Genomic DNA, 57,671 nt, shown 5'->3' with positions numbered 1-57,671 from the left:
TTTGATACAGCCATCTTCCTTGTCACGGAACGTTCGGGCACACGATCGATCACGACCACCTGCTTCGCCCCAAGCAAAAGCGCGCTGCGCGCGGCCATCTGTCCGACAGGGCCCGCGCCCCAGATTGCGACTGTCGGTCGGTTCGATCGCGCATTGCACCGCCGGCTGCCAGTCAGTGAAGAAGAATCCGCTGAGCCTTCTTTCCCTTGAATACGCGCTGATTCCGAGGTCACTGCCGCACGGCGGTTGAGGAATGGCGCATCGAGTACAACGCTGAGCGGCCCCATAGCTCGCTCGGCTATCTGACGCCGATGCAGTTTGCGCAGGTGCATGCAGCGGAGGAATTAACCTCGGACTCTAACTACACTTCCGGGGCAGGTCACTTGGCCCCAACCATGGCAACGCACCCTCTACGTGTTCTGCCGCAAGCACTACGTAGTTCGCTTCCGGTGTTAATGACCGATGGCTCGGTAGCCGGCAGCAAAGCGCGCTTGTATACGTTCGGTTTCCCACAGGCGCTGTGCCTCTGATTTGGTCCCCTCTGTTAGAAAAGGAGGAAAGGATGGAGCGTAGCGCTACGATACGGTTGACCTTGGTTCGCTCGAAGGACGACGAGGCAACATTCAGCCCGAATTATCAACGCGAACTCAAACAGTTCTATCAGTTGGTGCGTGCGGACGGCACTCGAATGAGCGCCGTGTCATTCACTATGGCTGGCGTGGCGGAGGATCGAGGCCTTACGGAGAGTTCGTCGTGCGGCTCGCGCAAGAAGTCGGAGCAACCGCTTCGCGTGCCGCACATGCCTGGCAGCAAGGCCGAGCTGGACGCACCGTGCGGGTGGTGCTGAACAAGCTTGAATTCGACATCAGTACGGCGGCAGAATTCGAGGCGCTCCTTCGGCGCGCGCATGCCGACAAGGCATGACGACGCATCGGGCGTTCAGCAAGGTTTAGAGTCACGCTTCTCGTGGCTCTACACCAGGTTGTTAAGGGTTGTGAATTACAACGGAAGCACGCCAAGACCAGCGAGAGGGGCGCTTGCACAGACGTATCGGCGCGACGCATCGAAACCGTGGTGCGCGCGCCGCTCGGTTGGTGAAGGGTAGCGCTACTTCCCGCCCACATCGAGTCGTTTATCACCGGCAAGGGCCGGTGAGAGACGAATTCGAGACGCCGCGCTGTGACGCGGGCCATTGGCAGGGAACTGTCCGACTATCGCAAACCGCCGCCTGACCACAGGATGGCCAACGCGAGCGCGGCATAAGTTCCAGTTCAGCTTGCCGCGACTATCGAAGCAACTTCACGTCGGCATGCTCGATACAGTACCGATAGAAATCTTATTATTCTTCCTGGTGATGCTAAGACGGCCTTATACCGCTTACCTTGCTAAACACGGTCTAATACACCTCAACATGGTGCTTTCCCGTTTTCCTGTCGCACGACGTGTCTCCCAAGCCGCGGCGCCGGCCGTGCCGCCGGTATCACGACGGGCACGTGGCGAAGCTCCGTTATACTGCTTACGCGGCGGCTCGAAAAAGTTTGCTTTGTCGCTGCGGTCGTTGGCTCGTATCAACTAAGGATCACGCAATGTCTGATGACAAAAGAACCGCGGACGGGCTGACAGACGAGGAATCAACGTCAATGAAGATTACGAACTGCGCTATTAGAGCGGCAAGTCTGGCTGTACCCATGACGAGCTGCAAGCGGCTGCGAAGAAAGTGGGCGTGACGGCGGCCTATCTTGAGGCCTATCTGAAAAAGAGCAAGTAGGACCAGGCCACGTAGGGTTATTCGGCCCTGCAATGGTCGCACCGATTCCCGTTGCGGCATCGCACTCACCGCGCCGCCCTGGCGACAGTGCGGGTTCGTGGCCGACCGATGCCGCCGCTCGAACCACAGAACGACTTAACGCTCGGCGTTTTGCCAGCCCGTTGAGTCATCGACACGATCGGTCGGACCATTCTCGATGAAATCGTCTTCGAAGCTCTGGCCGATCAAATTATCGTAGTTCGCTTGCTCGCTACTGACGATGGCTCGGAACATTTGGATCAACGCGTTGCCATCTTGAAGGTGGGCGACGACTACACGAGCGGTGCGCAGCGAAACCGATTCCCGGACGGGCGGCGCCGTACTTCCATCATGCAATTCGAATGCGAAACGATGGACCTCCTCATGCCCTTCCGGCAGTTTGGTGTGGCCCCATATTGTTGCTCTCATGCGCGTACGAATGTATTTTCGGAGCATGACGCAAGGCGTGTGCTTCTACCCAGCTTCGTCCCCGTGACGTAAGCTCGACGGCAAGGGCGCGAAAAAGCCCGCGCGAACAGCGCTCGTGACTTCAATCTGATGCCTACGCGCGCGTACGCATCTTCAACCGGTCGCCGGCAAACAGCTCTCTGGACCATTGCCCGTTCGGCGCGCGGTAGATGCGCAATGTGATCGTGTCGTCTGCCATGGCTGCCTCCCGTGGAACTCCTGCACGATACACCCGCGCAGGCACGCGTCAGTAGCGCCGCGTGGTGCGGGCGTACGCCATATGTCCGCTTGTGATGCGGACAGGGCGTCAGGGCCCTGTCGCGGCGAGCATCAGGCGCGTACGCTTCATGTGATCGAGCTTGAGGACGTCAAGATAACCCCGGTCGACAATCTTCACCAGTGAGAATCACCTCCTCCGCACTCGCCCAAAAGCCTCACCGTTGATAGACGGGAGTCCACGGGTGCTATCTTCGCGGAGGGCGCCTCTTCCTCTTCGGCCCTACCCGTCAAAGGCATGCCTTATAGGCACCGTCAGACACCGAATGGGAAACGCCGCCTGCGATCTCGCTCGTCCGCGACAGGCACATCCATTGCGCTAAATGAAAAGCGCTGCAGGCGCTCCTTTTACGTTCATTGATCCTGGGATATTTCCGTGAAACTGCTAACCACTCGAGACGGTCTGCCCCGTTTGTCATGGGGCGCAATTTTCGCCGGCGTCATTCTCTCTATGGTCGTCTACCTGATCATGAGCGTGCTCGGAACGGCCATTGGCGCCTCGCTGCTGTCGCCCATGTCGAAGCCTGATCCGTTGCGTGGGTTCGGCTTCGGGTCTGGGGTGTGGGTCATCGTCACCACCGTACTGGCGGTCTTTGTCGGCTCGTACTACGCAGGCCGCTGCGCACCGGTGCTCGGATGGCTGCACGGTCTGTTGTCTTGGGCCGTGATGACGCTGCTTGTCGTGTACGGCATGACCTCATTGATCACCGGCGCGGTAAGCACGGCGGGTAGCGTCGCAGCGACGACCGCACAGGTCGGCGCGACCGCCGCAAATCAATCCGCCGCGACCCCGTCGATAGTTGACACGGCTAAGCAGCAGGTCCAGGCAGCAGTCGCGTCGGCGGCGTCGGCCGCTTCAAGTCCGCAAGCCGAACAGACGGCGCGTGAGACGGCAGACACCGCCGCACGGGGCGTGGCCCGGGCGAGCTGGTACTCGTTTGCCGCTCTCATCGTAGGGGCCATCATCGCCATCGTCTCGGGGGGCGCCGGTTTTCGCCATCAGCCGCCATTTGAGGAAAGCGGTGGTACGGCGACTGGTGACGGCACTCCGGTACGCAGCCGCGCAGTGCCCGGAGGCGGTCGTCTTTGAGTGAACCGGCACTTTCGACTGCCGGCGCAGCCGGCCGTCGTGCGCCTTAGGAGGAACGGATGCGAGAGGACGAGAATACCGGCGCTATTACAACGCCTGATTCACTCAGCGAAGTGCGCGTCGCGGCAGTCCAGGAAAAGATTGCGGTCGGAATCGAGACGGTGGAAACGGGTGCCGTTCGAGTGCGCAAGGTCGTCCATGAAGAAGAGCATCCTGTCTCGCTGCAACTCCGTAGTCAGAAGGTCGAGATTCAGCGCATACCAATCAACCGGCCGGTCGAAGAGAAAGAGGAGCCACGGCGCGAAGGCGATACCCTCGTCATCCCAATCTACGAATATGTCCCAGTGGTCCGGATGCAGCTCACCTTGAAGGAAGAGGTGCGCGTCAGGACCGCCGAAGCGCAAGAAGACGTGACGTCTCGCGTGCTGACAAACTCAGAAGAACTCGTCGTTGAGCGTCGCGAAGGCCCGAACGGTCCATGGAAAAAAGACTGCTCATTCGACTGAATCGACCAGAGGAAAAGCGGAACATTTGTTGCAAGACTGCCAGACCCTCAGACACATTGGTCCTTTAACTTGTTCGGAGAACTTGAAATGGCACAAACGATAATCGGCGTATTCGACACGTTCGAAGCGGCGGAGCGCGCTCAAACGCGACTTGAGTCGGAAGGCATCGCTCGCGCGGAGATGGAAATTCAACGTGCGACTACCGGGGACATTTCGGCGACGGGCAGTGATCCGACGGCCCGGCCTGTCACAAGTGAGGTTGCGGACGACGGACGTCACGATGGACCCATAAGTGGCATCGAACACTTCTTCAAAAGACTGTTCGGCGGCGACGACGAACCTGAGGAGATCGGCCACTATCACGAAGCAGTTCGTCGAGGGGGCGCATTACTTTCCGTGGAGGTCAAGGACGAAGCATCTGTGGAACGCGTGCGGGACGCACTGTATGCATCGGGCGCGGTCGACATCGACTCGCGCGTCGCGCAGTGGCGCAGTGGCGGATATACGGGCTATGACCGCAACGCACCCTCCTACACCGCAGACGAAATCGCGGCAGAACGTAAAGCTTTTCCGGTCGTCCAGGAAACGCTGGAGGTCGGCAAGCGCGAAGTGCACACAGGCGGCGTTCGCGTATATTCCCGCGTGACCGAAACGCCGGTCAGTGAATCAGTCAATCTGCGTGAAGAACGCACGACCATTGAGCGCAGAGCCGTGGACCGTCCAGCGACCGCAGCTGATCTCAAGGAAGGCTCCGTCGAAATTCGTGAAACACAAGAGCAGCCCGTGGTTGGCAAAACCGCGCGTGCTGTTGAAGAGGTGGTGGTGGGCAAGGAAGCGTCAACCAGGACGGAAACAGTCAACGATACGGTACGTGGCACGGAGGTAGACGTCGAAAGAACGGCGGGTACGGACGACAGCCCCGCTGTCGACCCAGTTAATAAGCCGCCGCTTTAAAACCGGTAAGTGGGGATGAGCGCGAAAACGGCCGCGCCGTCCCCTCTGTTTCTCGTCTACATCAGCTCTTGCGTTTAGAGGAAGCCATGGCGGACACGGTCCACGAACCGGTCGACTCCCTGATCGGAGAAGGCCGACCCAACCTATGAATTTCCGACCAGCGGGAACCACGGCGCGTCCGAAGGAGACACTCAGCCGCCTGCGACCGGTGGGGACGGCAATCAACGCGAAGCTTCACAGTCTGGAAACAACCAGTCATCAGGCGACGACGCGCGCGCCAATATGAAAAACAGGCTCTCGGACGTACAAGATACTGTCGTTCAAAAGTACAGGCTTGCGACGGAGACGACTGACGATTTTGTGCATGACAATCCTTGGAAGGCGATTGTCACCGCCGCGCTCGGAGGCGTGATCATTGGCATGCTGGTTTCGCGGTAGGCAGATGCGAACTGCAGCCTAGACGATCGTCGAGCGACGTATCGCTCGACGTGGCTGCAGAGAGCGCCGCTGACGGTCTGGCGGACGGGTCCGACACGGTCGGCACACGAGTCCGCCAGCATAACTGCTAAGCGTGCTGCGGGTCCGCCGGCCGCTATAAGACGAACCGATTGCTCTTCTGTCCGCGCTGCGCGATCTGCTGCGCATGGATGCGGTCAACACTCAATGGCCCCTCCCACCGGGCCACGTCGGGGAGGGGACTGGAGCTACTGTTTTATTTTGCCGGTCGCCTTTCCATTTCCGTCCGCCCCCGAAGCGCCATCCGGCGACATGCCCTTTTCACGTTGCTGCATCAGTGTGGGGCCGCCTGGGGTGCTTGCCCCCCTAGAAGCGCTGTCGGCCGCTTGATTCGTCGTGGCGCCGTTCTGAGTCGTTGGTGACGGCGCCTTCTGCGTGGTTTGCGCGAACGCGCTCGCGCTGGTCGCTACAAGAAGGACGCTTAATAAAGCTGAGATGCGATTCATGGCTGTCTATATGAACGCGTCCCGCTTGCAACAGTTTTCGAATGTTTTGACGGACAGGATGGGTTGCATCTCTATATCCAGCCTTGATGCAGACGTTACAGCCGCTGCGGGCCCTGATGAAATCCGCCGACTCGCACCTCATTCTCCTGACGAGCTCGAAGCTCTCTCAGCCATACAGGTTTAGCGAATCCCGGTCCTACCTGGTTTGTCATCACGCTCGATTACTGCGCAACCTTTCGACGTTCGCCCTGTGTTAAAGCATTGATCGTTCACGCAAGCGTTGACCGTTCAAGCAGATTTCACGCTCACGTAATCCTTCTGATACTGCCGTTCATGGCCGATACGGCCCAGATCGTCCTGGCTATCTTGTTGGCCAGAGCAACTACCACCACGTTGACCGGTCGCCGCAGCTTCATCTGCTCGACCCAATGTCCAGGCTCCTTCGCATGCGTCAATACGCTGCACGCACCGTGAATCAGCAACGTGCGTAGATACGTGTCTGCACGCTTGCTGATGCCCTGCAGACTCGCCTTGTCGCCAGAACCTGTCTGCTTCGGCACCAGCCCGGCCCAAGCGGCGAACTCCCGCCCGCTATGGAATGCCTTGGCATCGCCCATCGTCGCCACTGCCGCCGTTGCCGTGAGTAGCCCAACACCCGGGATCTCGCTGATCGCTTTCACCGCACAATCCTCTTTCTGCCAGTCGCGCATGCGCCGCTCGATCTCGGCGATTTGTGCGTCGATTCTCTTCAACCCATTCCACTGTTCGCGCAGCGTGTCGATCAACGCTGCAGGCAAGCGCTCGGCAAGGCGCCCCAGTGCCGCCGGAATCTCCGCGTCCAGTTTCGCCCGGCCCCGGCTCAACACCTCGTCGTATTCCGTCAGTAGCCCACGCAGGCCGTTGATTTGCATCGTGCGGAACTTCACCAACTGCTCGCGCATCCGGTGCAGCGCCAGCATGGCCTGCTGCACTTCTGTCTTCACCGCCACAGGCTTGCCCGGCTGCTGCACTGCCAGCCAGATCGCGCGCGCATCCGCCGCGTCGTTCTTGTTGCGGATGTTGAACGCCTTCACGAACTCTGCAGGCATCAGCCTCACCTCGTGTCCCAGCTTGATCAACTGCCTTGCCCAGTGGTGTGCTCCGCCACAGGCCTCCATACCGACTACGCACTTCGCACGATTGGCAAAGTGCTCCAGAAACTTCGCCCGCTTGATCGGCTTATTCACGATCTCGCCCGTTTCCTGATCAACGTAATGCACCTGGAACACGTTCTTGGCGATGTCCACCCCCACTGCCATACTGTTCATCGTGGATCCTCCGGTTGCCTGGAATATGCGTGCATTTTCCACCTGGGCACATCGATGCCGTCGGCGCGTGAGGATCCACCCTTCCTATACCTCTCGCTCAACCTCAGGGCGGGACGGGTTCATTTCATTCTCCGGAGCCTTTCACGGCTTCCCTCATTCTTGGACCAGATAGATTACGGCGCGACGGAACCCGGGTCGCGGTCACGATCCGCCGCCCCACTGGCTGCGTCTTTCGCATCCTCTTCTGCGTTGCCGACTTGTTTTTTTGCCTCGCCAGCAATTTGCTGAGCGCCGCCCTTTGCCTCTTGCGCGGGATCGTCCGTCATCTTGCCGACACCCTCGTTCATCTTCCCCTTCACCTTCTCTCCGACGCCTTTCACCTGATCTTCGTTCATGGCCGTGCCTGACGCGCCTGCGGATCGCAAGCGCATATAGCGGCGCAAAAAAGATGCCTTCAAATACCGGCCGCCTATAGTGAGACAAGGAAGCGAGAAATGTCGCAATCGTTCGAGATCATGGTGGAACGCTAGTCCGGCGGCTGGGTCTGGGCAGCCTTCTAGCGAAAGCGGAAGACGGCACAGCTATCATGGTTGGTCAGTCTTCGGAAGCGTTTGCTGCCGAAGAAATGGCGCGTCTTAACGCAGAGCACTCGTTGCACGACCTCTACGACAAGCCTATCGCGGACGGGCGACACGCCTAGGGGCATGGCCGTTGCTCTAATTGGACCATGAAACGTTCGAAGACTGTCATGGTTGCGACGCCTGGATTATGGACCGATCGCCTGTTTGACCGCGTGTTGCCGCCGGTCGTCGTGCTCATTGTCGACGACGATATGGCCGGCGCGCAGGCACTGGCTGCGGTTCTTGTGATTGAAGGTTTTCGGGCGACGGTCGTTGAGAGTGGCCCCGCCGCCTTCCGAATGCCGCTGGCGACAACGCCTCACGTCGTGATTCTCGATATGGAGATGCCCGCGTGCGATGGGTTCGCAGTGGCTTCAGCCACGCGAGGCTCCAGCCGCTTCGCGAACACGCCGATTATCGCCTATACCTCGCTGGCGGAAGCGGATGTGGAGGAACGTGGGAAGCAGGCGCAAATCGATGCTTTCTGCCGCAAAGGCATTTCGATCCAGCCGCTGCTCGATCTCATCGTACACGTCGCACCCGTCTAACTTCCGAGCGTGTCAATGGCTCATCCGCTGCAGCGCGCAGGGCCGCCTCGGTTGACCGAAAGCTTCGACGGTCGTCACTCATCGCTTGCTGCGGTTCGGCGGCTTCCCTCGATCCCGAACCGGTCGCTGAAAGCACGTCGGCCGGAGGATCCTGATTATCTTCGTAGGGACCGGTCGAGCCAAGCGACACCGGGCGACAACCACGTTGCGTCGGACACAAGTCTCGCGTGAAAAAGAAAAACCCGCTCGATTGAGCGGGTTAAAGCCATATCGGTGGACATGGAGGAGACAAACCCAGCATAACCCCCTAAGGGGTAAATGCAAGTCCTCATTTCACCTGTCTCACATAGGCAACGGCTTGCCTTTCCTGATTCCCCCTCCGGGCGCATTGCTTGCTGGTTTCGAACGGGAGGTGCCCCATGAAAGCGACAGCGTTCTTGGAACAAGCCGAACGGAAAGCGCAGGTCGTCGATGCGCTTCTCGTCGCGCGCTATGCGCTCGTCATCCATGACGGCATGACGCTGTTGGGCGATGACGAACCACCCACGCGGTGGCGAGCCAGTTTCAAGGCCGAGCTTCGGCGCATCGACGCGGCGCTCCAGATGGCGGGCATCGACACGCAGCAACCGCTCCGTCCGCCGATGATCGGGAACGACGCAGAACACAATGGCGACGGCTTGCCACCGGACGCGGACGACGAATGACATGGGGCGATGGAATGGTTCGCGCGCCACGCGCGCACGCCCTCCCGAGACTGCGCCAGGCGAAATGCCAGCGCTCGTCGAGCCACAACTCGCCACATTGGCGGAGCGACACCCTGCGAAGGGAGACTGGTCCTACGAGATCAAGTTCGACGGCTACCGAATGCTCGCGCGCATCGAGTTGGGCGACGTCAAGCTGATCACTCGCAACGGACACGATTGGACCGAGCGCATGCCGCGACTGCGAGACGCATTGGCGAGCCTGTCGCCCGATAGTGCCTGGATTGACGGCGAGGCGGTCGTGCTGGACGCCAGCGGTAAGCCCAACTTCAATGCGCTGCAGAACGCGTTCGACCGGCGCAGTACGGCAGACATTGTTCTTTATGTCTTTGATCTTTTGTGGCTGAACGGCACTGACATCCGCGAGCAGCCGCTCCGGTCGCGCCGGGCCCTCCTTCACGAGTTGATGCAGGGCGTCGCGAGCCCTCTCCTTCGCTACTCCGACGCTTTCGCCGAGGACCCGGCGTCCCTCGTGGCATCCGCCTGCAAGATGAAACTCGAAGGCATCATCGGCAAGCGCGCCGATGCACCGTACCGCTCGGGACGTTCACACTACTGGGTCAAGCTTAAATGCAATCTCAGACAAGAGTTCGTGATTGGGGCCTTTTCGCGCGTGAAGGGCGCCAAGACGGGCGTGCGTTCGTTGTTGCTGGGCGTCTATGAGCAAGACGGCACGCTCAGGTATGCGGGCCATGTGGCGCCTCATCTGACGCCCTCGCGCAGCGCCGCGTTCAGCAAGCGCGCTCAAGCGTTGCTTCAGGCCACGCCCGCCTTCTACAACCCGCCTCAACCCGAGCGTGATCGCGAATTCCACTGGCTCGTGCCCGACATCGTGGCGGAGGTGTCCTTCCTGGAGTGGACGCCCAACGGCGAAATCCGGCATCCCGTGTTTCATGCCTTGCGCGAAGACAAGCCCGCACGGGCGGTCACGGAAGAAAAGGTCGTTGATGATCCACAAGTAGGGGATGTGGGCTCCACGCGGGAACGATCCGATCCCCGCGGCACAGTCATCGTGGGCGACATCAAGATCAGCAACCCACAGCGCGTGATGGATCAGGCCTCAGGCCGCATCAAGCTCGACATCGTGCGCTACTACGACGCGATCGCGGAGTGGGCACTGCCCTATCTGCACGGCCGGCCGCTTGCGCTCGTACGTGCGCCTGACGGCATTGCGGGTGAACTGTTCTTCCAGAAGCACTTCGAGCGTGCCCGCATTCCGGGCGTGGAAGAGTTGCCCGAAAGCGTTTATCCGGGACATAAACCGCTGCCGGTTGCCGACACGGCTGACGCGCTGGTCGGGCTCGCTCAGATGAGCGTCGTCGAAATTCATTCATGGAACGGCGTGGCGCCGGCGCTAGAACACCCCGACCGTGTCATCTTTGATCTCGATTCCGATCCCGCGCTGCCCTGGTCCGCGATGCTGGAAGCCGCATCACTCGTCAAGGTCGTGCTCGACGAACTGGGTCTACGCTCATTGCGAAGACCAGCGGCGGCAAGGGTTTTCACATCGTCGTGCCGTTGACCCGCCGGCAGGGGTGGGAGGACGTCAAGCTTTTCTCGCAAGCGGTCGCACAGCACATGACGCGCGTCGTACCACAGCGTTTTTCAGCCGTGCTGGGCCCGAAAAATCGAGTTGGGAAAATCTTCATCAACTATCTGCGCAAGGGACGAAGCGCCAGCACGGTGGCCGCGTTTTCGGTGCGCGCCCGCCCGGGCATGGCGGTATCAATGCCGATATCGTGGGATGAGCTAACGGATGTAAAAAGCGGCGACCAATGGCCGATGGCGCAGGCTATCCACCGGCAACGCACGCTTGCAGCGGACCCATGGGAAGGCTACTGGCGCACGCGGCAAGGCATCACTGCCGCGATGCGCCGCGCGGTCGGCATGAAGCGTTAGACACGTAGCACTTCATGCCGGTCGATCACATCACGGTTTGTCACCCACGCGCCTCGGTGCCTGTCAGTTCACCGTGCTTGTGTGAGTGTGTTGCCGCATATTTCAGTTCGAAGTGGGCGCCCTTGCCGCTTCTCGTCGGCGGAAAATGCTCGCCCTCGACACACGTGACTTCAAACGTATCCTTGCCATCGTCATGAACGACGGAATAGATGCCGGACACCTTGACGATCTCACCGGGCTTATACGAGTTGTCGCCTGCCATCGTTGCACCTCCTTAGTAAAGAACACAAACAGCTGAGCAAGACACGTTCCGAGTGGCGTCCGGTAAGCGGCTGCCGCTGTCCACGATTTATGCGGCGAGTCGATGCTCGTAGTAAGGCCGGTCCCGATCCTCGAGAATTGCATCGAGTGCGGCCAGGTCGGACGCCTGCGGGTTCAACCAGGCGTCGACGTTCTCACGCTTGATCGGGACGATGCAGCGATCGTGGCCTGCGGCCTCTACTTCGGCGGGCGGCTCGTCTGTGATGACGGCAAAGGAGAGGAGATCGGTTGACCGGGCGCCGTCCACTTCGACCAGAGACATGCGACCATCAGCAGCTGAGCGTTACCAAGCCGAAACTCGAGGACGACGTTTTCGCCGGGCGCCTGCGGCCCGTCATGCGTTTCGAACAGCGTGTTCTCGCACTTCGCTCGCATGACGTTCTCGTAGAAGACGTCAACGAGCATCAGCCCATGTGTGTAGCCAAAGCACGGCTTCCAGGATTTTTCCAGGCTATCTCGCCGCGCGTTGTATGTTCCGGGGTATTTGAAATCGTAGTTCGCGGGCTTCCCGGCGATACGACACTGGTAGCGCATCGGCTTGACAACATACTGCCCGTCTTCGACTACAAGCACGGGCGCGTAGTAGCCGGGAAAAATGCGTGAATCGCGCGGGCTTCTGCTCAGTCCGCCCAAAGTCCGCAAGTCGGCGTAGCGCCGCATCGATCTTGTCCGTCGCGATGCGCTTGCTTTCAGTAGCTGCTTTGGTCGTCTTGATCTGCAGCGTGCGCTCTGCACCGGCCAGCCGCGTGCGCTGTTTGAAAAGTTCCTGCTCGACTTGGGTCGCCTGTTGCGCGTTGTACCGGTCGATGAAGGTCTTGATCTGGCGCTCGTCATCCGTCTGAGGCTCTCGGAAGGCGTCTTCCATCGCCTTTGGGATTTTTGCCTTGCTGCCTTCGGCGCGCTACCAGAACCATCGCGCGAACTCGACGCGCTTTGGATACTTCGGCTCGACGGCATCGGTCTGCCGCAGCCAGCTGCATATCGTGTTTCGGGACAGGCCCGTAAGCCTCGCAATCTCGCGCAGCGGGACCTTCTCGCGGAAATACATCCGCCTGATCTTGGCCAATATGCCCACCGTGATCACCTTTGTATCCCCTGCTCAAGGATTGAGCAGGGCATTCAATCACGTGGGTCAATATTCGATGAAAATTACAGGCTCAGGTGGGTCAGTTCTGCGTGCACATCAACACGTGACACAGAGCAGGTAAGTAGCGACCGTCTTTGCAGCGTACCGGCGTTGGCTCAGGTACTGCTTGAACGCATCAACGTATGGCATGATCCGCCCGTCGGCGATAACGTTTATGTCGGTACGGTGGAGGCAGTGAACGATGTCCATAATGATCTCCAGAAGTGAGACCATCACTGCATCACAGGTCGAAACTATGTTCAGATCCTTGCTCGCCTACCTTGCCAGAGCCTCGCTATGCTTGAGTCGGCGCCCTCAGCGACCGATCACCTGCGCATAGTCGCGACCTGAGCATAGGGATCGCTATGCAGAGGTTTACATAGCGACCCATTGCTGACGGTCGCGCTTGCAGGCGTTGAAGGGCGGTTATCGGGGTGATACGGACAATTGGTACATGTGGCCTAACTGCGCGTCGCCCTCGTCGACCGTTCCGCCGGCCTTTGTTTGCCTTTGTTGAAGTCTGGATTTGATAAGAACCTTCTTCCTATCGTCTTTGGCTTTTGGTCAGTTAAACCAATTGTTTACTCACCTTAGCATCGTAAGACGCTTGTGCAGCCGCTATCGTTCTGAGGTTTTCAAAAGCCCAATCTCCCAAAGCGCGGACTGGGTCTGCTAACGAATGTCCGATCTTCGTAAGTTCATAGTCGACCCGGGGTGGAATGGAAGGTGTGACTGTGCGCGTAACCAACCCGTCTCGCTCCATATTCCGCAGCGTCAGAGTAAGCATCCGCTGCGAGATACCGTCGATGCCGCGTTTCAGTTCATTGAACCGATGCCCGCGCTCACGAAGCAGGATGATGACCATCACTGTCCATTTGTCGCCGATGTGGCCAATCACCTGGCTCACCTTTAGGCAGGCAGCGGGTTCACGGCTAGCTGGTATGTTTTGAGAGTTGGGGTTAGTCACATTCATGTGCCCTAGGTATCAAACGTGTGCGTTCTTGTGGGCGGATTTGGGTAGGCACATACTACCACTTGGTAACCAAACGGAACCTAATTCCACCATGAAGCTCTTGCACGTAGATAGCAGTATTACTGGCCCGCGCTCGGTCTCCCGCGAGCTTTCATCGCTGATCGTTAAGAAACTTGGCGGTTCGGAACAGCACGACATTACCTACCGCGACATCGTGGCGGATGACCTACCGCATTTCACTGCCGTGACTGCCCCTTCCGCCCACCCTCTCTCCAAGGCAGCGCCGATCTTAGACCCGCTTCAGCAGTCCAAGCGCGACACGAGCGACGCAGTTCTTCGCGAGTTTGTCGACGCCGACATCGTCGTCATCGGAGTACCGATGTACAACTTCACGTTGCCGTCTGAGCTGAAGGCATGGATCGATCGGCTTATCGTGCCGGGAACGACGTTCCGTTACGGGTCGAACGGTCCCGAAGGGCTTGCGGGCAATAAGCGCGTCATTCTTGCAATTGCTCGGGGCGGTGTCTACGGCGAGCAATCGGCCTTCAGGTCCGCTGAACACGCAGAGTCGTTTCTGCGCGTAGCGCTTGGATTCATCGGCGTTAAAAACATCGAAACGATTGTGGCCGAGGGTCTCAACATGGCGGACGCAAGAGAGAAAGCCATTCTATCGGCCCGCGAAGCCGTTGAACAACTCGCGGCGTAGACCAAGGTTGGACTACAGCTCGCCTGTGAGGCAGCTTTGACCCATCCATTCCAATCAGCAGGTCATAAAATGCTTCATCGACTACCAACATATTTCCTCTCACATGGAGGCGGCCCTTGGCCGTGGATGAAAGACTACCGGCCCGGCGTTTATGATCAGCTGGAAGAATCACTGAAGAGTGTGCGGCGCGAACTGGGCGAGGCCCCCCGGGCGGTGCTGATGATCTCAGGGCATTGGGAATCGGACCGTTTCTGGCTGTCGTCCGCTGCTCATCCGCCGATGTACTACGACTACTCCGGCTTTCCCGAGCATACTTACCGCATTCGCTATGACGCGCCTGGTGATCCCGAGCTAGCCGAACTCATCCGCGATTTGCTTCAACAAGGAGGCCAGCCGACAGGTCTGGACCCGCATCGCGGATTCGACCATGGCACCTTCTCTCTCATGCACACTCTTTATCGTGAGGGTGAACTGCCGCTAGTCCAGCTTTCCATGAAGGCGGACTTCGATCCGGCCGAGCACATCAGGGTAGGAGAGCTACTTGCCCCATTAAGGGATCAGGGCGTCCTCATTATAGGTAGCGGATTCAGCTTTCATGATACCCGTAGCATCATTAACGGCGCAGGCCAGCAGTCGACCGCCAAATTCGATGGATGGCTCGGTGAGACGTTGACGAGTTCGTCACCGCAGGAACGCAGGCGGCGTCTGATTGACTGGGTCAACGCACCGTCCGCAAGGGCGGCTCGTCCTCGTGAAGACCACCTTATCCCGTTGATGGTCGCCCTAGGTGCCGCCGGAGATGACCGCGGGCATCGCGTCTATCACGAGAGCGCCTTCATGGGTTCCATTACGGCGTCCAGCTATCGTTTTGGTGATCCCGTGATTTGCACGCCGCACTCCGAGACGGCGCTTCAAACAGAAATTCAGCGCAGTTAATAGTGAAGCTTATGATCTTTCTCGCGCTACGAAAATCTTGCGGCGTTGCGTAGCTATTGACCAAACCAGACGGTCTGTCGCGCCGTGATGCTATCTATTGGGCGGAGATTGCGGGGGGCATCGCAAGCGACGCATGTCGGTTTTGCCGTACTTGATCATGAAATCGCGTTGACCGCGTCCATGTCGAGGAGAGCAAGTGGCTAAGAAGCGCAACTTGGAACGGCCCCGCTATCCATAAGCAAGTGTAGGATCAACAAACAGAGAAGAGATATGTTCGAAACTGCGGGCCAGCTGTCACGCGTAATCGCAATTGAGGAGCACGTCTGGACTGCTGGGCTCCGCTCGGCGCTGCTCGAGTTGGGCGGTGACGAGACCATTAACTGGAGCAATCAACAGACAACCAACCGTCAGCTGCTCGATGTTGGAGAGGAGCGGTTGGCACGAATGGATGCCATGGGCGTGGATTTCCAGGTGCTTTCGATCACCGCGCCCGGGACGCAGCAACTGCCCCCTGCGCTGGCAGTGCCTCTGGCACGCGATGCCAATGATTTCCTTGCCGATGCAGTCCGGCGCCGGCCTGATCGCTTCGCCGCATTCGCCACATTACCTACGCCCGCCCCGGAGGCCGCCGCAGAGGAATTGCGCCGCTGCGTCGATGAACTGGACTTCGTTGGCGCGATGCTGTTTCCTCGCACCGGCGAAAAATATCTTGATCACACCAGTCATCGGCCAATCTTCGAAGCCGCCGCGGAATTGGATGTCCCCCTCTATATCCATCCTGGCCTCCCAATCGCGGCAGTGCGCGACGCCTGCTATAGCGGCTTTAGTCCCTCAACGAACCTGATGCTGGCGACCGGAGGGTGGGGTTGGCATGCAGAAGCGGGACTGACCGCCCTCCGGCTGATTCTCGCCGGAACCTTCGACCGCCACCCGAGCCTACAGCTCGTTCTTGGCCATATGGGGGAGATTGGAATAGCCCCACGTATCTAAGGACACAAGGACTCTCTTAAAATACGGATAGTCTTGTGACCATCACGAAGCCTAGTCATTACGTGGAAAACATCGAAATTCTGAGCGGGCCGGAGCGTCGTCGGCGACGCGCGGTGCAGGAAAAAGTCGCTATCGTGCAGGAGACGTTAGCTCCCGGCGCGTCGGTATCGGCAGTAGCGCGACGGCACGGCGTCAATCCGAACCAGGTGTTCGGCTGGCGCAAGCAATACCAGGAAGGCAGTCTGGCGGCAGTCAAAGCGGGTGAGACAGTCGTGCCTGCGTCAGAACTGGCCGCTGCCATCAAGGAAATAAAGGAACTGCAACGACTGCTCGGGAAGAAGACTATGGAGAACGAGATTCTCCGCGAGGCAGTTGAATGGGGCCGCTCAAAAAACCTGATTGCGCGCTCGCCCTTGCTGCCGGGGGACGACCATTGAAAACGGTCTGTGAAGTTCTCGGCGTGGCGCGCTCTGGTGTGGCGGTGAAGCAGGTTCGTGAAGCAGGCTGGCAGGATGGCCGCCGCGCTCGGATGCCTGACGACACGGGCCTGCTCGACGAAATCCAGATGCATGTGGCTGGTCTGCCGAGCTACGGCTACCGACGAATTTGGGCACTGCTGCGGCGCAGCCGCGAGATGGTCGGTGCGCCGTGCGTCAATCACAAAAGGGTCTACCGAGTGATGCGCGAGCACCAGTTGCTGCTGCGTCGGCCTGGTGTGCGGCGAGACAAGCGACGGCATGAGGGTCGCGTGGCCGTGGACCGGAGCAATACGCGCTGGTGCTCTGATGGCTTCGAGTTCCGATGCGACGATGGCCAGCCGCTGCGCGTGACGTTCGCGCTAGACTGCTGCGACCGGGAAGCGATTAGCTGGGCAGCGACGACAGCCGGCCATAGCGGCGATGTAGTACGCGATGTGATGCTGGCTGCTGTCGAGCAGCGCTTCGGCACAATGCAGGCCACGCAGCCTATCGAGTGGCTGACGGACAACGGTTCGGCCTATATCGACCATCGCACGCGCCGCTTCGCGCGAGAGCTGGGTCTGGAGCCGCTGACCACGCCTGTGCGCTCACCGCAGAGCAACGGCATGGCCGAGCGGTTCGTGAAAACGATGAAGCACGATTACGTCGCCTTCATGGAAAAGCCCGATGCGCCCACGGCGCTCACGCATCTGGCCGCTGCCTTCGAGCAGTATAACGAGCGCCACCCGCACAAAGCCCTGAAATACCGCTCGCCTCGCGAGTTTAGACGGGCTGCGGCATCATCAACCTAACGGTGTCCGTGTGTCCTGAGTTGCAGGGGCAACTACAGAGATGTTGGTCTCCTTCGCCGATCGAGCCAATGCGCTCACCGGAACTGCCAAGCTCGAACGGTCGGTACTTGACTTCATTACAGGAAACATCTACGCCACCCCTGGGGACGTGTTCAGTCACCGCATGCTGCGGCAGAACCTCGATGTCCTGGGTCCGGATCGGATCATGTTCGCGGTGGATGATCCCTTCAAAGGGACTCTCGGACAGCAAGGGAGCGATGCTTTGGGACGTGGCTTCTGCCGCGCATTTTATTGAGTCCGCGCCCATTAGCGCCGAAGAAAAGCCGAAATTGGCGCATCGGAACGCAGAGAGACTCTTGTTCTCGCACGCCTGAGCAACGTCAGGTTCGCCCGATCCCGTTGGCGCTCACTGAAAGCACCTTTCCGCCTCCCGCTTCAATGCATCCAGCCAGCTCTGAAGATGGTCGGCAAGCTTTTCGTTGCGATACAGCATACGGATCGAAAAACCGGAAGAACATTCACTAAACGCGACGCGCGCTTTTCCATTGTTGGTCTTACCAATATCCCAGCGCGTGATCCCCTTGTAACCTGCCATCGTTCCACACAGCATGACAAGCTCTTTATCGGCTACTTTAGCAATTTCTAGGTGATGCTTGATTAAACCGCCGTATGTTAATTTTGACCCTGCGACGAAGGGGCCTGCCAGTGCCGCGTTCGCCAAATAAGGATGCCAGTTTTCCCAATGGGTAACATCGACCAGAATTTCCCAGATCTTGTCTAGCGACGCGCTGATTTCAATGAAGCCGGTGGCCGCTATAGGCGCATCGGGCATCATCTGTCCGCGCGACGCAAGCCGCACTAATTCAGCCATTGTCATGACTAATTTCCCGACTTCTCGTAAGCGAGTAGCTTTAGCAGTAGCGTGACACCGTCGTCCACTGTCATAAAGCCTTTCTCCGCCCTCATGCGCCCGCTGGCTTGGAGATTGATCAATCCATGTACCGAAGCATAGATAAGTCCGGCCAGTGCAGGTGTCTCAACGCCAGGCAGGACATCAGCCGTTTGGCACTCGGCAATGAGAGCTGCAAAGGCCGAAAAAGACGCCATAGCTGCCTGCTGCAAATCGCCACCCTGCTTCGCTATATCAGGATCGCTGAACAACAGCTGGTAACGATTTGGATAGTCGCGGCCATATCGTGAAAACACTTGCAACGCCTGTTTCAGTTTGGTCAAAGGCCGTACCCGCTCCTGGCGGGACGCCCTAAATGCTGCGGCGAGCCTTTGAAACTCCTGGGTGGCGATAGCACCCAGGAGGCTGTCCCGATTGTCGAAATGCTTATATGGCGCGTTGTGCGATAGGCCACTTGCCTGACCCACGGCCCTGAGCGTGACGGCTGACATACCACCGCTATCAAGCAGAGCAATCGCCGAGTCGATAATGCGGTCGCTGGTCTTCACTGGATGACCTTCGGCATTTCGTTAGATTGCAATTTCACTAGCGCCATCGAATCATTCCAGAGCTTGGCTGCAGTCTGTTCGTCATAAGACGCTTTCGACGACTGCGCAGGCACCAATGTACTGTCTTTTGATTGCAGGTACTGGCCGGAGGCACGCGCGAACTGCGGATCTGTGGCAATCCGCGCCGAGGCATCGCCCGAAAATGAGATGCTCCCCATGGTCACTCCCAGTTTGCGCAGCAACCATTTCATTCCGTTCGTGCGTAGGAGGCTAACAGCGAATGCAGGTGAGGTGCGAGCAAGGCCTGTTTCCGGAATAAAGCCGGGGTCAAATGCAATCGAGGTCAAGTTGCTGCGGTGTTTCGCCAAGCGACGGCTTAACTCATAAGCAAAAAGCAACAAACACAGCTTGGACGTGGCATAAAGTACGCCTCCTGCGCTGGCTTTCCCTTGCCGCCCTTCATGCGCAAGGGCCATAGCATCGGCTGCAATTGCTTTCCCCACCATTTTTCCGTCGATGGTATCTGGGTCATGGGTGCCGCTTGCCGTGAATACGATCCTGCCGTCTTGGGCAAGCGTGTCCAGAAGAAGGTTCACGAGAAGGAAATGACCAAGATAGTTGGTCGAAAATGTCAACTCAAACCCATCAGCGCTGTACTCAATAGGTCCTCGAAATTGTGCGCCTGCATTACATATCAACGCGTGCAGATCGTTGAACGTGCCAGCGGCGATGAACCGTTTGATTTCGGCCGCGGCTGAGCGTACCGAACCAAGCGAGGATACATCAAGTCTTACTGTAGTTACCTGTACGCCGAACCGTTCGCGCAGCCGTTCAGCGGCAGCTTCGACAGCTGATGAATTTCTGCCTGCAAGTATAAGGTTTTGCTTTTTCGCTGCCAGTTTTGCTGCAGTTTCAAACCCCAATCCGGTATGTCCACCCGTAATCAGCGTCGTTCCCATATGCACCTCAAAGAGCCAAGTTTCTTTTGTTGACACTGTACACTTTTAAAGTTGACGCTGTCAACTTCTCTTGTGGCATGGATTTGCTTCTGTCGTGGAGTTGCGGAAAGGCCGCATTACTTGGCTGGTTCCGCCGTGGGATGCGACATACAAGTTGATTTGACCGATCCGCTTCCTCAGGGGCCGCTTTCTGGACCGGGTCGGACGTCGGCAAAGGAACTGAAGCGCGTCGGCCAAGCCGCGATGACGCGGCGCCAGCTCCTCCGCCATCGAATGACCGCTTGCTGAGTGGCGCTGCAGTCTGAATGTCTGAACGACGCATCGGACGGATGTCGCTTCATGGCCGCCTACGGAAGTTCGAACGCCTCTCACGTGAGGCACCAAGCGCTAACGGACGCTGAACGTCAGCAATTCGCGGCGCCGACAACAGCGTTCGCGGTGAGTGGTGAGCCAGACGATGCCCTGCTTTGTGGTTAAAGGCGTAAAGGAGCATCCCATGTATATTGACCGAGCACGTTTTCGCGTAGAGTGCGCACAACACAAGACCGTCGAGCGTGCGCGATGAAGTGGAGACGCGCATATCAATCGTCGATGGTCGTTGCTGAAACCGATCGCCCGGCCCCGCGGCGGATAAGCGGTTCACGTCGATCGACGCAAACTGCTGCGGGAGCGCGAGATGCTCGTCGCAGTTCAGTTGCTGATCGTAAAATATAGCGCGCCGCAGTCGCCGAGCGACCGCTTGAGCGAACCGGCTTCATCTGCGGCGAGTGGTTTGTGCAGGTCAATGCCGGTCACGTGCGTGCCCAGCGGGTTAGACGCCAGCACGATTCAAAGACTTACACCTGCCAACTCCCCTTTACTCCCATGCGGTGCTACGCCGCGCGCGCGTATGTTGATTATCGGGGTGAATAGCGAATAGTTTGAACAGCGACTCTACTTACGTCAGGCTTGGGTGCTACCATCGAGGACAGCGTTTCTACCGCACTGCGACAACCAATATTCCTTTCCATCCGCCTCCTTATGCCAGCTGCCCGCCGCGCTATACCGCACTTCCCCGGCGCATCGGCTGCTGCCTCCCGCAGCGATCCGACCGCGTCATCGCTGTACGTGCGGTCGATCGAAAAAGCCATGTCGGTGCTGACCGCGTTCGACGGTACTAAGCGCCAGTTATCGCTCTCCGAGATCGCAGAACTCGCCGCGCTCGACTTGAGCGCCACGCAGCGCTTCACCTACACGCTCGCCACGCTTGGTTACCTAGTGAAGGACGCGGCAAGCCGCAAATACGAGCTGTCGGTACGTCTGCTCAACTTCACCGACCACTTCCTGTCGTGCAACGACCTCGTCATCCGCGCGACGCCATATCTGCAGCAACTTGGACTCGAAACCGAAGAAGCCACTAATCTGACCGTGCTCGACGGCACCGACATTGTCTTTGTGCTGCGCATCGTCAGCCGCAACGTGCTGAACCCGAACGTGCATGTCGGCACCCGCCTGCCGGCCTACTGTACCGCACTGGGCCAGGCTATCCTCGCCACCTTCGACGACGGCGAGATCGACGATCTGCTCGCAGCCAGCGATCTCGTCGCGCACACGCCGTCCACCCGCACCACGCCGCACCGGATCAAGGCGCGTCTCACCGACGTGCGCGCGAAAGGTTATGCGCATACGAAGGATGAGTTCTTTCCCGGCGACATCTCAACCGCCGCCGCGGTGCGCGGCGCAGGCGGCCGTGCGATCGGCGCAGTCAACGTCGCGATGAGCCCTCCGCGCTGGGACGGCCGCAACGAGCACCGCGTTGCAGGCCTAGTGATGTCGACCGCCGAAGCAATCTCGCCGCATCGCAAACCCTGACTCGCTCGCACCCTTGCGCAGCTCTCACACGAACACGTCGCAATGCGTCTCACCATTGACTCAAAGATGCAACTTGGAAACCAGCTATGTGGTCAGAAGCGTGTCGATCGCCTCCTTGCCGACTTCCGACCCCTAGTCCGATCCCTTCACGCCGTTGAACGGCACCTCGGTATAAGCAAGGCCGTCATCGTTGACTGACACCATGCCGCATTCGAGTTCGTCGCCCAGATGCACTGCATCGCGCTGCCAACGCTTGAACGCATACGCGGCAAGTCTGCATTCGAGTCGTATCGCTTCTTCGAGCGAAGTGGAGCCATTGATCGTAGTCAGCGGACCGAATGGCTCTTCGTTCACCAGCCGCGTTTCGACGGGCGCGTCGGCCTCATGAACGAACCTCGGACGGGTCGATATGGGATCCGCCTTAGCAGCCGGGCACGGCGCTCACGCGCATTGCTCCCGGCACCGGGGATGTCGTGACGATGACCCGCGCCTCGTCGAATGATTTCCCACCCTTGCATGCGACTCAAGAAGGACTGTGAGTTTGCAGTTCGCCCCGTAGCACGTAGAAGATTCTCACTGCATGCGTTTCCGGTCTGGCCCCCATGTCCGGGCGAAAGCGCAAAGGCCGCTTCCGGAAAGCCAGCCTCCCCGCCGCGTCACGCCGGACGGCGCGGCGTACCCGTATTGCCGACCGGCGCGCCCTGCCCGACGAATCCAAGCGTGCTTTGCCGAAGCACATGCCCGGGACGGCGCGCGAGCACCTCTTGCGTGGCATAGGCGCCGTCGACCGAATGCATGAGCGCCACCACCTGTCCAGCTTCGACGAAATCATGCAGCGCGACCGTGTGCTCGATGACACCTGTCACCGGCGCGAAGTATTGGTTGTCGTCGGTCACGTCGAGATGGATGACGGGGTCGGCCTTCATCGCATCCGCCGCCGCATCCGCATCCGCATCCACATCCGCCGCCGCCTTCAGCACGCCATACGCGCGCAGCCCGCGTCGCAGGCCCGCCAGCATCAACTCCAGTTCCGACGCCGAGAGGCTGCCCCCGCCGCCTTCGATCTCGATCGACGGTATCCTGGCGATCAATGCCGCGCCGCATGACGTCGTGTCGACGACCGGCACGTGCTGCACGTACGGATAGCCCCACGTCTCCATCAGGCCGTCCAGATCACGCTCTGTCATGCTGCATTGCCCGGAGGTCCAGCCGAAGACCATCGGCACGACGATGCAGCCGCTCCCGCCCGCATGCACGTCGACCAGCAGGTCACAGTGCGGAAACAGCGCGTCATTCAGGAAGGCGGAGAGCCGCTGCGTCACCGATCCGTTCCGATCGCCCGGAAACGTGCGGTTCATGTTCAGCCCGTCTTTGACGGACACGCGCCGGCCGTCGTGCGCCGCCGGGAAATTCAGCGAAGGGATGATGATCAGGCGGCCTGCGACATCGGTGGCATCGAGTGATGCAATCAGGCGGCGCAACACGATCTGAGGCTCGTATTCGTCGCCATGAATGCCGCCGCACACCACAACCGACGGTCCCGCGCCGTTCGTGATGCAAGTGAGGGTGTCGTCGCCGCTGTCGCGGTTACCGAGAGCGAGTTCTGCCAGGCTGTACGTGTGCTTGCCCGGACGGTTCACATCCAATGAATCATTCATGCGGTATCCTGATTTCCATGCATGTTGTGCGAGCATTCCATCTTGCTGCATGCCCGTATCAGTTGATGAAGCGCGCCGGGCTGAACGCGTCGAGCGCGGCCGGCTTCTCGCCGGTCAGCAGCCATTCCCTGAGGTAATGCGTGAAGCCGAGCGAGATCGCGAAGCCGTGTCCGCTCCACGCGAAGCCGTAGATCGTGTTGCCCAGCGCGTGCGGCCGGTCGATGATCGGCACGCCGTCGAGCGCGACGGTATCGGTGCGCGACGCATCCACCTTGACGAACGACGAATCGTCGAGAAACGGCAGTGTGGCGATCGAATCCGTCAGGTTGATGGCCGTCGAGCTCAGCGAGCCGTGCCACAGGTCCGGTTGGGTATAACGCACCGATACGCCGCCCGACAGCATGAGCGTGCCGTCCGGAATCTGCTTGATCGCGAGACGCCGATGCGCGTGCGACAGCAGATGGTTCACCTTCTTGCCGTGAGGGTTCGTCACATACATCATCTGCGGATGAATGTTCCACACCGGCATGATCTCGTTCGCCCCCAAAATGGGCTTGAGCAGTGACAGGGCGCCCGCATTCGACAGGATCACCAGCTGCTCGCCCACCTGCACGATCTCCCCGCTATCGAGCTTGACGCCGGTCGCACTGCGGCCCTCGTAGACGATTTCGGTCACGAACGCCTTGCTGCGGATCAGCGCGCCAGCCTTCGCAGCTTCCTTCGCGAACTGGCGCGTTGCATAAGTGTGATCGCCGACGCCGTCTTTCGGGCAGTAGAGCGCATGGCGCACGCCCTTGAACAACTCCGGTTCCTTGTCGAGCGTCGCTTCGCGGGACAGGATCTCAGTGGACACGCCCATCGCGTTCTGGACCGCCGCGCGCGCCTCCATCTGGCCGAATACCTCGTGTTCGCGCTGCCCGTACGGCAGGTCGTAGACTTGCAGGCCGCCCAGGCGCCGATAGCCCACGCCGCCTTCGAAGCGGTTCTGGAAGTCCTGCCACAGATCGATTGCCTTCGCGACGATCGGCAATTCGCGCAGGTCGCGATTATTGGCCCGCACACCCCGCTCGCCCGGACCGCCCGACGCGCCGCTGGCGATCTCCGCGCCTTCGAGCAGCGTCACCTTCTTGCCCGCGACGGCAAGCTCGTACGCGAGACTCGCACCATAAATCCCTCCGCCGACGATCACGATATCGGCTACGCCATTGACTGTATTTGACATTGCTTTCGACCTTTCCTCGCTGTTGAACTCAGACGTGCTCGATGGTTTCCGCGCCCGCGAAATGACACGTCACGACGGTGTGTTCCGTCGCGACCCGCCTGGGCTCGGGCGTGTGGTGTGCGCAGATGGCTGGAACGGCGGGTCCGTCGCCGTCGGCCGTCACGACGTCGCCGCCCCGTTGCGCGAGCCTGCGCGCAGCAGGGCAACGCGTATGGAAGGTGCACCCGCCCGGCAGCGCCAGCGGGCTCGGCACCGCGCCTTCGAGCGGGCCGTCGCATGGCTGGCCGCCGACGCTGCCATACACGGAGGCAAACAGGCTCCGGGTGTACGGATGCTGCGGGGCGCGGCATACCTGCGCGGCCTCGCCCTGTTCGACGAAGCGCCCGAGATACATCACGCCCACGGCGTCGGCCATATGACCGACGAGACTCAGGTCGTGCGTGATGATGAGATACGTGAGCCCGAGTTCGCGCTGCAAAGACATGAGCAGGTTGACGACCTGCGCCTGCACGGAGACGTCGAGCGCGCTCACCGGCTCGTCGAGGATCAGGACCTCGGGCTCGCAGATGATCGCGCGCGCAATCGCGACCCGCTGCCGCTGACCGCCCGAGAGTTCGTGAGGAAAGCGCCCGGCAAACGAGGCGCCCAGCCCCACGCGGTTGAGAACCCGCGCGATCCTCGCCGACCGGTCGCTGGCGCCGTCGCCGAGCGCGTGGACCACGAGCGCCTCTTTCAGGATCTGCTCGACGGTCATGCGCGGATCGAGCGACGCGTGCGGATCCTGCAGGACCATCTGCACGCGGCGCCGCATGCGCCGCAACTCGCCGCGCGTGCACTTCGAAAGCGGTGCGCCGTCCAGCCAGACTTCGCCCGACGTCGGCGCGGCCAGTCCGACCAGAAGACGCGCGAGCGAACTCTTCCCCGATCCGGATTCGCCGACGACCGCGAAACAGCTGCCGCGCGGCACCTCGAAGCTGATGCCGTCCACCGCGCGCACCATGGCTGCGTCCTTGCCGCGAAAGAGCCTGGCTTGCACCGGAAAGTGCAGCTTGACATCGACGACGCGCAGTACCGGATCATGCGGGGCGTTCATGCGGTTTCCTCGGCGAAATGACAGGCCACGATGACGCCGTCGACCGGCCGGGGCAGCGGGCGGATCGTCCTGCATTCGCTGCGCGCCTTGCTGCGCGTGCAGCGCGGCTGGAACGGACAGCCCACGCCGGGCGTGTCGAGCGACGGCGGCTCGCCTTCGATCGCGTCCAGCAGACGGCCGCGGGTGCCGTCGAGCGCGAGCGTGGAGCGCCGCAGCGCGACGGTATAGGGATGCAGCGGACCCGCGAACACGCGGCTCACCGCACCCCGTTCGACGATCTCGCCGGCATACATCACGGCGACGTCGTCGGCATGGCGCGCCACCATGCCCAGATCGTGCGTGACGATGACGGTCGTCATGCCCGACGCGCCGGTCAGCTTGCGCAGCAAGTCGAGGATCTGACGCTGGATGGTGACGTCGAGCGCGCTGGTGGGCTCGTCGGCGAGCAGGATCTGCGGGCGCTGCGCCAGCGCGATCGCAATCACGATGCGCTGCTTCATGCCGCCCGAAAACTGATGCGGATACATGCGCAGCCGGCTCTCGGGCGCCGAGATGCCGACCTCGGCAAGCAACGCGATGCAGCGCTGCCTGACGGCGTCGCGGGACAGGCTCGTGCCCAGGCCGACCGCTTCGGCCAGTTGCGCGCCGATCGTGAGCACCGGGTTGAGCGCGCTGCCTGCGTCCTGAAACACATAACCGATGGCGGTGCGCCTGAGTTCGAGCAAGGCCGGGTTGGAGAGCCGGGTCACGTCCTGTCCGGCGATCGACACGACGCCTTGCGCAATGCGCGCGCGATCCGCCGGCAGCAAGGTGCCCAGCGTGCGCAGCAGCGTGCTCTTGCCCGAGCCGGATTCACCGACGACCGCGAGCGTGCGGCCGCGTTGCGCGGTGAGATCGACCGAGCGGATGATGCGGCGGCGCGCGCGGCCCGCCATGAAATCGACGCTCAGATCGCGCACCGCGACCGGCGCGGCGGGCTCGCGCAAGTGCGCTTCTCGCGACGGATTCGCCAGCGCGTCCGCGTCCTTTGCCGCGCGCGTGCGCAGACGCTCGGCCAGCGTGCGTACCGACGACTTCCTGGGCGCATGGCGCGCAGTCGGATCGAATACGACGCGCAAGGCCTCGCCGAGCAGATTGAACGCGAGCGCGGCCAGTGCGAGGAACACGCCGGGAAAGGCCGCCATCCACGGCTGCGATTGCAGATAGGAACGGCTGTCGCCGAGCATGGCGCCCCACTCCGGCGCGGGCGCCTGCACGCCCAGTCCGATGAAGCCAAGTCCTGACGCCGTCAGCAGCGTCGAGGCGAACAGCAGGCTGGACAGCGTCAGCACCGCGCCGCTGATATTCGGCAGCACGTGGCGCAGGATCAGCCGCAAGGGTCCGCAGCCAAGTGCGCGCGCGCCTTCCATATACGGTTCGGCGAGCACGCTCAAGGTCACCGCGCGCACGGTTCGCGCATAGACCGGAATGGACACGAGACCCACCGCGACGATCACGTTCTTCGTATCCGCGCCCAGCAGCGCCACGATGGCGAGCGCGAAGATGATGTCGGGAAAGCTCAGCATCACGTCGATGCCGCGCATGATCACCGTATCGGTCTTGCCGCGTTGACAGGCGGCGATGATGCCGAGCGGCACGCCGCACGCCAGCGCGAGCGCCACGCCGCCCATGCCGATCGCAAGCGAGATCGACGCGCCCGTCAGCACGCGGCTGAAGATGTCGCGGCCGAGCTGATCGGTGCCGAACCAGTGCGCCGCGGACGGCGGCTGCAAGGTGTCGGAGAAGCTCTGCGCGAGCGGATCGAACGGCGCGAGCGAAGGTCCCAGCAGCGCCAGCAGCACGAAGCCGAGCGCCAGGGCCACGCCGATCACGCCCTTCGGCTGCGACAGGATCTGCCGCAGCAGCCTGAGGCGCATCTTCGCGCGAGGCGGGTTCGTCACCGCGCCCGACAGACCGGTCACGTTCGCCATGTTGCGCGCTCCTTGTGTTGGGGTGTCCATGTCAGCGGGTGCGAGGGTCGAGCCATTTCGTGATGCCGTCGGTGAGCAGGTTGATCACGAGGAAGAACACCGCGAACATCAGGATCGAATATTCGATCACCGGATAGTCGGCGGCCGATACGGCGTCCACCAGCAGACGTCCCACCCCTGGAATCCCGAACACGGTCTCGGTGACGACCGCGCCGCCGAGCATCGCGCCGAACTGCACGCCCGCCACGCTTACGGCCGCGACCAGCGAATTGCGTAGCGCATGGCGCACCATCACGCGCGACGCCGACAGTCCCTTAGAACGGGCGAGGTCCAGATAATCGCGCGACATCACTTCGGACAGGCTCGTGGAGACCAGCTGGCTGAACATCGCGGCCGGACGCGTCGCCACCACCAGCACGGGCAGGATGAAATGCGCGGGCGTCGACGCGCCCGCTGCCGGCAGCCAGCCGAGCGACACCGCGAAGAGCCAGATGCACAGCAGCGCGAGCCAGTAGATCGGCATGGAGATACCGGCTAGCGTGACCACGGTGATGACGACATCCAGCATCGAGCCGCGGTTGAGCGCGCTGAGCACGCCCGCGCCGATACCGAACAACAGCCCGACGACCAGGCCGCCCGCCGCGATGATCAACGTGTTCGGCAGGCGCTCGCGAATCTCCACGGCAACGGGACGCCGCGTCTGGTACGACATCGCGTAAGCAGGCTCGTAGAGCCCGGCGACGAAATGCACATAGCGCGCGAGCGGCGGCTTGTTCAGTCCCAGTTGCTCGCGAATGGCCTCGACGTCGCGCGTGGACGCCATCGAGCCGGCCAGGATGCGCGCCGGGTCGCCCGGCATCAGGTTGGCGAACGCGAACACCAGCACCGAGACCGCAACGAGCGTCATCAGCGAGGTCCCAAGACGGGCAAGCGATCTCATGATCATCTCCGGTCAGGAAACCGCCACGCTCACTTGAGTGTGGCGCGCTCGAAACTCATGGTCTCGTCGGGCCGCATGACGAAGCCCTGCACTTTCTTGCTGATGCCGTAGGCCTGCATCGGATACCAGAGGAACACATACGGCTGCTCTTCCCAGATGATTTTCTGAATCTGGCCGTAGAGGTCTTTTTGTCGAGCCGGATCGGTCGACTGCCGCCCTTCTTCCAGCAACCTGTCGACTTGCGGGTTGCTGAAGCCGCTCCGGTTGCTGTCCACGCCCGTGTGGAACAGGCGGTACAGCGTGTAGTCCATCCCCGCCGTGCCGCGGCCGACCATCGCGAAGTTGTCCTTGCGCGCATCGACCGGCGAATTCACGATGACCGTCCAGCTCGCCCGGTCGATCACGTTCGCCTTGACCTTGACGCCGATCGCCGAGAACGAGCCTGCCAGCGCCTGGCAGATCTGCGCATCCTTCACATAGCGTCCGTTCGGACAGGTCAGCGTCAGCGAAAGCTGGCCGGGCTTGATGCCGGCCTCCGCGAGCAGCGCCTGCGCCTTCTTCGGGTCGAACGGAATCGGCGTGAAGGTGGTGCGGAGCGCGTCCTGCGTGCCGGGGCCGGGCATGCCCACCGATGGCGTCGCGAGGCCGCGCAGCAGGCCCTTGATGATGCCCGCGCGATCGACCGCAAGGTTCAGCGCCTCGCGCACGCGCTTGTCCGCGAGCGGCCCGCGCAACACCATCTCCAGGTTGAGCGAGAACATGTCCGGACCCGTCACGACAGTGGCATCCGGCAGGTTCCTGATCGCGTCCATCGACTCGGCGGGGACGCGCTCGGCGATCTGCACGTCGCCCGTCTGCAACAGCGCCATGCGCGAACCGTCTTCCGGCGCGATCACGAACTCGATCGCGTCCAGTGTCGCGGGCGCGGGACCGTTGTACTTCGGGTTGCGCACGAGCCGGTACGATTCGCCGCCGATGAAGCGGTCCACGAGATACGGCCCGCTGCCGACCGGCTTGCGGCCGAACTCCGTGCCCGCTTCCGCGACCTGTTTGACGTCGACGATCCTGGCCGGCGAGCTCGCCAGCAACGTGACGATGTGACCGTTCTTTTGCGCGAGGTGAAACACCACGGTATTGCTCGAGGTCGCCTCCACCTTCCCCAGCGCGCCATAGAGGCCGCGATAGATCGAGCCGGTCGCCGGCGACAGCAAGCGTTCGAAGGAAGCCGCGACGGCAGCCGCGTCGAGCGGACGACCGTTGCTGAACACACGCCCGCGGGCAATGACGACCGTGAGCGTCAAGCCATCGTCCGAATACGTGTACTGCTCGGCCAGATCCTTCTGCACGATGTCCTGATCGTCGAAGCGGAACAGGCCGTTGAAGACGAGCCGGTCCACGGTGTCGCCGGCGGGAAGGTCGTTGAAGGCGGGATCGAAGGTGGTGGCGCCGGTGCCGAGCGCGACCCGCAACGTGTTGGCCGGCGCCGCGTGGGCATCGTGCGCGGCAAGGGACGAGATGACTACGAGCGCAAGCAAACAGGACGTCAGGTATCGCTTCACTGCGTTCTCCACGTTGGTGTGCAATGGGTCGAATCCGCACGCCAATATTGGAAAGTCATAATGCAGTCGTCAAATTCATATTGCTCGTAGGTCCATAACCTGAGGCTATGTCGCGATGAACTTCCGCCAGACCGAAGTGTTCAAGGTCATCATGGAGACCGGCTCGATCACACAGGCAGCCGCGCGGCTGTATGTGTCGCAACCGTCCATCAGCAAATCCCTGCATGCGCTCGAACGCGACCTGCGCCTGCGCCTGTTCGAGCGCACCGGCCGCGGCCTCGTGGCCACGCTCGAGGCGCATGCCCTCTACGCGGAAGTGCAGCGTGCCTACGACAGCATCGAAAGCCTCACGCGCTTCGCCAGCGGGCTCACCAGCATGAAGCACACGCGCCTGATCGTGAGCGCGATTCCGGCGCTGGCGTCGGACTGGATTCCCGCCGTGACCGCTTCTTTCATGAGGGATTTTCCGGAGGCATCGCTGACGATCCAGTCGCACGATTCGTCGCGCACGCTGCAAATGGTGGCGGAGGGACGCATCGACATCGGCATCGCGCAGTCGAAGACCGGCGAGCATTCCGTGCTGCGCCGGAAGCTGTTCGATCTCGCGACCGTGTGCGTGTTACCGAAGGGACATCGACTGTGCGCGAGGAAGCGCGTCAAGGTCGCCGACCTCGCTGGCGAAGCGCTGATCCTGCTGTCATCGTCGGGCGACGAGATTCGCGCCGGACTCGATCTCGCCCTGCGCGAGCATCAGGTCGCGGCAAAGTCGACGCTGGAAATCGGGCTGGGACTGGGCTTGTGCGCGCTGGTCGAGAACGGTCTGGGCATCGGCCTCGTCGATGCCGAAACGGCGCGGCTCGCGAAGAACCGTGCGATCGTCTTCCGGCCGTTCAGCCCCACCGTGACCATGCCGATCTATGCGATGCGCAGTGCCGGGCGCGCGCCGTCCGCCATCGCCAGCGCGTTCGAAGACACGCTGCGCCGTCTGTCTCCGCCGTTGTCCGGACAGTAGTGCCGCGCGCACGGGCCGCGCTCTGCGCATGCGCTTGCCATCAAGCCCGACACAGCATGACGCGCCTGAATCTCCACGGCCTTGAACCGTCGCTCAATCCGCATCCTCGCTGCCACGCGATGAAGCATGCGGCTTGCAAGCGCGTTTTTACCATGCTAAAAAGATTTCACAATCTCTGAAATCGAGTTTGCGCCTTTTGCAATTTTTTGCGTAAGTCCCTAATTTAGCTAAGTTTAAATCACCTCCAGCACACCACCAGAAGGGTCGCCCGCATATGCAAGAGAAAGCCGTCTATCTTCAGGAACCGACGGTCGCCCGACCTGAGCGTCCCGCTGAGCCCAGCGCCGAACTGCGCATTTACCCGCGACCCAAGAAGTCCGACTGGCTGTGCTACGCGCTTCTGATCGTGGCGCTCGTGCTGTTCTATGAACTGGTGATCGATAACCCGCGCTGGCAGTGGGACGTGGTCGCCCATTATCTGTTCAACAAGCGCGTGCTCGCCGGTCTCGGCAACACGCTCATTCTTACCGCACTCGCGAGCTTGCTCGGTCTCGCGTTCGGTGTGGTGATCGCCGGCTGCCGCATGGCGCAGAACCCGGTGCTGCGCGGCGCGGCCTACCTGTACATCTGGATCATCCGCGCCACGCCGACGCTCGCCATGTTGCTGTTCCTGTTCTTTCTCTCCGCGCTCGTGCCGCGCATCTATCTGCCGCTGCCGTTCCTGCATGTCAACCTGTTCGACGTCGACACCAACAACCTCATCTCGCGCTTCAGCGCTGCGATCATCGGGCTCGCGCTCTACCTCGGCGGCTATAGCGCCGAGATCTTTCGCGGCGGTCTGGCGGCAGTCGACCAGGGCCAGCGCGAAGCGTGCAAGGCCATGGGCATGAGCGACTTCCGCATGATGTGGCACGTCGTGATGCCGCAGGCGGTCCGCATCATCATTCCGCCGCTCGCGAATGAACTCATCACGATGTTCAAGAACACGTCGCTCGTCACCGTGATCGGCTACGTCGAGTTGCTGACCACCGTGCAGCTCATCTATTCCGCCAACTTCGAGACCATTCCGCTGCTGACGGTGGCATGCCTCTGGTATCTGTTCCTGACGAGCCTCGCCATGATCGGTCAAAACCTGCTCGAACGCCGCTTCGGCAAAGGAGTGCAACGATGAGCCATCTGCACGCGATCGGCGCCGCCGCCCCGCTGCTCGAAATGCACGCGGTCACCAAGCACTTTGGCGACTTCACCGCGCTGCACGCCGTCGATTTCTCGATGCAGCGCGGAGAAGTGGTCGCCGTGATCGGCCCTTCCGGCTCCGGCAAGAGCACGCTCCTGCGCTGCATCAACATGCTGGAGCTGATCGACTCCGGGAGCATGGCGTTCCGGGGCGAAACCTTGGGCGTCGAAATGCGCGGCGCACGCCGGGTGCGTCTGCCGAAGAAAGAGCTGGATCGTCAGCGCCGCTTCTTCGGCATGGTGTTCCAGGGCTTTCATCTCTTCCCGCACTACACCGCGCTCGACAACGTGATCGCCGGGCCGCGCATCGTGGGCGGCGCGGCGCGGCGCGATGTCATCGAGAAAGCCCGCGCGCTGCTGTCGCGCGTCGGTCTCGCCGACAAGATGAATCACTATCCGGCGCAGCTTTCCGGCGGGCAGAAGCAGCGCGTCGCCATTGCGCGCGCGCTTGCCATGGAGCCTGAAGTCATGCTCTTCGACGAGCCGACCAGCGCACTCGATCCCGAACTCGTGAAGGAAGTGCTCGACGTCATGAAGGAACTCGCACTGGGCGGCACGACGATGATCGTCGTCACCCATGAGATGGAGTTCGCGCGCAAGGTGTCGAACCGGGTCGTGTTCATGGACGGCGGGCGCATCGTCGATCAGGGCACGCCTGCGCATATTTTTGAAGGCGGCGGCACGGAACGCTGCCGCCGCTTCCTCTCCAACCTGCGCGACTGAGCTCACGCGCGGCTGAGTGCTTCACTCACCTTACGAACTACGGGACCTTTGATGAAGAAAGACGAAAAGATGAGAGTCGGTCTCTCGATGCGCTATCTCGGTTATCACATCGCCGCTTGGCGGCACCCAGATGTGCCCGCCGCTGGCGCGATCGATTTCAATCACTTCCTCGCGGTCGCCAAACAAGCGGAAGCGGCCAAGCTCGACATGATCTTCTTCGCCGACGGCATCGGCGTGCGTGCGTCCGATGAGCCGCGCGGGTCGCTCGCGCGCGATTACAAGAATGCCGAGCTCGAACCGCTCACGCTGCTCGCGGCGATCGGCGCGTGCACGTCGAACATCGGACTGGTGGCGACCGCTTCGACCACTTATAACGAGCCGTTTCACGTCGCCCGCAAGTACGCTTCCATCGATCACATCAGCGGCGGGCGCGCCGGCTGGAACGTCGTGACCTCGTGGTCGCAACAGGAAGCCTGGAACTTCAGCCGCGACGAACACATGGGCTACGAGGAACGCTACGAGCGCGCCGACGAGTTCGTCGATGTCGTGCGCAAGCTCTGGGACAGCTGGGAAGACGATGCGTTCGTGCGCGACAAGGCAAGCGGCGTCTACTACGACGAGTCCAAGCTGCACACGCCGCATCACAAGGGCAAGCACTTCAGCGTGCGCGGGCCCTTGAATTCGGCGCGCACGCCGCAGGGCCGGCCGATCATCGTGCAGGCCGGCGCCAATGAATCCGGCCGCGAGATCGCCGCGAAGAACGCGGACGTGGTCTACAGCAACGCGTTCGACCTCAAGGCGGCGAAGGAATACTACGACGACGTGAAAGGCCGCATGGAGAAGTACGGCCGCACGCCGGACCAGTTGCTGATCATGCCGGGCCTCACGCCCTATGTGGCGAAGACGCGCCAGGAAGCGCAGGACAAGTTCGAACAGTTGCAGGACCTGATCGATCCGTTGGCCGGCCTCGCCATTCTCTACAGCACGCTGGGCGACCTGTCCGGCTACGATCTCGACGGCCCGGTGCCGGACCTCGGATCGCAGCGCGTGCGCAGCATCGCCGCGAACCTGCTGAAGATGGCCGAGCGCGACAAGCTCTCGATCCGCCAGCTCTACAAGCGCATGGCGGCGGGCAACAGCGGGCGGCTTTTGATCGGCACGGCGGAGGATATCGTCGACGACATGCAGGCGTGGTTCGAGGCCGGCGCGGCCGATGGCTTCAACATCTGCCCCGCGACGTTGCCGCAGGGCGTGGACGACCTCGACCAGTTCATCCTCCCCGAGTTGCGCCGGCGCGGGCTGTTCCGCACGGAATACGAAGCGGCGACGCTGCGCGGCAATCTCGGCCTGAAGCCGTTGCGTTACGGCGATTGAAGCGCGAGCCCTGGCGCCTGTTCGCCGCCGCGCGCGATTGCGGCGGCGCTTGCAACCCCTGAGAGTTCCAGCGATGTCTATCGAAACCAACACTTCCGCCGAGACCTTCCGTCACGCGATGGCGTCCTTCGCCAGCGGCGTGACGGCCGTCACCACGTGCGAGCATGGCGTGCCGGCGGGTCTCATCGCCACGTCGGTGTGCAGCTTGTCGGTGGACCCGGCTACCGTGCTTGTCTGCGTGAACAAGACGGCTTCGGCCCATGATGTCATTCTGCGCAGCCGCATCTTCGCGGTGAATCTGCTCGCGGCCGGCCAGAAGGCGGTGGCGCAGCGCTTCTCCAGCGCGCGCGGCGCGGAGCGCTTCGAGCCGCAGCTATGGCGCGCGGGCAAGAGCGGCGCGCCGATGCTGCCCGGCGCAGCCGTCGCGTTCGACTGCACCGTGCTCGCGGTACACGATGGCTTCTCGCACAGCATCATCGTCGGACAGGTGATCGACGCCATCGTCAACGACGAGGCCGCCGTCAGTTGCCTGCTGTGGCATCAGCGCGACTTCGCTCGCAGCGCGCTCGAAACCGCCTGAACGCCAGGCCTGTCATGCGGGCCGCGTCTTCCGGCGCGGCCCGCATGCCGTCAACGGCGGCTGCCGAGCTGGGGCCGCACGTCCCAGCCGCCATCCCGCGCACGCACGACGGCGCTGTCGAACAGATACGCGGTCGTACAGGCGTGACGCGGCATCAGCATCACCTGGTCGCCGACGCGCAGTCCTTGCCCCGCGCTCTCGACGACCACATGCTCCTCGCTCATCAGACGGATCGCGCCCGGCCACGCGAAGCGTTCGCGCAAGGGCTTGTCCGGCGCGATGGCCTTCGCGCCCGCGTCGAGCGTGACAGTGCCGCCGTTCTGCGAGATCACCGTGGCAAGCACGTAGGCGCTCGGCGTCCAGCTGAGCGGCGCGAGGTCGGCGTCATGCTCGGAACTCGAATACACGAAGCTGCCCGGCGACACGAACGTGGCGAGCTCGCGCGGCCAGACGTCGAAGCTGTAGCTGCCGCCCGCGATCAGTTGCGTCGAGAGGCCGCGCGCGCCGGCTTGCGCCAGCAGCCCTTGCACGGCCTCGATGCCTTCTTGCACGCGGGTGCGCCGCACCGCCGGATCGCGGTCATGGATATGGCCGTCGTAGGCATGCCAGCCGCCGAAGCAGCCGAGCGCCTGCAGTTCGCACGCGAGCGTGAACGCCGTGCCGTCGGCAAGCGACGCACCGGTGCGTCCCATGCCGACGTCCAGGTCGACGATCAGATGCAGGTTCGGCACGGTCTTCTGCGCAAGGAGTTCGGACCAGGTGCGCAGTCCGTGCAGCGAATCGACGAGAGCGGCGATACGCGCCTCCGGATGCCGTGCGGCGAGTGCCAGCAATTCGTGCAGGTTTGCCCGGTTGACCGTGGGATAGGCCCACACGACATGCCGCGCGCCGGCCTCGAGCGTCATGGCGACCTCGGCGACGGTCGCCGCCTTGAAGGCCGTGACGCCCTGTTCGAGCAGCAAGCGGACGATCCACGGCGCGCGATGAGTCTTCACATGCGGCATCAGCCGCCCGACGCCGCCGCAGGCCTGCGCGGTGCGTCCCAGATTGGCGAGCACGCCCGCCTCGCTGACGATGAGCGCGGGTGTGGGGACGTCGTCCGGCAGATCGCTGGCCCACGCGGGCGCGTGCTTGAGGGCGGGCTGCTGCGGCGACGCCGGATGGCCGGCGTGAACGGACGAGGATGACGCATGGGCTGTCATGAGCAGAGGCTCCGAAGATGATGAGCGAACGGGGATGGCGGAAGCGCGGCACGCGTCCTGGGGCGTCGAGGCCGTCAGGGCTGGTCGCGCGAAAGCAGTTCGGAGGCGATGTCCTTGCAGGTCAGCGTGACGTCGTCCAGCAGTTCGAGCAGGTCGGAGAACGGCATCACGGGCGCCGGCGCCGATACGGACAGACCCGCGAGCAGGCGCCCGGCCGGATCCAGGATCGGCAAGGCGATGGCGTTCATGTAGGGTTCCTGCTCGCCGACCTCGGTGGCATAACCGTTCTCGCGCGTGCGATTGATGTCGGCGCGCATGGCTTCGCGCGTGTGAATGGTGGCGGGCGTGAAGCGTTCGTAGTTGATGGACTCGACGAGCGCGTCCCGCTCGCGCTTCTTCAGATACGCGAGGATGACCTTGGCGATGGCGGAGGCATGCATCGGCGCGGACAGGCCGATGCGCGAATGGGTGCGAAAGCCGTGTTTTGCTTCGAGCTTGTCGATATACATGGCCTCGCCGGCGTCGAACACGGCGAGATGCACGGCCTGCATGGTGCGGTAGTTCAGACGCACCATGAATGGCCGCGCGACCTCGATGAGTATGTTGTTGCCCATGAAGGTGGACGACAGTCCGAGAAACGCCGGCCCCAGACAGAACTGCCGGTTCTCCATCTTCTTCACGAAGCGGTGCTCTTCCAGCACCTTCAACAGGCGGAAGGCCGTGGTCGCATGGACGTCGAGATCCGCGGCGATTTCATCGACGGTCTTCGGCGCGCTCAGCAGCGACTTCAAAATTTCCAATCCGCGATCGAGGCTTTGACTCATGCGTTATGCACAGGAAGTTGAACGAGGCATACGGAAGACCATGCACGAAGGTGAGAACGTGTTGCGCGTACGCTTTTTGACATGGTACAACAAGCTCATGGGATCTGCATCGACGATTGCACCATGTGCAGTTTTTTATTTAACTCATTGAATTGCAATGACTAAATAATGGTAACGCGCGTGCTCGCCGCACTGTGCAGCAAGCACTTTTCCAACGACATGAAAGGCTGAAATGGGAAGCGCAAGAGTCATCATCGTCGGCGCGGGCGTCATCGCGGCGGCGCAGGCATACGCGTTTGCGGCGCGCGGCGCGGAGGTCACGATCGTGTCCGCCTCGCCGTCGGGGACGCCGAGCTTTGGATGGGTCAACGCCAACACGAAGCTGCCCGCATGCTGGGGCGACCTCCATTTGCGCGGGCTCGATGCGCATGAAGACTGGATGCGGCGCATTCCCGGTGCAAGCTGGTTTCACCAGACAGGCAGCATCGAGCTGATCGCCGATGACGCCGACCTCGCCGGCGTCGCGCTGAAAGTGCGGCGCCATCACGCGCGGGACTATCAGGCCGAGATGCTCACGCGCCAGCAGATCGCCGAACTGGAGCCGGACCTCGATGTCTCGCGCATCGTCGGCGGATGCTGGTTCGCACGCGAGGGCTGGACCGATGTCCCGGCCATGTGCGACCAGCTGATCCAGGCAGCCGTCGCGCTCGGCGCACGCTTTCATCCGCATGAAACGGTGACGGGCTTCGACAAGACCGGCGTGGTGACCATCAACGAAAGCCACGAGCGCACGATCCATCACGCCGATCACGTCGTGCTGGCAGCCGGCAATGGCGTGCGCGCGCTCGCCGCGACGCTCGGGCGCGACTACCCGTTGCTCGAACCGGTCGCGCCGCTTGCCAGCCCGGCATCGCCCGCGCGCGGGCCGCATTCTCCGACCGTCGGACTGCTTTGCACGACCGCGCCCACGCTGGCTCGCGTGGCGCACGTGATTCGCGGCGAAGGCATCTCCATCCGGCCCGACCGCGGCCGCGGCGTGGTCTTCACCGATCACCCGACCGGCGGCAGCTGGGACCGCAACGATCCGCACATCTGGTCGCTGCCGCAGCTGTTTCACGCGCGTGCGCAGCGCCTCTTTCCGAAGTTGCGCGACACCTGCGTCGAGACAGTGGGCATCGCCAACCGCGTGCTGACCGACGATGGCCTGACCATCGCCGACTGGCTCGATGCATCGCGCCGGCTTTATGCGGTCACGACGCATAGCGGCGTAACGCTTGCACCGTATCTCGCCAACGCCGTGGCCGACGAAGTTCTCGGCGGCGTGCGCGCGCCCGAGCTGGCGCCCTTTGCGCTGTCGCGCTTCACTGCCGGCCACGCACGAACCGAATCATCCGCCGCACACTGACTGCCTTTCGCGGTCTTCACTCCACCCCCACGTAACCACGACGATGAACGACCACGCTCCGAAATCCAAGCCGCCCAGGCGTCCCACCTTGCTCGCTGTCTCGCTTGCCATGGCGGCAGCGGCCACGCTTGCGCCAGGCTTCGCCGCGCACGCGGACGAAGCGCCGAAGGTTCCCGGCATCAAGGCCGACACTGCGCTGTCGGCGCTGGTGCCGAAGGCCTATCGCGAGCGGGGGACCATCACCGTCGCGGTGAATCCGGATGTCGCACCGGTCAAATTCATCAACGACGACGGCAACATCGCAGGCTTCACTCCGGATCTGCTTTCCGCCGCCGCCGACGTGCTCGCCATGAAGCTGCAACTCACGCAGACATCGTTCGATGCCTTGATCCCCGGACTCACGGCCAATCGCTTCGACGTCCTCCTCTCGCTGGCGGACTTCCCGTCGCGACACAACATGGTCACGTTTGTCGATTATCTGAATATCGGCGAAACCATCGTTGCGTCGCCGTCGCGCAACCTCGTGGTCGAATCGCTCGACGATCTGTGCGGTCTGCAAGTCGCATTGCCCCGCGGCACCGCTACCGTGGAGGAAGCGAACAAGCTCAGCGCAAATTGTGTAGCACAAGGCAAAAAGCCACTTTCACTCGCGACCTATCCCGACACGAACATGACGTTGCTCTCACTGACCACCAAGGCGAGCGACGCTGCGTGGGTGGACTCTCCAGTCGCGAACTACAACGCCAGCAAATTTCCTGAGAAGTACAAAGTCGTCTACTTCAACTACATCGCGCCGTATGGCATTGGCTTCGGCACCGATGAGAAAGGCAAGCAGATGGCGGCCGCCGTCCAGCAGGCACTGCGCAAGTTGCAGAAGGACGGCGTGTACGGCATGCTGCTCAAGAAATGGGGCCTGTCGACTAAAGATTCGAGACCCACGTTCCCGATCAACGACGCGAAGTTGTAGGATTTGAATCATCCGACGAGATGTCGTTCCCTTTCGATGCGCTGCCGGCAGTCATCCTCGCGGAAGCCAGCATGGACGGATAGCAAGTCGGGAAAAGCGGATTCGAAGGACAGCAGGCCGCTCACCTGCCAGTCAGACCTGTCTCTGCGGCTATGTCTTCTCGAAAGTGCGCGGATATGGATTGTCTGGCGGCGTTCGCCCTGCTCGAGTCGTTCGAAGGGCCATTCTTGATCACTATGATCGTGCAGATAGTGTCCTGCACTCTTGGGCTTGGTATTCGGCCCTAGAACATCTCTTATCTGGATTGGACGGCAGTTCGAGCGACCGTGCGCGGGCTCTCGCAAGCGGCTGAAACTGGCCGCACACAATCATCCACACAGTTGCCGGCGGTGTGGAGTTTCCCGCGACGCAGGGAGGTCTCAGCCTTCGACAATCAATGTCCTCACATGCTTGGCCTGCAGCAAGATTTTGGGCCACTTCCATGTGCATCGAGACACACTGAGCATGCACCACGCGTTGCCGAGAGTGCAAGCCACCTTGCATGCATTGATGTGCGTGGCGTCGACGGCGGTCGCGGTCCAACGGGCCTTGTGCGTGCGCTGCAACTCATCTAAAGCCATCGCATCCCGGCACTTCATCATAAGACGACTCCTCGGTTAGTTCAGGTTGGCCGGAACGGCGATACGAACGACTGTCTGAATCGATCAATGCAGACTTCGTGGGGTGATCCGTAAGCGCGCAGCGAACCCATCTTGATGGGTCGGGCTAATCGGCGATCAACGTCGGTTGCCAGCGATGCGGCAACAATGCCAAGATGCCGCTGGCATTATGTGTCGGCAGCCGCGTGAGAATGTCCTCAGAGAGGCGTGTGGGTCGTGTCCGTTGAGCTGTGCTGATCGAATCAGGCTCATGATGGCGGCAGCGCGTTGGCCTGCCCGTAGTGAGCCGGCGAACCAGTTGGCCCTCCCGATGGCCCATGGGCGGATCTCGTTTTCCACCCAGTTATGCCGACTCCCCGATTATCCCGCGTTATGAATCAACTTACAGAACGATTGGGTGGATCCCGGTTCCACGTTGGGTCGGATTGTCCGCATTATCAGAGAGCCTCCAGGAAGGAGCAGCGGGTCTGGGGGGGTTGTAGCGTGTTGATGCGATGCCACTCGCTGTTGCGTGCGCGAGCGCGCGCTCCTTGAGTTGCATGTCGGCAAGCAAATAGATCTGAGTAGTCTCGGAGGATTCGTGCCCCGAGGCAGAGCGATCACGGATAGGTCTACGCCGTGATGCAACAAGCTCATCGCCGCCGCATGTCGAAGCGTGTGAGGCGTTACGGATTTTTCTTCAGCGAGGGACACGAGAGGCTCCCGATTTCGGCGTTGCGCGACACGAGTCGCTGAAGGGCATCGGCAGTGAGATGACCGCCACGCGAACTAGAGAAGACCGGATCACCTGATTCGCCTGGTTGATACGACAGCCATCCTTTCAGGACGGCAATGACATCCGGTCGCAGCGGCGTGCATCTCATCTTTCTGCCTTTGCCAAGGCAACGAACGTGGGCGCCTGTGCCGAGCATCACATCCTGACGCCGGAGCGCGGTCAATTCGCTGTTGCGCAGACCCGTTTGAACCGCTACGAGAAGCGGTATTCGATCGCGGTTGCCGATTCATGTTCGTACGTCAGGCGCCTCTACGAGAGCGGCTGCTTCGCTCTCTGTAAGAAACTCACCAGGGCCGTGTTCGCAACGTTTAGAAGGAATAGCAAGAATGCGCTGACACTGCAGGTACAACGCTGGTTTGCTGACGGCGACGAACCGGAAGAAGGCATGCATCACGGCAAGCCGCGTATTACGTGTCCGCACCGAATTGCCTCTGCCATGTGCGAGGCGCTGTAGGAATCTCTCGATCAACGACACGTCGAAGTCTTCGATTCGCAGCTTTGACGGCGCGCGCCCAATATGCTTCGTAGCGAACGCTAGCAGCAGCCGCAACGTGTCACGGTAACTTGCCACCGTATGCGAACCCAGACCTTGCTGCTCGAGCAGGCGTTGGGTAACGAACCTTTGAACCAGGGAGGGAAGACTGGCGGCGCTCACGGCCGTTCTCCCGGACAATTCTTGTTGAGATAGCCTGCAGCGAGTTCAAGCAACTCAGGAACCGCTTGGATGTACCCGTACGTAAGACCGATGTTGACATACCCGAGGTAGGTGGCAAGTTTCGGCAATTTCCGACTGACGTCCAGACCGGCGCGATACCACTCGACCAGCCTCCCAGTCGCGAAGGTATGCCGGAAGTCCTGGAGGCGCGGGCCGTAGCCATCGCGCCCATCCTCCGTCGCCAATCGCAGACCAATGGCGCGCGACATTCTGACGAACATGCTTCGTGCACTGCAGGCCTTCAGTCGGTTGCCGCGCTCATTGGCGAGAAACGCCTCGCTCAATGGTAAAGGACAGTGTTGATTGCGTTTCTAGGCATAATGTTCGAGTGCCGTCCGGGTTGATTTTGCGACAGGAACAAAGCGCGACTTCCCGAACTTCGATTCCCGGATGGAGATTATCACGCTGACGAGGTCAACGTCAGATCGGTCGAGTCGAAGCGCTTCACTTGGCCTGAGGCCGGTTGCTACGAGCAGACCTATGAGCGTCAAATAGGTCAGTGCTCGCATGCCGGTGCGGGAGCGCAATTGGGCGGCCTGAGTCATTAGCAAAGCAATCTCATTCTCAGTGTAAATATGCGGAGCATTGCGCCGTCTGCGGGCGCTCGGGAGTCCTGCTGGTGGAACTTGATTTCGACTGTCAATGACGTTCATCCATCTGGCGAATCCTCTTACCTGCGAAAAACGCCGCCCCCTGAGCTGCGCCCCACGAAGGCACCCACCATCATGAGCAACGAGTTGCGTGGGTGCGACGGTTCACGAGTCGCCCTCACTTATGTTCCGCGATCGGCGAAGTCGCAATATTGTCTGCCGTGATGTGTTCAAGGCGCGGGCGATGTCCGAGACGGTGCTTCCTGCTGCCAACGCATCGAGCGCCTGACGCTGCAATTCCGCGCTCAGCGACTCAGGGCGACCGAGTTTCGCTCCAAGGTCACGCAACCGCCGAGAGGCGTCTCTCGCTCGTAGTGTTCTGACCTTTCGATCTAGGTCCGCAACTAAAGTGAGCGCGGCGAGCAACGTTTCGTGTCGAACGACTGCCCATCCTGCATCTGTCCGGCTGAGGCAGGCTACTGCCGCGCCTTTCTCCGCGATCATCCGTAACGTATCGAGAACGTCACAGTAGCCGTTGCCGAGAGACGCCAAATCGAAAACGACAACGATGTCGGTCGGCCATAGTCGATCAATGACACATCGCAACGTCGGCCTTTCGCGTGCGGGCGTCGCCGCCGAAGAAGCGCCTACGAATACATCATCCTCGCAAACTTCGAGGTCGATCGAGCGTAGGGCTTGAGTTGCGCACTCGTGGCCGACACTTCCCTCATTTTGGAACACAACGATGATCGTCATTGTTAATCGGAAATCGCCGCGATCTCAGTCAGGCCTGTCAGCCCATGACCATTCCCGCACGACACCATCAGCGGCAGAAGAAAGCGCACTTGCATGTCAGGACCTAACGACCGCGCTAAGGCGAGCGCTTCTTGTTCCGTATCCCTCCGTCGTGATGCGAACCCCGTGGACGACGGAAATCCGACCTGGAAGCCGCCACCGGTGCGTGGCCTGACGATAATTTCGGCGTCGTCCGCGCCCTCTGGCGTTTGCACTCGAACCCCTCGCCGATGCATTTCCATTGATGACATTCTAGTAAGTTGCGAAAAGGGTTTTATACGTACGCCCCAAGTTTGGGTCATTCCGTCGACGAGCGTCTTTGGGTCCGACGTATGCTATTTGCAATGAACTCACCTTTCGCCTTGATTTGCGGCGATCGCGGCGCATCAACCCGCAACCGATGGGGCCCTGAGCTTCGCTCGTTGATTTTTGACGTGGACGGAGCAGGGTTTTTAAGGTCGGTATCAAGTTTCGGTTTGCCCCGCTCGAGTTCTGGCCCGCGAACTTGCCGGCCGCACGGCGCTTGACGAACTAATGCGAGGGACCGTCGCGGCCGAACCGAAGGAGTACGATGCGCTGGTCGGTCTCCCAGTTCCACGGGGAGCGAGTCGTAAAAGTCGCACGTCTGCTGACGGCTATGGGCGCCGAGGTGCCGACGTTTAACCGAAGCGCCTGCCTCTGTCCAACGATGCGCCAGACTTTCACCCAAAGGTGGCCGAACTGCGAGACCTGGTGGAGTGGTCGGAAGGCATGCTCTGGTGCTCGCCGGAGCGCCGCGGCGCGATGGCCGGCATCCTGACGGCGCAGATCGGCTGGAGTCCGTTATCGGTCGGCGCGGTCCGGCCGACGCGGGCAAAACGCTCGCGATGACGCAGATAAGTGGCGGCTCGCAGTCGTTCAACGCCGTCAACCAGATGCGCACGCTCGGACGCTGGATGCGCATGCTGACCATCGGACCAGTCGTCGGTGGCCAAGGCGGTCATGCAGTTCGATGAAGCCGGCCGGATGAAACCCTCGGCCTACTTCGATCGGGTCGCCGTCGAATGGAAGAGCTGGTAAAGTTCATGCTGCGCACTCGTTATATCAGCCCTACCTGGTATACCGTCATACCGAACGAAAGGAAAGCGCTGCGGCAAGAGAACATGAGGCCACGGCACGTCCCTACGCCTGCATTTGGTTGCTCACCACGAGCGCATCGGATTTTTCCGAACGTCCCGGTTACAGCGCCGTCGCCATATCAAGTGCCATTGCGGCCGCCCTCGGCCGTCGTTCGATTCGGGGAGCAGCAGCTGCTTGAATGACCGCGCGATGGTCCCGACGAAGAGCGGCAAGTGGCCGCGCACTGCCTGCTGCGGGCGGTGTAATCAACCTCAACTCAGCGATCGGCGTTTTGCGAATGCGGTGAGTCCTCGATACGATCGCTCGGTCCATTTTCGATGAAATCATCCTGAAAGCTCCGGCCGATCAAGTCATCGTAGCTCGCCGGCTCGCTACTAACGATAGCGCGGAACATTTGAATCAGCGCGTTACCATCTTGTAAATGCGCGACCACTACACGAGCGGTACGCAACGAAATGGATTCGCGGACGGGAGCAGCAGAACTTCCGTCGTGTAACTCGAACGAGAAACGATGGACCTCTTCATGCCCTTCCGGCAAATAGGTATGTCCCAGACTGTCGCTTTCATACTAGTGCGTCGAAGAGTATTCCTGCGAGCCAAGCAAGATGAGCGCCCATACCCTCCCCAGCATGCCTCGAAGGGACTCGATACGCGGGCTCGCGCCGAATCCATCGGTGCGCCCGGCTTCGCCGCCTCGGCCCGCATTGTGGACTGAGCGCACGATGTATGAAGGCCTCCAAAGGGGGCATGTCGAGCTTACTTCCTGACGTCTTTTATAAAGTATTTTACGGAAACATGCCGCAACGGTAGCTAGTTGCCAAACCATCCCCGGGTCCGTCAATGGGCGCGCTAGCGTAAACTTCGTTCATGCATTCGGGTTTGATCATCCGTGTGGCGCTACGTTGCGCTGGTGTATGAGGTCGTTACCGATCGATGCTCTTCGATCTGGCAATTCGCGGAAGGAACAGAACGCACTTAACTCGCGGTGAGGAGGGCAACTTCCGGGCAACGCGATTGACTTGTCGCTCGCGCTTGTACAATTGACGACGTCCCTGAACAAAAAAATTGCACAACATGTCTCGCACCAAGAATCCAGATGGTCCCGCCGCTGAGTATCGGATAAAGGAGTGGGCCAGGTCCGTCACCGAGCTCGCAGTATTCGCCATAACGCCCGATGGCTTTATCTCGACCTGGAACGTCGGAGCAGAGGTCATCTATGGCTACCGCCCTGACGAAATCATCGGAATGCGTTCGACCGTCTTGCTGCCCGATGATCCAAAGGATCGAGGGGCATTTGAAGCCGAACTTCGTCAGGCGCGAGAAAAGGGTAGCTCCACGATCGAGGGCTGGCGTAAGCGAAAAGACGGATCGGTGTTGTGGGCGAGCGTCGTGACAACTGCGCTCGTAGATACAAGCGGCACCCAAGTTGGTTTCGTAAAACTGGTACGCGACGAGAGCGAGAAACGGAAGGCTCACGAGGCGGTAATCGAAAGCGAGCAACGATTCCGATTACTCGTCGACGGCGTTTCCGACTACGCGATCTACATGCTGTCGCCAGACGGTTTTGTCACCAACTGGAACAACGGCGCACGGCGCATCAAGGGTTACAGCGCGCAGGAAATAATGGGCTCGCACTTTTCCCGGTTCTACACGCCAGAAGACGCAGCCGCCGGCCTTCCGCAGCGTGCACTCGAGATTGCAGCCCGTAATGGACGTTTCGAATCAGAAGGATGGCGTGTGCGCCGCGACGGGACTCGATTCGTCGCCCACGTAATCGTCGATGCGATTCGCGGCGACTCCGGCGACCTGCTTGGATTTGCAAAAATTACTCGAGACGTCACTGAGAAGCGAGAAGCCGACAAGCTCCTCGAGGATACAAAAGCCGCGCTTTTTCGGGCGCAAAAGATGGAGGCGATCGGCAGGATGACAGGAGGCGTAGCCCACGATTTCAACAACGTGCTGCAGGTATTGCGTGGCAATCTCGAACTGCTCCAAACCCGTTGCGCCCGGGATCAATGGTCAATGGAGCGTTTCGGAAACGCGATCCAGGCGGTCGAACGCGGCGCAACGCTCGCCTCGCAGTTGCTGGCGTTTGGTCGGCGCCAGGCGCTTCGGCCGGAGCCCGTGAACCTCGCAGCTATGGTCCGCGGCACGGATGACCTGCTGCGTCGAGCACTAGGAGAAACCATCGAGGTCGAGACGGTGGTCTCCGGCGGTCTTTGGAATGCGTTCGTAGATGTACATCAGCTTGAAAACGTCCTCTTGAATCTCGCAATCAACGCGCGCGATGCTATGCCCGACGGCGGCAAGCTGACGCTCGAATTGTCGAACGCGCTGCTTGACGACGACTACGTGCGCTCGCTGTCGGACGTGCCGGCTGGTCAATATGTGATGCTTGGCGTGACTGACACTGGAAGCGGGATGTCGGCCGATGTGCTCGAGAAGGCGTTTGACCCGTTCTTTACCACGAAGCCTGAAGGTCAAGGAACTGGACTGGGCCTAAGCATGGCATACGGCTTTGTGAAGCAGAGCGGCGGACACATCCGGATGTACAGTGAGCTTGAGCACGGCACTACAGTACGCATCTACCTGCCGCGAACGTCCGCCGAAGCACGCGAAACAACAACTAGACTCAACGCTCCCGCCATAGGAGGCAGTGAGACAGTGCTTATAGTCGAGGACGACATCAAGGTTCAAGCGACTGTGACCGCGATGTTTACCGACCTTGGTTACACCGTTCTGAAGGCAGACAACGCTGACCAGGCGATTGCAGTGCTCAGCAGTGGCGTTCACGTAGACCTTCTCTTCACAGACGTCGTGATGCCGGGAACGTTGAAGAGTCCTGAAATGGCAAAACGTGCCGTTCAACTGCAGCCACATTTGCGCGTTCTCTTCACCTCGGGCTATACGCAAAACGCAATCATTCACGGCGGCCGCCTGGATCCCAACGTTGAGCTCATAAGCAAGCCATACGGCCGCAAGGAGCTCGCGGCCAAAGTCCGACAGGTCTTGGGCTCCGAGGGACTGCCTCTGAAAGACGGCGTAGACGCTCTCTCCGCAAGCACGTCGGAAGTCGCGGAGCGCATAGCTCTTTGTGTGCTAGTTGTAGAAGATGACGAGCCGACGCGCGATGCGGTAAGCGAACTGCTGCGAATGTTAGGGCATTGCCCGACAATCGCGTCCAGCGCGCAGTCCGCGCTCGACGCATTCGACAAGGCCCCGTTCGACGTGCTTCTCACCGATGTGCACCTGCCCGACCTTTCCGGTATCGAGCTAGCTCATCGCATCGCGACGGTGCACAGGGGCATAGCGGTCATCCTCGCATCCGGCGATACCGTTCAAGACATCAACCCAGGCGACTTTCATTGGCAAAGCCTTCGCAAACCCTATGCAGTCGACCAGTTGGAGGCAGCGCTTCGTAAAGCGCGGAAGGATAAAGCTTGACGGGGGTGCTGGCACCAGGAAGGACGCAGGCAGGACGGGACGACTGAGCCGTGCGCTGCGCTCTGCCGTCCATGTGGACGCTTCGTCGCAGTTGCTGTGCGCAGCTAGATATTAGCGCCGATGCAAAAATGACACTGGGGGGTGCGGCTAAATTCTTGGACTGATTTATGCCGCGATTCCGTGACTGCGCCGGTATTCGACCGGACTAAGAGAGCCGAGCGAGTCCTTGATCCGCGTTGGGTAGTGGGTAGCCCCACCGTCTTACGACGACGGGGCCCCCGAAGAACGCAGCATGCGACTTTCACCGCACTGCGCTCGAGCACAGCATTAAGCGTCGCGCTGACGCCAGTCTCGCTAACGGCACGAGCCCTTCGCAAGCATCACATCGTTGATTCGTCTCATCGCTGAGACGAAGGGCGCTGAACCGTGACGATACCGGTCTCTCACAAGCTTCCCCTCGATGAATCTCAAACGTGGACCTGCGACAACTGCACCACGCGGAAGTCTGCACCCTTTCGGGTTAGGGCAGTTGAGGCGGGAAATTGAAGGCGGTGGTGGTTTCGGCTGAGAATCTGATTGTGATCCGCCAAGGGGCGCAGCAAGTGATTCAGCAAGCGATTGAAGCGGAGCTGGCAGAATTGCTTGAACGCTTCACGAACGTGAAGACACTGCATGGGCAACGTGCGGTGGTGCGCAAAGGCTACTTGCCCGAACGCGAGGTATTGACGGCGGCCGGGCCGGTTCCCGTGAGGATGCCAAAGGTACGCGATCGATCAGGATCAGGGGTGAAGTTCAATTCATCGATCGTCCCGCCGTACGTCAGGAAATCGCCCCGTGTTAGCGCGGCGCTGCCGTGGCTGTATCTGAAGGGCATCTCGACAGGCGATATGGGCGAGGCGCTGCGTGTGCTGCTCGGCGAAGACGCGAAGGGCTTGTCGGGGAATGTCGTGAGTCGGTTGAAGGCGCAGTGGGCCGACGAGCATGCCGCGTGGAGCCGGCGTGACCTGTCGAAGTCGTACTACGTCTACTGGTGGGTCGACGGCATACACACCGGCCTGCGCAGCGAGAACTCCGATGGCCAATGCCTGCTGGTGATCATCGGCGTGAAGCCCGATGGGAGCAAAGAGCGGGTGGCGATCGGTGACGGGTATCGGGAAACAAAGGCATCGTGGCTTGAGCTGCTGCTTGATCTGAAAGCGCGGGGCTTGCAAGCGGGTCCACGGCTGGCCGTCGGCGATTGTGCAATGGGCTTCTGGGCGGCTCTGCAAGAGGTGTTTCCAGCGACGCGCGGCCAGCGCTGCTGGTTTCACAAGATGGGCAATGTGCTCAATGCACTACCCAAGTCGCAACAAGCACGCGCAAAGGCGGACATGCAGGCGATCTGGATGGCTGCCACACGAGCCGACGCGTACGCCGCTTTCGACCGTTTCGTGTCGATTCATTCGGCGAAATATTCGAGGGCAACCGAGACGCTGAAAAAGGATCGCGAGAGCCTGCTGGCATTCTACGACTTCCCCGCTGAGCACTGGCAGCATTTGCGGACGACCAACGCGATCGAGTCGACGTTCGCGACGGTACGTCATCGAACGACGCGTACGCGTAACTGCGTGTCGCGGCCTACCTTCCTCGGTCTGGCATTCAAGCTGATCGAAGAGGCGGAGAAAGCCTGGCGCCGCATCAACGGACCAGAAAAGATCAAGCTGTTGCTCGAAGGCGTTCCCTTCAAGGACGGCGAACCGGTGCAAGACGATCGACCGGTTCAGCAGAAACTCGCCGCTTGAAATCGACCGTCACGATGCTGCTCATACACCACTCTTGACGTTAGCTCCATCAAACGTCGCACAACCTTCTCTGAGATAAATACCTGCTGCCGGCTCAACGCCGCACGGATTCGACGATAGCCATAGCAACGGTAATTACATTCGAAGATGTCTGCCATCACGCGACGCGCGTCAGCATGCCTGTCAGCGATAAGCAGACGTGCACGGTGGTAGAAGTAGGAGCTGCGGGCAAGCATCAGGGCGGATAACAGTTCTGGCAACGGATAGGTCTGTTTCAGGGCATCAACCAGCATCGTTTTCTCCCGGTTGCTCAGGAGATGCGGGTCGATGCCCATCCCTTTTTTTACCAGTTCGTTCGCCTTCTTGAGGATATCGCGCTCGAGCTCCAGCTTGCGGATGTCGCGTCGAAGCGATTTGACCTGCTGCTCCAGCTCCGCACGCTCAAGGTTCGGTGCTGACTTCTTCGGGCGCTTCATGGATGCGGGAACCTCCCGACCAAGTAGCTGGTTCTTCCAGTTATACAGCAGAGGCCTGCTCACGCCCGCTCTCTGCGCAATCATACTTGCGCTTCCGTGTCTGGTGCACAAATCAATGACCGCCGCCTGCCTGGCCTCGCGCGATTTCGGTACACTGCCAGCCACTCTGCCGACAATACGCTTTCCGATCTCAGGGCACAATTCTTCGATCCATTTGGCAAACGTCCCACGACTGGGTAGCCCAAAACCTTCAAGGTCGCAGCAGCACATCGGTCATGGCTCAGATAGTAATCGACGGCAGCCTGTTTCTCTTCGGTCGAATACCTCGGCGCGGCACGAACATAGCCGGTTCGCAAATCATGGCACTGTTCGTATTCGCGATGCCACGCCTTCAGAGAATTCTTTGTCGGGTAGCCCAGCTGTCTGATGGTCGCCTTGATACGCTTGCCCAACTTTAGATAAAGCTTGACTGCTCGAATGCGGTCTTCGTACGAGTACACGGACTACCTCCAGGTAGTCCAAGATTTTGTCCGCACCCCCGGTGGGTCAGTTCTGCGTGGACATCAACAAGCGTGTTCATCATGCGCTTTGTCAATTGCACGCCGGCAAAGCGCGATCGCGGTCAATGCCTGAAAGTCGGTTACGGTCAGTCGGGCGGTCCATGTTTCACACTATCAAGCAAACTGCGAATAGTTCCATTCCGCACGGACTGCAAGTCAGCTGAAATGATCCGAAGATATGCGCTCTGTAGAGTCGCCCATGCGACGATCCAGCGCGCCAGCAGCGACCCTCAATCTTCGCAGCGTCGAGGTCGATCGTCACCCGTTCAACCCGCTGCAATGCTGCCAACGGCCTGCCCACGAGCGCCATGGACCGCACGAGCAACAGACCGTAGTGCAACTCCTTCGTTGGCTCCAACCATCGTTCAGCTTGATCGGCGATCCACACAACCTCATTGCGCAGTTGCATGCTCGTCCATTCCGACGAAAAGCGTAGCCGCCGCTTGAGCGACTCGACCAAGAACAAGACGTCTAATTCCTTCATTGCGGCACCGTGCAAATCGCGACTCTCTGCCGTCGCACAGTCCCACGCAGCAACGATCATGCTCAAAGCGGCGAAACGGCATTAATAACGAAATCTGCAGCAGGCAGCAGCCTGACATCGGCGCCAGCCCGGATTCGCTCAGCTAGCCACAATGCCCGTGGGAACCCGACCAAGATTACGCTGAAATTTCCGCAAGACTGGCGGAATTCAGTTGGTAAACGTTTTGGAACATCGGGCGCACGAGCACTTCACGGACGTCAGTGCCTTCGGCGGTGAGCGTTTTCATGGGCGCGTTCGCGGAATAGACCGTTGGATTTTAAGCTCTCAAACCGATCCGCTGCATGACACTCCAAGGTGGTCACGCAGGCTGCTAATCGCCCCGCTACTGGAATGTCTAAGCACGCTCAATCGGAGCCGCCGTCATCCTCAGGCGTACCGCCTTCCCTTTTGCTCGGATCGTTAGCTGCTTGCGTCAATCTGATCGCCGCAGCGATGGCCAATAGCATCGGGGACTGGCAGGCAGGACAGTAGTCGTCAGCGGGCAGAACGTTGTCACGGATAAAGGACCCTCCGCAACTCACGCAATATTGCACGATTCCCATGATTTTGATTATCGGGATGGCGGATCGCGATCCGATGCCATAGCCGTGACAATCGAACGATTCATTATTGTCGGGGAGACCGTCTTAAGACATGCTTAAGCAAAAGAAGCCCGCGCATCGGCGGGCCTGAAACTTCCGAGGTTTCCAAAGCGCCGTGCGACCGGCGCAGATGAGATTATAGACAAAACTTGGACATGAGCAAATAGTACGGAACATGCGCCTTAGGGAACGGGGTTCAGTGCCGCCCCCATCCAGCCGCAAAGAAAGGCGAGATTGCGGCGCGGGTCGAAATGCAAGGCACTGCGGCTGCGCCAATTGGGTATGCTCACGCGCGACAGCCCCATGATCTGCTCGAATCCTGCGTCCAACTATGATTGAGCGGAACACAGTCATGACCCTTGAAGACAAGAAGCAGCATCTAGCCGAGGCGGACATTGACATGGCGCAAGCACGCGCGCGTATTGAACCGCCCCGGGAATCGTGGAGGCTGGTTGGTTTAAGTTGATGCGGGTTCAGTGGCAGCTGTTTCAAGTTGCCGATAGTAGTTTGCCTCAGCTTCGGCGGGCGGGATATAGCCGAGGGGTTCCATCAACCGATGATGATTGAACCAGGCCACCCACTGCAGGGTTGCCAGTTCCACGGATTCCCGCGTTTTCCAGGTGCGGCGATAAATCAGTTCAGCCTTGTACAAGCCGTTGATCGTTTCAGCCAGGGCGTTGTCATAGCTGTCGCCCCGGCTGCCGACCGACGGTTCGATGCCCGCTTCGGCCAGCCGTTCGCTGTAGCGAATGCTGACGTATTGGGACCCTCTGTCCGAGTGGTGTATCAAGGTTCCGTCGTCGCCCGGGCGTCGCGCGTAAAGCGCCTGTTCAAGTGCATCCAGAACGAAATCAGTGGTCATCGAGGAGCTGACGCGCCAGCCGACAATACGGCGAGCGAACACATCGATCACGAAGGCCACATACAGCCAGCCCTGCCACGTCGAAACGTAGGTGAAATCCGAAACCCAGAGCTGGTTCGGCCGTGCCGCCCTGAATTGGCGATTGACCCGATCGAGTGGGCGCGGGGCTATGGCATCAGGGACAGTCGTGCGAACACGCTTGCCTCGCATCACGCCGCGCAAGCCCAGTTGCTTCATCAACCGTTCGACCGTGCAGCGCGCCACCGCGATACGCTCCCGGTTCATCTGCTTCCAGACTTTATCCGCGCCGTAGACCTGCATGTTGGCCTGCCACACACGCTCGATCTCCGGCCGCAGACGTTCATCGCGGATGGCGCGAACAGAGCGCCGCGACGGATCACGAAGCTGCGCGGCGTGGCGTCGGTAACCCGACGGGGCAATCCGCAAGGCCTTGCAGATCGGCTCGACCCCGAAGGTGTCGCGATGCTGATCGATGAAGGCCTTCAGGACTTGAAACGGCGGTCGAGCTCCGCCTGGGCGAAAAACGCGCTCGCGACTTTGAGAATCTCGTTGGCACGACGCAACTCCTTGACTTCGCGCTCCAGGGCCTTGAGGCGCTCGCGCTCGTCTGTGGTCACGCCATCGCGCTCACCGTGGTCGACCTGGTCGCGCTTGACCCACTCGTGCAGTGTCTGCGGCGTGCAGCCGATCATCGGCGCAATCGACTCGACCGCCGCCCACGTCGACGGATGTTCGCTACGCTGCTCGCGCACGAGGCGCACTGCGCGCTCCCGGACTTCCGGGGAAAACTTCGTTGCCTTCTTGTTCATGGCTCCATTCTCAAGAGTTGGAGCCTCCACAAAATCCGGGGCGGTTCATATCGTGCGCCAGGGTGAAATCATCGACAGACTTCAGCGGGCGGCCACAACACGGACACGGCTGACAAAACACTGGCGACCTTTCCAGGCGCGCTGAATGCCATGACCAAGCATCGCCGGCTCATTGACGAGCGCATCGATCTGCTTGAACGCTATGAAAATAGCCCGCCAGCGATGACGGGCCAAGACTTGAACAGTGAGAGTGCACCGTGCGACCGCCGCCACTCCAGCATTGGCGACGCGTCATCTGACCGCTAGATCGAATTCTGAAATTCTGCGTGCCAGGATTTGTCACACTTGCTGCTGTCAACCGTACGCGAAGGCAAGTAAGTCCGCGGCGTTCCAGCCGTGGTCTCGCATCCGCGAGTCATCTTCGAGTACGCCGTCGAGATTGTGAACGAACGCCCGGCAGTGCGCCATATTGGCGGCTGCGCGTCGGCGCGGCCGTCACTTTTGCCAGGCTCCATGTGATCCCCGCGCTTGGCGCGTTCCTCGATCAACACCCGAAACTCGATGTGGAGGTCGTGATGGACGACCGTCCGATCGATCTGCTCGAAGAAGGCGTGGACGTCGCGTTGCGCATGGGACGGCTCGACGATTCAGGGATGACCGCTCGTCGTGTCGTGAGCGGAAGACGGCTGGTGGTCGGCACCAGTGAGTACTTCGCACGGCATGGCATGCCTCATGCGCCAGCTGATCTCAGCCAGCATCGGGCGATCGTTCATGCGATGCGCAGCGGCGGCGATTCGTGGGCATTCGGTCACGCAGACGGCACTGAAGCAGCCGTCACCGTGTCGGGTCGCGTGCGCGTCAGCGCCGCCGAAGGGATGCGCGCGGCTGTGCTAGCAAACATAGGTCTTGCCGTCGCATCTGAATGGATGTTTGCGCCAGAACTCGCGGATGGCTCAGTGCAGGCCGTGCTGACGGACTGGACGCTGCCCGGCGTCGATGTATGGGCCGTCTTTCCGTCGGGACGAATGGCGACGACGAAGGCGCGCGCCTTCGTCGATTTTGTTGAGGGTCTCTTTGCTTCGAAAATCGTCATGCCCTTAAATACCGGCCTTGCCGATTGATGCACCGCCGTCGACGAAGAGGGTCTGCCCGGTGATGAAGCCGGCATCATCGGAAAGCAGGAATGCGATCGCTGCGGCAATCTCGTCCGGCTTGCCGAAGCGTCGCATCGGCACGGCCGACAGATAGCGCTGCTCGCCCTCGCTTCCCGGTGGGCTGTTGGCGCGGAACAGCTCCGTTTCGGTGGGTCCAGGCGCGACAGCGTTGACCGTAATGCCCGTCGTGGCCAGTTCAAGCGCCCAGCTGCGGGCGAAGCTTACCAACGCGGCTTTTGCAGCGGCGTAGGCGGTACGCTGGGTAATGCCAAGAATCGTTAGACTGGAAATATTGACGACGCGCCCCCAGCCTCGTTCGAGCATGCCTGGCAGACATGCCTGCACCGCCTGGATGGCCGGATGAAGATTCACGGACAAGACCTCGTCGAACGCATCAAGATCAATTTCTCCGACGTGTTGCGGCCGGACCAGTCCGACGTTATTGACGATGCCGTCGATCCGGTAGCGCTGTGTCAGTTCATCGAGTGCCGTGCGGGTCGCGGTGCGATCGGCGAGATCCAGCGTGAGCAGTTCGCCCGGAAACGCCGCCTGCGTGCGAGCAATGCCGACGACCTGATGCCCCGCCGCGACGAGACGCTCGCTGAGCGCGAGGCCGATGCCTTTGGTGGCGCCCGTCACGAGAAAAGTGCGTTTTGTCATGTTGGTTATTGTGAAGATGAGAGGATAGGAAAACAGAAGCCGCCCGAGGGCGGCCGACAAGCTGCAACGTTCGCTCAGACCTTCGCGCTCGCGCGTTCCAGCACCGGGAACATGTCGACCGGATCGGGACGATGCGTGTAGTCGGGATTGACTTCCGAATACAGGACGACACCGTCTTGGTCGATCACATAGCGCGCCGGCATCGGCAGCGTCCATGACGGATCGTCGTTGAACGCCGGCAGATCGTTCTTCAGCGCTTTGTAGAGATCAATCAGATAGTCGGGCAGCGCGAAGCGCAGGCCGAATGCGGCTCCGACATCGCCATTCGCATCGCTCAGTACCGGGAAGCCGAGCTTGTTATCCCGGACCGACTTGCGGCTGTTCACTGCGGTCTGCGGCGAGATCGCGACGACGTTCGCACCGTAGGCTTCGATCTGAGGCAGCACGTCGTTGATCGCCTGCAACTCAATGTTGCAGTACGGGCACCATACGCCGCGATAGAACGTGATGACGAGCGGACCGCGACGCAGCAGGTCAGCCGACGACACGTCGTTGCCCTCCTGATCCTGGAGCGTAAAGCTCGGCGCCCGATCGCCAGCCTTGATTGCGCGGCTAGCCTGGCCGCTCCCAATCAGCTCGGCGGTGGCGCGTTCCATGATCGGGTGAATCTCGGGCGGTGCGTAGTACGGCGGTTTGCCGCCTTTGAAGTCCGCCTTGAATGCATTGAGTTTTTCTTGCAGTGACATGTCGTTCTCCATCGATATAAGAAAGTAAGCGATTCTCATCAGGCCGCGGGCTGCGCCGCTGCCATACGGGCCAACTCGGCCGCGGTAATGCCTTCGAGCGCAAGGCCGTAGCCAATGCCCTCGTGTATCACCCGACGCAGCCGCTGGGTGAGGCCGATGCGCGTGTATTTGGTAGTAAGCGGCGGCTGCTTCGCGATGGCCGAAGCGATCGCATGCGCACGATCCAGCAGTCGGTCCGCAGGGACGATCTCGTTGACCACACCCAACGTCTTCGCCTCGTTGGCATCGAGCTTTTGCTGCGTGAGTACGAAGTACCGGCCGCGAATGCTGTCGATCATTTCCGGCCAAAGCAGATGGATGCCGTCGTTGGGGGCGATGCCGAAGGCGGCATGCGGCATGTCCTGGAAAACCGTCTCGGGCGTAGCAACCACGATGTCACACAACAGCACGTATTCCGAATGGAGCAGGACCGGGCCGTTCAGCGCCGCGATCATCGGGACTTCGATGTCCAGGATGTTCATCAGGATCTTGCGGCCCTCGCGAAAGATCTTGTCGTATCCGCGCGGGATGAAGAAATCAAAACCGTCCGGCGAGATCGCGTCCATGAACGCGTCGCCGCTGCCGGTCAGGATGACCACGCGGTTTTCCGGGTCTTCGCCGATCTGATGGAATAGGTCGGTGAACTGCTAGTGGGTATGGCCGTTGAAGACAAGCTTCTCGCCGGCGGTACGAAAGCGGACTTCGAGCACGCCGTCCGGCGTGCGGGTCAACTGGGCGTTGGGGTAGGCGGTTTTGTAGCGGTGGAACGTGGACATTGCGGTTCCTCTGCTCAGGCTTGTCGGGGATGCCGGAAGCCCGCGGGCTTCCGGAAGCGGCTTAAGCGGCGACAGCCGTCTGCGGCTTGGTCCACTCGTTGCCCTGCATGAACGCGTCGTAGGGCGTATGCACGATGTGATTCGTGTAGTTGCTCATTACCTTCGTCGCGACGCCGAGAATCACTTCGAACACGTTGCGGCGGGTATAGCCGGCGGAGAGGAAAGCGTTGACTTCGGAATCGGACGCGAAGCCGCGTTCACGCACCACGATGGTTGTGAAGCGATGCAGCGCTTCGAGTTTTGCGTCGGGCAGCGCGGTACCGGCGCGCAGCGCACCGATCACGGCCGGGTCCATCTTGATCATTTTCGCGAGCGTGCTGTGTCCGGCCATGCAATAGTGGCAGTCGTTCTCGAAGTTGGACGTCAGATAGACGACTTGCTGTTCGTGCGGCGTCAGCGTGCTCTTTGAAAACAGGTCCCAGAGCGCGGAGTAGCCGGCCAGCAGCTCGGGCGATTCCGCCATAAAAGACTGCAGATTCGGGACGAAGCCGAAGGCGGCTTTCGTGCCTTCGAGCAGGGGTTTCGATTCGGCCGGTGCGGTGTCGATCGTGTAGGTGTTGAAGCTGTTCATCGTTGTTTCCTCAGTGGGTTGACGGTGAACAAATGATCGGGCAGCGGCCGCGCTGCAAGAAGACAGGCGACGGTGATAGAAGTTATTCCCTCATGGAATGGACTGTCGTATCGAGTGTGCGGTGTCGTGGCGTCCGACGCACGTTGCTTCGCGCGATACCGGGATTAGCGCAGGCCACAAGCCGCATTGTCGGATGTCGGTTTCTGTGCGGATTTCGGCCATCGGTTGCGAGCGGTGCTGGAAGACCGTAAGCGGCCAGCCAATCCGTCTTGAGTTTGGTCGAGGCGCTTGGGAGTATCGTGCCCACCTAACGAATAAGCGGACACGTGAACACTATCGAATCGGAATCACTCCCCGAGCGTCGTCGTCGACAACGCTATAGCGAGGAGTTCAAGGCGCAGG

The 57,671-nt window shown here is 60.8% G+C and carries 47 protein-coding genes, 11 pseudogenes and 1 other annotated feature; of the genes and pseudogenes, 26 read left to right on the top strand and 32 right to left on the bottom strand.

From position 1 onward, the window contains the following. Positions 1-29 precede the first annotated feature (29 nt). Positions 30-183: pseudogene (locus tag QCE64_RS17915) on the bottom strand (glutathione-dependent formaldehyde dehydrogenase); the annotation flags it as partial. Positions 184-260: 77 nt separating this feature from the next. Here QCE64_RS17915 and QCE64_RS37945 point away from each other — a divergent pair. Both QCE64_RS37945 and QCE64_RS17910 read left to right on the top strand, forming a co-directional pair. Next, positions 261-530 carry a hypothetical protein gene (locus tag QCE64_RS37945; RefSeq protein WP_404987408.1) on the top strand — a complete coding sequence of 90 codons (270 nt, stop codon included), beginning with the start codon at positions 261-263 and terminating at the stop codon, positions 528-530. A gap of 223 nt (positions 531-753) precedes the next feature. After that, positions 754-924: a hypothetical protein gene (locus tag QCE64_RS17910; protein WP_310005182.1), complete on the top strand. Its 171-nt coding sequence runs from the start codon at positions 754-756 to the stop codon at positions 922-924. A 979-nt stretch (positions 925-1,903) separates the two neighbouring features. On the opposite strand, the gene QCE64_RS17905 is transcribed toward QCE64_RS17910, so the two are convergent. Beyond that, positions 1,904-2,242 (bottom strand): hypothetical protein, encoded by a 339-nt coding sequence (locus QCE64_RS17905; protein WP_310005180.1) that lies wholly within the window; start codon positions 2,240-2,242, stop codon positions 1,904-1,906. 664 nt (positions 2,243-2,906) lie between these two features. Between QCE64_RS17905 and QCE64_RS17900 the strand changes: the two genes are divergently transcribed. The 4 genes from QCE64_RS17900 (at position 2,907) to QCE64_RS37940 (ending at position 5,518) form a co-directional block, all read left to right on the top strand. Beyond that, positions 2,907-3,620, top strand: a complete 714-nt coding sequence (locus tag QCE64_RS17900; protein WP_310005178.1) for a hypothetical protein — start codon at positions 2,907-2,909, stop codon at positions 3,618-3,620. A 59-nt stretch (positions 3,621-3,679) separates the two neighbouring features. After that, positions 3,680-4,126, top strand: coding sequence for a YsnF/AvaK domain-containing protein (locus tag QCE64_RS17895; RefSeq protein WP_310005176.1), 447 nt, complete (start codon positions 3,680-3,682; stop codon positions 4,124-4,126). An 87-nt stretch (positions 4,127-4,213) separates the two neighbouring features. Then, entirely contained in the window at positions 4,214-5,080 is an 867-nt protein-coding gene (locus QCE64_RS17890; protein ID WP_310005174.1) for a YsnF/AvaK domain-containing protein, read from the top strand. 282 nt (positions 5,081-5,362) lie between these two features. Further along, a complete protein-coding gene (locus QCE64_RS37940; RefSeq protein WP_404987387.1) occupies positions 5,363-5,518 on the top strand; it encodes a YqjD family protein in 156 nt (51 codons plus the stop codon). An 812-nt stretch (positions 5,519-6,330) separates the two neighbouring features. Here QCE64_RS37940 and QCE64_RS17885 read toward each other — a convergent pair. Both QCE64_RS17885 and QCE64_RS17880 read right to left on the bottom strand, forming a co-directional pair. After that, positions 6,331-7,349: pseudogene (locus QCE64_RS17885) on the bottom strand (IS110 family transposase). A 173-nt stretch (positions 7,350-7,522) separates the two neighbouring features. After that, positions 7,523-7,744 (bottom strand): CsbD family protein, encoded by a 222-nt coding sequence (locus tag QCE64_RS17880; protein ID WP_310005171.1) that lies wholly within the window; start codon positions 7,742-7,744, stop codon positions 7,523-7,525. Between the two features lie 332 nt (positions 7,745-8,076). Here QCE64_RS17880 and QCE64_RS17875 point away from each other — a divergent pair, with 332 nt between their 5' ends. The 3 genes and pseudogenes from QCE64_RS17875 (at position 8,077) to ligD (ending at position 11,177) form a co-directional block, all read left to right on the top strand. Continuing rightward, the gene (locus tag QCE64_RS17875) at positions 8,077-8,517 is read left to right on the top strand and encodes a response regulator (protein WP_310005170.1); all 441 of its coding nucleotides are present in this window, start codon (positions 8,077-8,079) and stop codon (positions 8,515-8,517) included. 419 nt (positions 8,518-8,936) lie between these two features. Then, entirely contained in the window at positions 8,937-9,221 is a 285-nt protein-coding gene (locus QCE64_RS17870; RefSeq protein ID WP_310005168.1) for a hypothetical protein, read from the top strand. Beyond that, positions 9,184-11,177, top strand: a pseudogene (gene ligD, locus QCE64_RS17865) (DNA ligase D). Before QCE64_RS17870 ends, ligD begins: the two are co-directional and overlap by 38 nt. Before the next feature lie 40 nt (positions 11,178-11,217). On the opposite strand, the gene QCE64_RS17855 reads toward ligD, so the two are convergent. From QCE64_RS17855 to QCE64_RS17840, 4 genes and pseudogenes are all read right to left on the bottom strand, one after another. After that, positions 11,218-11,439 (bottom strand): hypothetical protein, encoded by a 222-nt coding sequence (locus QCE64_RS17855; RefSeq protein ID WP_310005163.1) that lies wholly within the window; start codon positions 11,437-11,439, stop codon positions 11,218-11,220. Between the two features lie 87 nt (positions 11,440-11,526). Then, a pseudogene (locus QCE64_RS17850) lies at positions 11,527-12,423 on the bottom strand (SOS response-associated peptidase family protein); the annotation flags it as partial. Continuing rightward, positions 12,412-12,573 (bottom strand): annotated as a pseudogene (locus QCE64_RS17845) (IS21 family transposase); the annotation flags it as partial. The pseudogenes QCE64_RS17850 and QCE64_RS17845, both read right to left, overlap by 12 nt. Positions 12,574-13,192: 619 nt before the next feature. Then, positions 13,193-13,522, bottom strand: a complete 330-nt coding sequence (locus QCE64_RS17840; protein WP_310005161.1) for a helix-turn-helix domain-containing protein — start codon at positions 13,520-13,522, stop codon at positions 13,193-13,195. Positions 13,523-13,688: 166 nt separating this feature from the next. On the opposite strand from QCE64_RS17840, the gene QCE64_RS17835 reads away from it, so the two are divergent. From QCE64_RS17835 to QCE64_RS17815, 5 genes are all read left to right on the top strand, one after another. Beyond that, a complete protein-coding gene (locus tag QCE64_RS17835; protein WP_310005158.1) occupies positions 13,689-14,303 on the top strand; it encodes an NAD(P)H-dependent oxidoreductase in 615 nt (204 codons plus the stop codon). Between the two features lie 69 nt (positions 14,304-14,372). After that, positions 14,373-15,239 (top strand): class III extradiol ring-cleavage dioxygenase, encoded by an 867-nt coding sequence (locus QCE64_RS17830; protein ID WP_310005156.1) that lies wholly within the window; start codon positions 14,373-14,375, stop codon positions 15,237-15,239. A gap of 270 nt (positions 15,240-15,509) precedes the next feature. Then, on the top strand, positions 15,510-16,229 hold the full coding sequence (locus QCE64_RS17825) for an amidohydrolase family protein (protein ID WP_310005154.1): 720 nt from the start codon (positions 15,510-15,512) through the stop codon (positions 16,227-16,229). Between the two features lie 71 nt (positions 16,230-16,300). Continuing rightward, positions 16,301-17,499, top strand: a protein-coding gene (locus QCE64_RS17820) for an IS3 family transposase (protein WP_310005802.1) whose coding sequence is annotated in 2 segments (ribosomal slippage) — positions 16,301-16,616 and positions 16,616-17,499 — 1,200 coding nt in all. Because the reading frame shifts where the segments join, the coding sequence is not laid out codon by codon here. Positions 17,500-17,539: 40 nt separating this feature from the next. Then, on the top strand, positions 17,540-17,794 hold the full coding sequence (locus tag QCE64_RS17815) for a hypothetical protein (protein WP_310005152.1): 255 nt from the start codon (positions 17,540-17,542) through the stop codon (positions 17,792-17,794). A gap of 111 nt (positions 17,795-17,905) precedes the next feature. Here QCE64_RS17815 and QCE64_RS17810 read toward each other — a convergent pair whose 3' ends face one another. Genes QCE64_RS17810 through QCE64_RS17800 form a run of 3 tightly spaced genes read right to left on the bottom strand, consistent with a single transcriptional unit; the run spans position 17,906 to position 19,916 of the window. Next, positions 17,906-18,376, bottom strand: coding sequence for an SRPBCC family protein (locus QCE64_RS17810; protein WP_310005150.1), 471 nt, complete (start codon positions 18,374-18,376; stop codon positions 17,906-17,908). A 2-nt stretch (positions 18,377-18,378) separates the two neighbouring features. Beyond that, positions 18,379-18,957 (bottom strand): TetR/AcrR family transcriptional regulator, encoded by a 579-nt coding sequence (locus tag QCE64_RS17805; protein WP_310005148.1) that lies wholly within the window; start codon positions 18,955-18,957, stop codon positions 18,379-18,381. Then, positions 18,954-19,916, bottom strand: a complete 963-nt coding sequence (locus QCE64_RS17800) for an SDR family NAD(P)-dependent oxidoreductase (protein ID WP_310005146.1) — start codon at positions 19,914-19,916, stop codon at positions 18,954-18,956. The genes QCE64_RS17805 and QCE64_RS17800 overlap by 4 nt, the downstream gene beginning before the upstream one ends. Before the next feature lie 1,020 nt (positions 19,917-20,936). Here QCE64_RS17800 and QCE64_RS17795 point away from each other — a divergent pair. After that, on the top strand, positions 20,937-21,767 hold the full coding sequence (locus QCE64_RS17795; RefSeq protein ID WP_404987386.1) for an IclR family transcriptional regulator: 831 nt from the start codon (positions 20,937-20,939) through the stop codon (positions 21,765-21,767). Between the two features lie 132 nt (positions 21,768-21,899). Here the strand turns inward: QCE64_RS17795 and QCE64_RS17790 are convergent, their stop codons facing one another. The 7 genes from QCE64_RS17790 to QCE64_RS17760 form a co-directional block, all read right to left on the bottom strand. Next, positions 21,900-22,178 carry an aldehyde dehydrogenase family protein gene (locus tag QCE64_RS17790; RefSeq protein ID WP_310005800.1) on the bottom strand — a complete coding sequence of 93 codons (279 nt, stop codon included), beginning with the start codon at positions 22,176-22,178 and terminating at the stop codon, positions 21,900-21,902. Between the two features lie 245 nt (positions 22,179-22,423). Beyond that, positions 22,424-23,425 (bottom strand): succinylglutamate desuccinylase/aspartoacylase family protein, encoded by a 1,002-nt coding sequence (locus tag QCE64_RS17785; RefSeq protein ID WP_310005144.1) that lies wholly within the window; start codon positions 23,423-23,425, stop codon positions 22,424-22,426. Positions 23,426-23,483: 58 nt separating this feature from the next. Continuing rightward, on the bottom strand, positions 23,484-24,647 hold the full coding sequence (locus QCE64_RS17780) for an FAD-binding oxidoreductase (RefSeq protein ID WP_310005142.1): 1,164 nt from the start codon (positions 24,645-24,647) through the stop codon (positions 23,484-23,486). A 28-nt stretch (positions 24,648-24,675) separates the two neighbouring features. Further along, positions 24,676-25,740 carry an oligopeptide/dipeptide ABC transporter ATP-binding protein gene (locus tag QCE64_RS17775; protein ID WP_310005140.1) on the bottom strand — a complete coding sequence of 355 codons (1,065 nt, stop codon included), beginning with the start codon at positions 25,738-25,740 and terminating at the stop codon, positions 24,676-24,678. Then, on the bottom strand, positions 25,737-27,710 hold the full coding sequence (locus tag QCE64_RS17770; RefSeq protein ID WP_310005138.1) for a dipeptide/oligopeptide/nickel ABC transporter permease/ATP-binding protein: 1,974 nt from the start codon (positions 27,708-27,710) through the stop codon (positions 25,737-25,739). The genes QCE64_RS17775 and QCE64_RS17770 overlap by 4 nt, the downstream gene beginning before the upstream one ends. Positions 27,711-27,741: 31 nt before the next feature. Next, positions 27,742-28,650, bottom strand: a complete 909-nt coding sequence (locus QCE64_RS17765) for an ABC transporter permease (RefSeq protein WP_310005136.1) — start codon at positions 28,648-28,650, stop codon at positions 27,742-27,744. A gap of 29 nt (positions 28,651-28,679) precedes the next feature. Next, positions 28,680-30,209 carry an ABC transporter substrate-binding protein gene (locus QCE64_RS17760; RefSeq protein ID WP_310005134.1) on the bottom strand — a complete coding sequence of 510 codons (1,530 nt, stop codon included), beginning with the start codon at positions 30,207-30,209 and terminating at the stop codon, positions 28,680-28,682. A gap of 115 nt (positions 30,210-30,324) precedes the next feature. On the opposite strand from QCE64_RS17760, the gene QCE64_RS17755 reads away from it, so the two are divergent. The 5 genes from QCE64_RS17755 (at position 30,325) to QCE64_RS17735 (ending at position 35,134) form a co-directional block, all read left to right on the top strand. After that, on the top strand, positions 30,325-31,221 hold the full coding sequence (locus tag QCE64_RS17755) for a LysR substrate-binding domain-containing protein (protein WP_310005132.1): 897 nt from the start codon (positions 30,325-30,327) through the stop codon (positions 31,219-31,221). Positions 31,222-31,495: 274 nt separating this feature from the next. Then, positions 31,496-32,392, top strand: a complete 897-nt coding sequence (locus QCE64_RS17750; protein ID WP_310005129.1) for an amino acid ABC transporter permease — start codon at positions 31,496-31,498, stop codon at positions 32,390-32,392. Then, on the top strand, positions 32,389-33,180 hold the full coding sequence (locus QCE64_RS17745) for an amino acid ABC transporter ATP-binding protein (protein WP_310005127.1): 792 nt from the start codon (positions 32,389-32,391) through the stop codon (positions 33,178-33,180). The genes QCE64_RS17750 and QCE64_RS17745 overlap by 4 nt, the downstream gene beginning before the upstream one ends. 51 nt (positions 33,181-33,231) lie before the next feature. Next, positions 33,232-34,554 carry an LLM class flavin-dependent oxidoreductase gene (locus QCE64_RS17740; protein WP_310005125.1) on the top strand — a complete coding sequence of 441 codons (1,323 nt, stop codon included), beginning with the start codon at positions 33,232-33,234 and terminating at the stop codon, positions 34,552-34,554. Between the two features lie 73 nt (positions 34,555-34,627). Then, complete coding sequence (locus tag QCE64_RS17735; RefSeq protein ID WP_310005123.1) at positions 34,628-35,134, top strand: flavin reductase family protein; 507 nt, start codon at positions 34,628-34,630, stop codon at positions 35,132-35,134. 50 nt (positions 35,135-35,184) lie between these two features. Here QCE64_RS17735 and QCE64_RS17730 read toward each other — a convergent pair whose 3' ends face one another. Both QCE64_RS17730 and QCE64_RS17725 read right to left on the bottom strand, forming a co-directional pair. Further along, a complete protein-coding gene (locus QCE64_RS17730) occupies positions 35,185-36,336 on the bottom strand; it encodes an alanine racemase (protein ID WP_310005121.1) in 1,152 nt (383 codons plus the stop codon). 74 nt (positions 36,337-36,410) lie between these two features. Beyond that, positions 36,411-37,160 carry an IclR family transcriptional regulator gene (locus QCE64_RS17725; protein WP_309834396.1) on the bottom strand — a complete coding sequence of 250 codons (750 nt, stop codon included), beginning with the start codon at positions 37,158-37,160 and terminating at the stop codon, positions 36,411-36,413. Positions 37,161-37,392: 232 nt separating this feature from the next. Between QCE64_RS17725 and QCE64_RS17720 the strand changes: the two genes are divergently transcribed. Together QCE64_RS17720 and QCE64_RS17715 are read left to right on the top strand one after the other, a co-directional pair. Beyond that, a complete protein-coding gene (locus QCE64_RS17720; protein ID WP_310005119.1) occupies positions 37,393-38,565 on the top strand; it encodes an FAD-binding oxidoreductase in 1,173 nt (390 codons plus the stop codon). A gap of 43 nt (positions 38,566-38,608) precedes the next feature. Beyond that, positions 38,609-39,532, top strand: coding sequence for an ABC transporter substrate-binding protein (locus QCE64_RS17715; RefSeq protein ID WP_310005118.1), 924 nt, complete (start codon positions 38,609-38,611; stop codon positions 39,530-39,532). A 765-nt stretch (positions 39,533-40,297) separates the two neighbouring features. Here QCE64_RS17715 and QCE64_RS17710 read toward each other — a convergent pair. The 5 genes and pseudogenes from QCE64_RS17710 to QCE64_RS17680 all read right to left on the bottom strand — a co-directional run. Then, positions 40,298-40,539, bottom strand: a pseudogene (locus QCE64_RS17710) (transposase domain-containing protein); the annotation flags it as partial. A gap of 89 nt (positions 40,540-40,628) precedes the next feature. After that, positions 40,629-41,621: pseudogene (locus QCE64_RS37935) on the bottom strand (tyrosine-type recombinase/integrase). Beyond that, positions 41,618-41,902: a hypothetical protein gene (locus tag QCE64_RS17690; RefSeq protein ID WP_310005110.1), complete on the bottom strand. Its 285-nt coding sequence runs from the start codon at positions 41,900-41,902 to the stop codon at positions 41,618-41,620. Before QCE64_RS17690 ends, QCE64_RS37935 begins: the two are co-directional and overlap by 4 nt. A gap of 90 nt (positions 41,903-41,992) precedes the next feature. Next, positions 41,993-42,334 (bottom strand): tyrosine-type recombinase/integrase, encoded by a 342-nt coding sequence (locus QCE64_RS17685; protein WP_310005108.1) that lies wholly within the window; start codon positions 42,332-42,334, stop codon positions 41,993-41,995. 102 nt (positions 42,335-42,436) lie between these two features. Beyond that, on the bottom strand, positions 42,437-43,027 hold the full coding sequence (locus QCE64_RS17680) for a helix-turn-helix domain-containing protein (protein WP_310005106.1): 591 nt from the start codon (positions 43,025-43,027) through the stop codon (positions 42,437-42,439). A 652-nt stretch (positions 43,028-43,679) separates the two neighbouring features. On the opposite strand from QCE64_RS17680, the pseudogene QCE64_RS17675 reads away from it, so the two are divergent. The 3 genes and pseudogenes from QCE64_RS17675 to QCE64_RS17665 all read left to right on the top strand — a co-directional run. After that, positions 43,680-44,201: pseudogene (locus QCE64_RS17675) on the top strand (NAD(P)H-dependent oxidoreductase); the annotation flags it as partial. Positions 44,202-45,259: 1,058 nt separating this feature from the next. Continuing rightward, positions 45,260-47,629: a PAS domain S-box protein gene (locus QCE64_RS17670; protein ID WP_310005104.1), complete on the top strand. Its 2,370-nt coding sequence runs from the start codon at positions 45,260-45,262 to the stop codon at positions 47,627-47,629. Positions 47,630-48,171: 542 nt separating this feature from the next. After that, positions 48,172-49,410 carry an IS256 family transposase gene (locus tag QCE64_RS17665; protein WP_310005101.1) on the top strand — a complete coding sequence of 413 codons (1,239 nt, stop codon included), beginning with the start codon at positions 48,172-48,174 and terminating at the stop codon, positions 49,408-49,410. Between the two features lie 44 nt (positions 49,411-49,454). On the opposite strand, the pseudogene QCE64_RS17660 reads toward QCE64_RS17665, so the two are convergent. Beyond that, positions 49,455-50,386: pseudogene (locus QCE64_RS17660) on the bottom strand (IS3 family transposase); the annotation flags it as partial. A gap of 1,642 nt (positions 50,387-52,028) precedes the next feature. After that, positions 52,029-53,263, bottom strand: a protein-coding gene (locus QCE64_RS17655; protein ID WP_310005099.1) for an IS3 family transposase whose coding sequence is annotated in 2 segments (ribosomal slippage) — positions 52,029-52,972 and positions 52,972-53,263 — 1,236 coding nt in all. Because the reading frame shifts where the segments join, the coding sequence is not laid out codon by codon here. Next, positions 52,866-52,982: a sequence feature (AL1L pseudoknot), on the bottom strand. Its footprint overlaps the gene before it by 117 nt. A gap of 473 nt (positions 53,264-53,736) precedes the next feature. On the opposite strand from QCE64_RS17655, the pseudogene QCE64_RS17650 reads away from it, so the two are divergent. After that, positions 53,737-54,384: pseudogene (locus QCE64_RS17650) on the top strand (substrate binding domain-containing protein); the annotation flags it as partial. On the opposite strand, the gene QCE64_RS17645 reads toward QCE64_RS17650, so the two are convergent. From QCE64_RS17645 to QCE64_RS17625, 5 genes and pseudogenes are all read right to left on the bottom strand, one after another. Further along, positions 54,361-55,077 carry an SDR family oxidoreductase gene (locus QCE64_RS17645; RefSeq protein WP_310005799.1) on the bottom strand — a complete coding sequence of 239 codons (717 nt, stop codon included), beginning with the start codon at positions 55,075-55,077 and terminating at the stop codon, positions 54,361-54,363. The pseudogene QCE64_RS17650 and the gene QCE64_RS17645 sit on opposite strands and share 24 nt — an antisense overlap. Before the next feature lie 74 nt (positions 55,078-55,151). Continuing rightward, a complete protein-coding gene (locus QCE64_RS17640; RefSeq protein WP_310005097.1) occupies positions 55,152-55,823 on the bottom strand; it encodes a peroxiredoxin-like family protein in 672 nt (223 codons plus the stop codon). 38 nt (positions 55,824-55,861) lie between these two features. Next, positions 55,862-56,494 (bottom strand): annotated as a pseudogene (locus QCE64_RS17635) (enoyl-CoA hydratase/isomerase family protein); the annotation flags it as partial. A gap of 15 nt (positions 56,495-56,509) precedes the next feature. Then, entirely contained in the window at positions 56,510-56,638 is a 129-nt protein-coding gene (locus QCE64_RS17630) for a hypothetical protein (protein ID WP_310005096.1), read from the bottom strand. A 61-nt stretch (positions 56,639-56,699) separates the two neighbouring features. Beyond that, entirely contained in the window at positions 56,700-57,269 is a 570-nt protein-coding gene (locus QCE64_RS17625) for a carboxymuconolactone decarboxylase family protein (protein WP_310005094.1), read from the bottom strand. Positions 57,270-57,671 lie beyond the last annotated feature (402 nt).

Origin of the sequence: Caballeronia sp. LZ043 (genome assembly GCF_031451075.1) — a bacterium.
Classification (GTDB): domain Bacteria; phylum Pseudomonadota; class Gammaproteobacteria; order Burkholderiales; family Burkholderiaceae; genus Caballeronia.
This window is presented reverse-complemented; position numbering and strand designations above follow the sequence as displayed.

Excerpts from the sequence above, each read along its gene's own strand:
- QCE64_RS17800 (WP_310005146.1), bottom strand. The coding sequence starts at position 19,916 with ATGGGAACGACGCTGATTACGGGTGGACATACCGGATTGGGGTTTGAA.
- QCE64_RS17810 (WP_310005150.1), bottom strand. The coding sequence starts at position 18,376 with ATGACAATGGCTGAATTAGTGCGGCTTGCGTCGCGCGGACAGATGATG.
- QCE64_RS17870 (WP_310005168.1), top strand. The coding sequence starts at position 8,937 with ATGAAAGCGACAGCGTTCTTGGAACAAGCCGAACGGAAAGCGCAGGTC.
- QCE64_RS37940 (WP_404987387.1), top strand. The coding sequence starts at position 5,363 with ATGAAAAACAGGCTCTCGGACGTACAAGATACTGTCGTTCAAAAGTAC.
- QCE64_RS17755 (WP_310005132.1), top strand. The coding sequence starts at position 30,325 with ATGAACTTCCGCCAGACCGAAGTGTTCAAGGTCATCATGGAGACCGGC.
- QCE64_RS17735 (WP_310005123.1), top strand. The coding sequence starts at position 34,628 with ATGTCTATCGAAACCAACACTTCCGCCGAGACCTTCCGTCACGCGATG.
- QCE64_RS17630 (WP_310005096.1), bottom strand. The coding sequence starts at position 56,638 with ATGTCCACGTTCCACCGCTACAAAACCGCCTACCCCAACGCCCAGTTG.
- QCE64_RS17880 (WP_310005171.1), bottom strand. The coding sequence starts at position 7,744 with ATGAACGAAGATCAGGTGAAAGGCGTCGGAGAGAAGGTGAAGGGGAAG.
- QCE64_RS17745 (WP_310005127.1), top strand. The coding sequence starts at position 32,389 with ATGAGCCATCTGCACGCGATCGGCGCCGCCGCCCCGCTGCTCGAAATG.
- QCE64_RS17830 (WP_310005156.1), top strand. The coding sequence starts at position 14,373 with ATGCTTCATCGACTACCAACATATTTCCTCTCACATGGAGGCGGCCCT.
- QCE64_RS17720 (WP_310005119.1), top strand. The coding sequence starts at position 37,393 with ATGGGAAGCGCAAGAGTCATCATCGTCGGCGCGGGCGTCATCGCGGCG.
- QCE64_RS17715 (WP_310005118.1), top strand. The coding sequence starts at position 38,609 with ATGAACGACCACGCTCCGAAATCCAAGCCGCCCAGGCGTCCCACCTTG.
- QCE64_RS17835 (WP_310005158.1), top strand. The coding sequence starts at position 13,689 with ATGAAGCTCTTGCACGTAGATAGCAGTATTACTGGCCCGCGCTCGGTC.
- QCE64_RS17730 (WP_310005121.1), bottom strand. The coding sequence starts at position 36,336 with ATGACAGCCCATGCGTCATCCTCGTCCGTTCACGCCGGCCATCCGGCG.
- QCE64_RS17855 (WP_310005163.1), bottom strand. The coding sequence starts at position 11,439 with ATGGCAGGCGACAACTCGTATAAGCCCGGTGAGATCGTCAAGGTGTCC.
- QCE64_RS17645 (WP_310005799.1), bottom strand. The coding sequence starts at position 55,077 with ATGACAAAACGCACTTTTCTCGTGACGGGCGCCACCAAAGGCATCGGC.
- QCE64_RS17815 (WP_310005152.1), top strand. The coding sequence starts at position 17,540 with ATGTTGGTCTCCTTCGCCGATCGAGCCAATGCGCTCACCGGAACTGCC.
- QCE64_RS17625 (WP_310005094.1), bottom strand. The coding sequence starts at position 57,269 with ATGAACAGCTTCAACACCTACACGATCGACACCGCACCGGCCGAATCG.
- QCE64_RS17725 (WP_309834396.1), bottom strand. The coding sequence starts at position 37,160 with ATGAGTCAAAGCCTCGATCGCGGATTGGAAATTTTGAAGTCGCTGCTG.
- QCE64_RS17895 (WP_310005176.1), top strand. The coding sequence starts at position 3,680 with ATGCGAGAGGACGAGAATACCGGCGCTATTACAACGCCTGATTCACTC.
- QCE64_RS17740 (WP_310005125.1), top strand. The coding sequence starts at position 33,232 with ATGAAGAAAGACGAAAAGATGAGAGTCGGTCTCTCGATGCGCTATCTC.
- QCE64_RS17785 (WP_310005144.1), bottom strand. The coding sequence starts at position 23,425 with ATGAATGATTCATTGGATGTGAACCGTCCGGGCAAGCACACGTACAGC.
- QCE64_RS17890 (WP_310005174.1), top strand. The coding sequence starts at position 4,214 with ATGGCACAAACGATAATCGGCGTATTCGACACGTTCGAAGCGGCGGAG.
- QCE64_RS17775 (WP_310005140.1), bottom strand. The coding sequence starts at position 25,740 with ATGAACGCCCCGCATGATCCGGTACTGCGCGTCGTCGATGTCAAGCTG.
- QCE64_RS17795 (WP_404987386.1), top strand. The coding sequence starts at position 20,937 with ATGCCAGCTGCCCGCCGCGCTATACCGCACTTCCCCGGCGCATCGGCT.
- QCE64_RS17680 (WP_310005106.1), bottom strand. The coding sequence starts at position 43,027 with ATGACGATCATCGTTGTGTTCCAAAATGAGGGAAGTGTCGGCCACGAG.
- QCE64_RS17875 (WP_310005170.1), top strand. The coding sequence starts at position 8,077 with ATGAAACGTTCGAAGACTGTCATGGTTGCGACGCCTGGATTATGGACC.
- QCE64_RS17905 (WP_310005180.1), bottom strand. The coding sequence starts at position 2,242 with ATGCTCCGAAAATACATTCGTACGCGCATGAGAGCAACAATATGGGGC.
- QCE64_RS17750 (WP_310005129.1), top strand. The coding sequence starts at position 31,496 with ATGCAAGAGAAAGCCGTCTATCTTCAGGAACCGACGGTCGCCCGACCT.
- QCE64_RS17690 (WP_310005110.1), bottom strand. The coding sequence starts at position 41,902 with ATGTTCGTCAGAATGTCGCGCGCCATTGGTCTGCGATTGGCGACGGAG.
- QCE64_RS17780 (WP_310005142.1), bottom strand. The coding sequence starts at position 24,647 with ATGTCAAATACAGTCAATGGCGTAGCCGATATCGTGATCGTCGGCGGA.
- QCE64_RS17765 (WP_310005136.1), bottom strand. The coding sequence starts at position 28,650 with ATGAGATCGCTTGCCCGTCTTGGGACCTCGCTGATGACGCTCGTTGCG.
- QCE64_RS17670 (WP_310005104.1), top strand. The coding sequence starts at position 45,260 with ATGTCTCGCACCAAGAATCCAGATGGTCCCGCCGCTGAGTATCGGATA.
- QCE64_RS17770 (WP_310005138.1), bottom strand. The coding sequence starts at position 27,710 with ATGGCGAACGTGACCGGTCTGTCGGGCGCGGTGACGAACCCGCCTCGC.
- QCE64_RS17685 (WP_310005108.1), bottom strand. The coding sequence starts at position 42,334 with ATGAACGTCATTGACAGTCGAAATCAAGTTCCACCAGCAGGACTCCCG.
- QCE64_RS17640 (WP_310005097.1), bottom strand. The coding sequence starts at position 55,823 with ATGTCACTGCAAGAAAAACTCAATGCATTCAAGGCGGACTTCAAAGGC.
- QCE64_RS17825 (WP_310005154.1), top strand. The coding sequence starts at position 15,510 with ATGTTCGAAACTGCGGGCCAGCTGTCACGCGTAATCGCAATTGAGGAG.